Source organism: Haemophilus sp. HMSC061E01 (genome assembly GCF_001810345.1).
Taxonomy (GTDB): domain Bacteria; phylum Pseudomonadota; class Gammaproteobacteria; order Enterobacterales; family Pasteurellaceae; genus Haemophilus_D.
On record NZ_KV801005.1, the window covers coordinates 315061 to 367189 of the forward strand.

Genomic DNA, 52129 nt, shown 5'->3' on the forward strand with positions numbered 1-52129 from the left:
ACTTTTCCTAACCAACCCCCACTTGTTCCACACAGCATTCGTGGCTTACAAGTAACTAAAAATGCGAATCAATGTTTAGGTTGCCACGCGCCAGATGTTGCCCCAACAACGGGTGCGCCACGTGTTCCTGAGAGTCATTTCTTAACACGTGATGGTCAAAAAACAGAAGGTACCTCACCACGTCGTTATTTCTGTTTACAATGCCACGTTCAGCAAACTAACGTAAATCCAATTATTCAAAATAAATTTGAAACTATTCGTCAAATGCAAGGTAAATAAGGAGCTAAACCATGATTAAATCAAGCATTCAGAAAGTTTGCCGTTGGTTACGCTCTCCGAGCAAAATGGCAATTGGTGGGGTTATTTTATTAACTATCATTGGTACTATCGTTGGCACTAACCTGTTTAATGCTGGAATGGCGACAACCAATACAGAGCAATTCTGTTCAGACTGTCATACTAATGACGTTGTACCTGAGTACCAAGCGTCAATCCACTTTAGTAACCGTTCAGGTGTGAAAGCAATTTGTTCAGACTGTCACGTTCCACATGAATTCATTCCAAAAATGGTTCGTAAAATGCAGGCATCGACTGAAGTTTATGCATACTTTACGGGTAAAGTAGATACTAAAGAAAAATTCGAAAAACATCGTTTAGAAATGGCAGAACGCGAATGGGCGCGTATGAAAGCGAATAACTCACAAGAGTGTCGTAACTGCCATAACTTTAATGATATGGATTACTCACAACAAAAAACTGTGGCACAACAAATGCACGCACTTGCACAGGAACAAAACAAAACCTGTATCGACTGTCACAAAGGGATTGCACACCATCTTCCAGATATGTCAAAAGTACAACAAACTTTTATTCCTGCTGATATGTTAAAAACAGATGAAAAACCAACTGATAACAAAGAAGCAAAATAATTTTATAAATTAACAATAACAAATCGGCACCCATTGAGTGCCGATTTTATTTTTATTTCTTAAGGAAATCTTTATCTGATAATACTCTTAACGGTTGCATATCGCTATTTCCCATAATGACCAAACTTGGGTCTGAGCGTAAACAACTACCACCATAATGCCCCCCTACAGTGAAAGTACAAACCTGAACATATTGGTCTTCCACTTTTGGTAAACACCACAGTTGTTGATAAATACTTTCCTGCTTATCAAAACGGCCATCTGTGCTATCGAGTACAGATTTACACTCGCCAATGAGTTTCACATTATCACCTCGACGACCTGCAATTGGTTTTTGTGCGTAACCATTTTTAATCAGTTCAGGTGTCAATTCAAATCCCGCTTCAAGTAGATAACGATGATTTGGGAATAATGACCATAATACAGGTAAGATCGCTTTATTACTTGGAATGGCTGTCCAAAGTGGCTCGTAAACTAAGACTTCTGGACGAAGTAACACATCAATTAACCGCACTTTATCTTCAGGATATCCCGTACGAATTGGTGGAGCCACTTCCATGCCTGTCGCATCTTCACGAAGTTGCTCTAACATGGTTTCCCAAGCCCATGTTTTCCACACCGTTTTTATCTGGTTATCTTCATCATCAATTAAACGACCACGACTATCCCAATGTAGCCCCTCTGTACCATGAATAATTTTGGCTTGAAATCCTGCTTGAACCAGTGCATTACGCATAAACAATGAGTGGTAATCTTCTTCATCATCATGATCTTGCATAATATGAACAAGCGGCGTAGCTTCACTGTGTTTCCAACAATCCGCTAATGCATTACGTAAACCATCAGCAGGATTTTCACCAATATTCAATCCGCCTTGGATTGCCCATCGATTCATAAACTCACCGGCTTCCGCATGACAAGAGGCTGAATCAGCGTTGTATTCATACACTTTCAATCCACGACTATCCATGCAGAAATCTAAACGCCCCGTAATGGTTTGATAACGGCGATTTTGCCAAGATAAACGTAAGCGAGGCCATAATAATTTTGGAATATTGAAATATTCTAATAACTTATCGTCCTTTAACACTTTGTCTGTGGCATGCAAATACATTAAATGTAATTCATTAGTTGCACGAATCAACTCATGCTGTGCTGTTTCAGACATCGTAAAGTAACGATATTGGTCAGAATGGCTAACTTTATGCCCGCCCATGGCTTTCACATAGGCAGCTTCAAATTCATTTTGCTCATTCAGCCATTTGTGTTCAAACTGACCGTTGTTTTCAATATGTTCTGCATGAATTTCAAGTTTCTCTTTTTCAGGTGTTGGCTGTGGCAGACTGTATTCGGTGTCTTCCGTTTGGATCATCCAACCTAAAATTTCGGTATCATCAAAGGTATCATGCAGAAAATACCCCGTTTCTGAAACTGTCATTGGTAATTCACGCGTCCATTGCTGTCCACTAGGTAAGCGAGAGTGAATCACGTTTTGTTCAGCAATGCGGATTTTATCCTCTAAGACTTCGGTAATAATCGCCACATGCCCCGTATGTTTAAATTCGCCCCCCTCTTGCCAAATTAAAAGGGCGCCAGCTTCAGGCTTACGTTTGCAACCATTTGCAAAGGCTTGTAAGGGTAATAAGGCATCATTCACCACTTGACGTAAAAATCGTAGAGAAAAGATCTCGTAAGCCATTCCTACATCAGTAAACACCATGCCATGATTGAGATATAAATAACGGCGTGCAAATTCTACACACTGCCATTTGTATCCCATGTACTCTCTTCCCAAATAACTGCGAAAGGCGGCATCATCCGGATACTCTTTCTCATCTGCTGTATGATAATCTGATGAATAAATCGCAATCCCACCCGGTGCATAACCTAATAAACTTCCGAAAGGATCATGTGTACTAATATTGGCTGAACGTTCAGGCATAAAAACTCCCTGTTAAATAACTACTCGGAATAGTATAGATCTTTTGTCCAACTTCCCCCAAAAACTTTATGAAAGAAAGATGAAAAATTGAGTGAGTCATCATTAAAAAAAGAAAAAGGCTGACATCTGCCAGCCTTAAAAATAAGTATAAAAATGACCGCACTTGAGGTTATTTCACATACCAATGTGCTAATAAAATCCCTGTATTTACCGCAATATTTAATCCTGCTTTTAATGGATTACTTAAAGAAAGACGCACATTTACATCTTGTTTCTCACGAATATCATCCGTACTGCCTTCACTCAAGACTAATGCAACTTTTGCTGCAAATTTGAGTTGTTCCAACGCAATACCTTGTTTATTGGTTGATACATGAATAATCTGATAACATGCCTTACGTAAAGCCTCTAACGCAATTTCCGTACTTTCTGTTTCTAAAATACGAATATGCTCCATTCCACCTTCAGTTACACGCATCGCAGCCGGTGCATAAAGCTGTTCAACTTGATTTGTTACCACATTTTTAATGCCATAGAAGGCGCAAGTACGCACAACACCACCTAGGTTTTGCGCATTATTGACTTGATCAAGCACGACTAAACAGTCTTCTTGACGCGGTACATCTAAATAACCTTGCAAAGAAAAAGTACGTTGTTTTTTCACTAACATACAAATTCCGCCATGATGCTCCGTGCCGCTCACTAAGCTTAGCTCATCACTATCCACCACGTGATACACTTTTTTATTTGCGGCTAAATAACTGAGAATCTCGCCAATTCGATGCGCCATTTGCACCGTTGCCCATACGCGAACGATGCTCTCTGGACGTTCAGCAAACAATTCTAAGCATGCATTTTCACCATACACTTTCATTTCTTCAGCGCGGTTCTTTTTAATTTTCTCCGGTGCTCGTGGTGATAATGCGCCCGTTTTCTTTTCTTTCGCTTTATAACTCACGCCAGTGCTTTTTACTGTTACTTTTACCGAGCCACTTTCACCATTGGCTTTATTTAATGAAAGTTCAGCAATTTTCGGCTCTCTCACTTCTTGCTGTTGGAAACCTCGAGAAGGTTTACGATCATCCCGTTTTTTATCAAAGTGTGGTCGATTTCCCTCACGTTTTTCATTATTACGACGATCATCAAAGCGACTTTCTTTGTCATTAAATGCGCGTTTTGGGCTACGCTCTTGAAAAGATTTGGTGGAATTTGTTTGGAATGATGGTTTGCGTGAATTGCTCATAATTTGCTTCTCGAAGGAAAAGTTGGATAATAATTCGCCAAAAAATGCGAAAATTTGTGAGCATTATAACGAAAAAAAACCTTTTTTCTATCAATCCTCAAAGGAAATATTGTAAACTAGAGCATTAATTTTTAGTGTAGAGATAGATTATGTTAATCAATAAAGCTAAACGAGCAGAACAAAATTTAAAAAATTTACCTTTTCTTCCTTTACAGGCAGAGCAGGTTGAGTTTCTGTTTAGTCCGCTTGAATTCAAAGCACAAATTATAGAATTAATTCGCCAAGCTAAAAAACGTATTTACGTGACCGCACTTTATTGGCAAAAAGATGAAGCGGGACAAGAAATTCTCAATGAGATTTATCGCGTAAAACAAGATCATCCTGAATTGGATGTGAAAATTTTAGTGGATTGGCATCGCGGACAACGCAATTTACTCGGAGCAGAAAAATCTGCCACTAACGCTGATTGGTATTGTGAACAACGCCAAACCTATCAACTTCCCGATGAACCGAATATGTTCTTCGGTGTGCCAATTAATACCCGCGAAGTCTTCGGTGTATTACATATTAAAGGTTTTGTATTTGACGATACCGTCCTTTATAGCGGTGCAAGTATCAATAACGTGTATTTACAACAACAAGATAAATACCGTTACGACCGCTATCAAAAAATTCACAATGCTGCACTTGCGGATTCTATGGTGAATTTCATCAATGATTATTTATTGGATTTCAGTGCAGTACATCCATTAGATGTGGCTAACCGCCCTCGTACAAAAGAAATCCGCAGTGCAATAAAAGCTTATCGTAAAAACTTATCTGCCCATGCTGAATATCAGTTGGAAAGTGCGGTTGGTTTTTCCGATGCTTTAACCATTTCACCACTTTTTGGTTTAGGTGCATCAGGCAACGAATTAAACCAAGTTATCGAAGATTTATTCTTACAAGTACAGGAAAAATTGGTGATTTGTACGCCTTATTTCAACTTCCCTCGCACGCTAAGAAGTAAACTTGCCCACTTATTAGAACTTGGAAAACGTGTTGAAATTATCGTGGGTGATAAAGTCGCGAACGATTTCTATATTCCACCAGAGCAGCCGTTTAAAATGGCGGGTGCATTACCTTATTTATATGAAAGCAATCTTCGTCGTTTCTGCGAGAAATTTGATGCTTACATTAAAAATGGCCATTTAACGGTGCGTTTATGGAAAGATGGCGATAACACTTATCACCTCAAAGGTGTTTGGGTGGACAATCAGTATATTCTTTTAACAGGGAACAATCTGAATCCTCGTGCATGGCGTTTAGATGCAGAAAATGGATTATTAATCCACGATCCAAAACAAGAACTTCTGTCACAAGCGGAAAAAGAATTATCACATATCCTCCAACATACCAAAGTATTGCAAGATTATTCTGAATTAGAAGAATTGACGCAATATCCTGAACCGGTGCAAAAACTGTTGAAGAAGTTTGCTCGGATTCAGGCAGACAAATTGGTCAAAATGATTTTATAAATACAAAAAGAAGCCGGCAAATGTCGGCTTCTTGCTTTCATCTTGCGCAAAAATATTGGCTAACATTGCACAAGTGAAATAAGTTGTTATAATCGCCCAACTTTTTAATCTTATCGGAGAAATCAATGAACCCAATTTCTTATTGGCAACGCCTAAAAGTTGCATTTCAATATGTGATGCCACAAATCTATATGACACAAGCAGCAGGTTGGTTAGCTAAACAAAAATGGGGCGCAATGACACATTTTGTGATTAAAGCGTTTACAAAAAAATACAACATTGATATGAGCATTGCTGAAAAAGAAAAATTCAGTGATTACGCCAGTTTTAATGAATTCTTTATCCGTCCATTAAAAGAAAATGCACGACCAATTAACCAAAATCCAACCGCACTTTGTTGCCCTGCGGATGGCCGTGTAAGTGAATGTGGACACATTGACGATGATCGTCTATTACAAGCAAAAGGTCACTTTTTCAGCTTAAATGATTTATTAGCGGAAGATAAAGATTTAACCGAGACCTTTAAAAATGGGGAATTCATCACCACTTATTTATCACCACGTGATTATCACCGTGTACATATGCCATGTGATGGTACACTTCGCAAAATGATTTACGTGCCGGGTGATTTATTCTCCGTCAATCCATTTTTAGCGAAACATGTGCCGAACCTCTTTGCACGTAATGAGCGTGTGATTTGTGTCTTTGATACTGAATTCGGCACCATGGTACAAATCTTAGTGGGAGCAACAATCACTGCGAGTATCGGCACTGTTTGGGCTGGTGTTATTAATCCGCCACGTCATAACGAAGTGAAAGAGTGGACTTATGAAGGTGAAAGTGCGGTTAAATTAAGCAAGGGTCAAGAAATGGGTTGGTTCCAACTTGGTTCTACCGTGATTAATTTATTCCAAGCCGGTCAAGTGAAAATTGCCGATCATTTAAGTGTTGATGAACCTGTTCGCATGGGTGAAATCTTGGCATTGAAAAAATAGTTTTACAACAAAGGGAAAAACAATGACAGCTCAAATTTTTGAACAAGTAAAATTAGAAAGTATTTCTGAAAAAGGCAGCTACGGTATCGGTTTACAAATCGGCCAACAATTAGCAGATAGCCAAATGGATATTTCTGTTGAAGCGGTAGCAAAAGGCATTTTCGATGCGTTAAACCGCAATCAACCTGCATTAGAAATTAATGATTTAATGCACTCTGTTCAAGCACTTCAACAACAAGCGGCTGAAGCACAACAAGCGCAATTTAAAGCGATTGAAGAAGAAGGTAAAAAAATCTTAGAAGAAAACGCGAAAAAAGCAGGCGTAAACGTGACTGATAGCGGTTTACAATACGAAATTTTAACCGAAGGTAACGGTAACAAACCATCTGCAACGGACAAAGTACGTGTTCACTACACAGGTACATTACCAGATGGTACCATATTCGACAGTTCGGTTGCTCGTGGCACACCAGCTGAATTCCCAGTAAATGGCGTAATTCGTGGTTGGGTTGAAGCATTACAAATGATGCCGGTTGGTTCTAAATGGAAACTCACTCTTCCACACGAACTGGCTTACGGCGAACGTGGTGCGGGTGCATCTATCCCACCATTCTCAACCTTAGTGTTTGAAGTCGAATTACTCGATATCCTTTAAAACGAAAAAGTGCGGTTAATTTTGATCTGCACCCCAAAAGTTGGACTCAACAAACCAACAATTGAGGTGCAGATTTTTTATGGGTAAACACTACACAATCGAATTTAAATTACAGGTTCTTCAACCTATTTTGAATGAGAAAATGAGTATTAGGGAAGCCGCGCGTTTTTACAATATTCCTTCCAACGCCCTAGTCGGGAGATGGTTGAAACGGTTTGAAAAAAGTGGCATAAAAGGACTTATTCCCCGTAAACCATCAGGACGACCGCCAATGAAACCCAAATATGCAAAAATGCCACCACCACCCAAAACTGAAGAAGACCGTTTACGCCTGAGAATTTTACAGCTTGAAGCGGAGGTGGCCTACCTAAAGGAGTTGAGAAGGCTCAGACTTCAGGACGAAGCCGAGCAACGGAGATTATCCAAAGGTTAAGAACACGCTATCCGTTAAAATGGCTTTTAGGCTTTGCACAGTTAGCGCGTAGTACGTTTTTTGCGAAACTTCAAATTAAACCGGATAAGGATGAGTTGTTGAAAAAGGCCATTAAACGCATCAAAGCCAATCATCCTGATTATGGCTACCGACGTGTTCATGCCAGCTTGCTAGGCATGAATCATAAAAAAGTCCAACGTTTAATGCAGACACTTGGGCTTCAAGTGCGGTCAAGAAAAAGCAAGAAATTTACGACCTATCGAGGCACGATAGGGGGGATTGCACCGAATCATCTTGAACGCGATTTTAGTACAACGGCCCCGAAACAAAAATGGGTAACTGATATCACCGAGTTTAAGGCGAAAGATGGGAGTAAAGTCTATTTATCTCCAATTTTAGACTTATTTAACAATGAGGTAGTCTACTATAATCTCAGCTATTCCCTAAACTGGGCGAAAGTAGAGGACATGTTAATGCAAGCCGTCAAAGGATTAAATAAAGCTTGTGGTGTCATTTTGCATTCAGACCAGGGATGGCAATATCAAATGGTAGCTTATCGTCGAATCTTGGCTGAACATGGCATCATTCAAAGTATGTCGAGAAAAGGGAATTGCTTAGATAACGCCACAATGGAAAGTTTCTTTGGGCGATTAAAAACGGAATGTTTTTATGGTCGGGAATTTAAAACAAAAGAAGAGATAGTTGATGCTGTCAGGGATTATTTGGATTACTATAATCATCGACGGATTCAACTAAAATTAAAAGGACTGAGTCCGATACAATATCGAAAACAATCCTTTAAATAACAGTCTAACTTTTTGGGGTCAGATCAATTTTAACCGCACTTTTTTTTATTCTTCTTCATCTTCACTATAACGATCATCATCGTCATAATCATAGGTTAAGAGAGCATCCTCATCATAACCCTCTATATCAATCTGAACGCCATTTGAGCCTGCATCAAAACCATTAAACCATGCGGTTCTTAGCTCTTCAGGTACACGTCGGCCACAATAATTAATTCGTTTATTCAATTGAGATTGGCTTTGCGCTTGGAAATCTTTTCCGACACGATAACCATCTAAATACCAGTCATCTTTATCATGACAAGCCGTCGTATTTAAACGTTTTACGTGTTTGCTCACTGAAATGGGGCTACGATGTTTCACATAATAGCCCTGCGTACAAGCACTTAATAGCCCAACAGCTAAAACGGTCGCTATTAATCTCATGTTGTCTCCTTTTACTACTTAATATCGGGCTATTGCCCTTTTTATGGTTCTATAGACCGACAAAATAAAAGGAAGGTTCAGAAAATATAAGAGATCCGATTTCTATTTTAAGCTATAGCACAATCATGTCATCACGATGTAATGCAACTGCACCGTACTCATAACCAAGAATTTGTTCAATTTCTTGGGATTTTTTCCCTTTGATTAATTCCAACGCATCGCTGTTATAACGAGGCATACCGAGTGCAATCACTTTACCTGAGGTATTCTTAATTTTGACGACTTCACCACGTGAGAAACGCCCTTCCACAGCCGTAATCCCTGCTGGCAGCAACGATTTATTCTGTACTAACATAGCATTTTCAGCGCCTTCATCAATCGTCAGCATTCCTGCTGATGGTGCAGCAAATAACCACTGTTTACGACTTTCTAGACGATCTGAGTGATGAGCAATAAATTTCGTGCCAATTGGTTTATCGTAAGCCAAATCCACAATGACATCTGGGCGACTACCTGGCGCAATAATGGTCTCAATACCTGAACGCGTTGCCACATCTGCTGCAATAATTTTTGTACTCATCCCGCCAGTACCAAGGTTTGTACCGCTACCGCCTGCAATCGAACGAATATGGTCGGTAATTTGCTCAACCACTGGAATCAATTTCGCATCTGGATTTTTACGAGGATCGCTTTCATATAAGCCTTGTTGATCCGTTAATAAATAAAGTTGTTCCGCTTGCACTAAAATCGCGACTAGCGCCGATAAGTTATCGTTATCCCCTACTTTAATCTCAGCCGTTGCCACCGCATCATTCTCATTAATCACTGGAATAATGTGATTGTCCAACAGCGCATGTAATGTATCGCGCGCATTTAAAAAACGTTCACGATCCTCAATATCGGCACGAGTTAATAAAATTTGTCCAATATGAATATCATAAATCGCAAATAATTTTTCCCAGGCTTGGATAAGCTGACTCTGCCCTACTGCGGCTAGAAGCTGTTTTGACGCAATGGTTGGAGGAAGTTGAGGATGATTTAAATAATGTCGTCCAGCGGCAATTGCACCTGATGTCACAATCACTACACGAAAACCTGCTTGATGAAGTTGGGCAATCTGGCGAACAATATCGACCATATGTGGTGCATTCAATTTTGGGGAACCATGCGTTAATGTGCTAGTACCAAATTTTACGACGATTGTTTTGCGATTTGCCGACATAGTTTATCCTCAGTGAAAAAATAGAAAAGTGCGGTTAAATTAGCACTAAAATTAATAAAAATCACGAAAAATCCAACCTCATATACAGATTTTGTGAATAGCTATGATATAATAGTGCAAAAAAAGAAAAATAGGATAGAAAATATGACATTAAGTTTGATCGTTGCGACAACAAAAAATAACGTCATCGGAAAAGATAATCAAATGCCTTGGCACTTACCTGCCGATTTAGCCAGGTTTCGTAAAAACACCACAGGCAAACCGGTCATTATGGGCCGTAAAACCTTTGAAAGCATCGGTCGCCCATTGCCTAAACGTACCAATATCGTCCTTTCACGCACGCCTTACGAACATGAAGGTGTCATCTGGAAAGAGAATTTTGAAAGTGCGGTCGATTTTGTCAAAGAATTTGATGAAATTATGTTGCTTGGCGGCGGCGAGTTATTCAAACAATATTTACCTAAAGCAGATAAATTATACCTCACGCAAATTCAAGCAGACATTGACGGCGATACCTTCTTCCCTGAAATTAATTGGTCTGAATGGAACATCGAGTTTGAAGAATATCGCCAAGCGGATGCGGATAATCCCTATGATTGTCGTTTTTTAATTTTGCAGCGTAAGAGAAATACACTAAAAGCTTAATCTAAACAGATAAAAATCGGGCTAAAACAATGATTGCTTTAGCCCGATTTCTTTTATTTTAAATAACCTTACAAAGATTATTCTAAGCGTTTAGCCATTTCTAACCAATCTGCTTTAAATTCACGACGCATATTGTTGATTGCATCAATAATATCATGGTGAACTAATTTTTCGTTTTGAATACCCACACAGTAGCCACCTTTGCCTTGTAGCAATATATCTACCGCATATACGCCCATACGTGAAGCTAAAATACGGTCAAAGGCACAAGGCGAACCACCACGTTGAATATGGCCTAATACGGTTGCACGGGTTTCATGACCTACACGAGCTTCAATTTCACGAGCGAGAGAATGCACGTCAGTGATTAACTCAGTAATCGCAATGATGGCGTGGCGTTTTCCACGAATAATACTGCGTTCAATTTGGCGAATTAATTCTTCACGATTAAATTCCATTTCAGATGCCACAATGTATTCACAACCACCGGCAATACCTGCAGAAATGGTTAAATCACTACAGTGACGGCCCATGATTTCCACAATAGAAATACGTTGGTGAGAACTTGAGGTATCACGTAAACGGTCAATCGCATCCACTGCTGTTTGCAGTGCAGTTTCATAACCGATTGTGTAATCGGTTCCAGCCACATCGTTATCAATTGTGCCAGGGATGCCTACGCAAGGGAAACCATGTTCTTCTGTGAGTAATTTAGCCCCCATATAAGAACCATCACCACCGATAACAACCAAAGCATCAATACCGTGAGAACGTAAAATTTCTGCACATTTTTCACGTACTGCAGGATCTTTAAATTCTGGGAAACGTGCGGAGCCTAAAAATGTACCACCACGGTTAATAATATCGGATACACTATAACGGTTTAACTGTTGGATTTTATTGTTATATAAGCCTTGATAACCGTCATAAATCCCAAATACTTCAAGCCCTTCTGCAAGAGCTGCACGAACAACGCCACGGATAGCAGCATTCATACCTGGCGCATCACCACCACTGGTTAATACAGCAATTTTTTTAATCATATTTACCTACTTTGAACTCTAAAAATAATTGGCGTCAAGATTACACCATCCATTATTTCTGCTCTAGAAAAATTTTTAAAATTTACGTGGAATTTGATCTAGTATAAGTTTTAGTGATGGAAATAACTTTCACATTTCCAAGAAAGATCTGCTTTTTGTAATGTCTTGCTTTCTTTTGCAACTAAATACTTTTGTAAGTTTTTCACAATTTTTACTTCGTTTAAACGCTGAAATTTCTTACCTTGTTCCACTTTTTGGGAATATTGATATTGCACAAAGCCACAATGCGGAACATTTTTACCCTTAGCTATATCCACTTGCCAAGACGGATTTTGTTCTGTCGGCGCATAAATGACATAACCATTTAACTCTGTGGCAGGCTTTTTCGGATTCGTTGAATTCGCAAGGATTTTGAAATCTTTCACACCTAAATTACGGTATACTTTCTCACGTAATGCTACGCGTTGCTCAATAGAACGGGATAAATCACGATCAAGCAACACTTCAATTTGAGACTGCCAATTTTCCAAGGTATCCGGCTCTGCAAGATAAACATAACGCGCAATCGTATCTAAATCTTGGCTTGCTGTAAGTTTATAGGTTTTGCCGTTGTATTCAATTTTTTCAGGTGTTTGAAGCTGACTCACTTTTGCCGCACAACCTGAGAGTAAAAGTGCGGTCAATATAACCAGGAATTTATTCATTGATATCTCGCTTAAATACAAATTCTTTTTCAGTTGAGGATGCTGAATCAAACCAATAACCACCAAGGTCAAACTCTTTCAGTTGTTCAACACGTTCCAAACGATTTTGAATGATAAAACGACACATTAAACCACGGGCTTTTTCGCATAAAAGCTAACCACTTTGTATTTGCCATTCTTATTATCTAAGAAAACAGGCTTCACAATCTGTGCCTCTAATTGGCTTTCTTTTACTGATTTATAGTATTCATCAGAAGCTAAATTGATCAAAATACGATCGCCTTGCTCATCAAGTGCTTGTTGTACGGATTGAGTGATGATGTTACCCCAAAAAGCATAAAGATCTTTCCCTTTTGGATTCGCTAGCTTTGTGCCCATTTCCAAGCGGTAAGGCTGCATTAAATCGAGGGGTTTAAGTAAGCCATATAAGCCGGAAAGCATACGTAAATGGCGTTGCGCGAATTGTATATCTTCATCAGATAAACTATCTGCATCTAACCCGGTGTAAACATCACCTTTGAATGCCCAAATGGCCGCGCGTGAATTTTTTTCGTTGTGAGATTTTGTCCATTCTGCAAAGCGAGCGGCATTTAATCCTGCAAGCTTGTCGCTGATCGACATTAAGGAAGAAAGATCTTGGGGAGATAATTGACGACAGATTTCAATCAGTTGCTCACTATAATCCGTCAAGTGCGGTTGAGAAACAGGAAGATTTCTGACCGCACTTTCAAAATCTAAGGTTTTTGCCGGGGAAATAATGGCTAACATAGGTTCTCCTTTCTAAAACTGAACCGTATCTTAGCACAGGATTGCCTCATCGCTCCACCCCGTTTATGCTATCCGTTTATAGAGTCCATTCTCATTGACGATTAAATCTTGTAACTCCAAATCTAATAACTGCACTAAAAGCAAATCTACCGGCAAATTCAATGCTGCAGATAAATCATCAAGACTTATCGGTGTATAAGTAATATATTGATAAAGTTCAGGATGACTCGGCTCCACTGTAGGCATTTTGGCAGTAAGTGGTTGAACCACCGACTGATTGATTGGCGTATGTACTGGCGGCTGAAAAACAACACTATGGTTGAGGCTATCTAAAATATCTTTGACATTTTCCACCAACATCGCCCCTTGCTTAATCAATTTATGGCAGCCTTGACTGTATTCACTTTGAATATTCCCCGGCAGCGCAAAAATATCGCGATTTTGTTCCAAGGCATAACGCGCCGTAATCAATGAACCGCTTTTCTCTGTCGCTTCAATGACTAACGTTCCTAATGAAAGCCCGCTGATAATGCGATTACGACGAGGAAAATTTTCAGCAATCGGTGCTTGCGTAGGGATAAATTCAGAAACTAACGCGCCGTTATTCTCGATAATTTGATCCGCTAATCGTCGGTGTTTAGCAGGATAAATATGCTCTAATCCACTGCCCAATACGGCAATGGTCTGTCCTTGAATATCCACCACAGCTTGATGACTAAATCCATCAATACCTAATGCAAGCCCACTCGTCACCGTCAAACCTGCAAGAGAAAGTTCTGTCGCAAAATATTTTGCCCAATATTCCCCATAAGCTGAACAATAGCGGCTCCCAACCATGGCGATTTGTTGAGCAGAAAGTGCGGTCAAATTGCCTTTCACAAATAATAAGGGCGGAAAACCACTAATTTGTTTAAGTAAAAAAGGATACTCATCTGAAAAACAGTGAATTAAATGATGCCCTTCTTTTTCGGCCCAACTCAAAGCAGGCTCAATGAATTTCATTTCAGGCTGAAACCAGCGACGAATCTGCAAAGCATTCCAGCCTATTTGTTGAAATGCAACTTCATCATAATTTAATAAGTCTTCTATACCTACATGGACCAGAATTTGTTGAATTCGCACACTGCCCAATTTGGGCACTTGCGACAACCGCAATAAAATCGACGCAAAATCGCTCATTTATTCTCTCCTTTAAAAAGAGAATTATGATGAGATTGGTGTCAAAAAATGAAAGATTTGTCTTAATTTTGCGATTCAGATCGCAAAAAGAGAAAAAATTTTAGAAAAAATCTGCATACCAAAAATAATGAGTAAAGTAGTATAAAAATGGCTCTATTAAAGATCTTTTTAGCGATAAACTCTGTATACCGTTCTATATTTAGAATAATAAACTTTTACAACAACACGAATATATTGATTCAAAATATAAATCACTAAAAAATGGTTTGACAGCAAAACTTTTATCCGTAATATGAACATCGTTTTACAGAATTTTTTATAGGATTATCTTTTTTATGTACCAAGTTGTTTCTTTATCTCTCAACCTTCTGCTCTCACATTCTTTGTGCGGCTAAGTTGTGGATAAAAAACACCTTTATGTAAAAGATCTATTATCAACCCGCACTTTCAAGATTGCGGGTTTTTTTGTTTCAAAAACAGTGCTAAAAGCGACCGCACTTTGAGTGACAACAGAAGGAAATTATTATGTCAGATCGCGTTATTATTTTTGATACCACCTTGCGTGATGGAGAACAAGCATTAAAAGCAAGCTTAACCGTAAAAGAAAAGTTACAAATTGCTTTGGCGCTTGAACGTTTAGGTGTGGATGTGATGGAAGTGGGTTTCCCGGTTTCTTCTCAAGGCGATTTTGAATCTGTTCAAACTATCGCGCGTCATATCAAAAATAGTCGTGTTGCGGCACTTTCCCGTGCGGTAAATAAAGATATCGATGCGGCTTACGAAGCCTTAAAAGTCGCGGAAGCGTTCCGTATTCACACCTTTATCGCGAGCTCCGCATTACACGTTGAAGCCAAATTAAAACGTACCTTTGATGATGTCGTTGAAATGGCTGTAGCCGCGGTAAAACGTGCACGTAACTACACGGATGATGTGGAATTTTCTTGCGAAGATGCAGGTCGTACGGGCATCGATAATATCTGTCGTATTGTTGAAGCGGCAATCAATGCGGGGGCAACCACCGTAAACATTCCAGATACCGTTGGTTTCTGCTTACCAAATGAATACGGCAATATCATTGCTCAAGTACGTAACCGCGTGCCAAATATTGATAAAGCAATCATTTCTGTGCACTGCCACAATGACTTAGGTATGGCAACGGCTAACTCCTTAACCGCAGTACAAAATGGTGCTCGCCAAATTGAATGTACCGTAAACGGCATCGGTGAACGTGCGGGTAATACATCACTTGAAGAAGTCGTGATGGCAATGAAAGTTCGCCAAGAATTTATGGGCGTGGATACACGTATCAACACGCAAGAAATTCACCGTGTCAGCCAAATGGTGAGCCAACTTTGTAATATGCCAATTCAGCCAAATAAAGCGATTGTGGGTTCAAATGCTTTTGCTCACTCTTCTGGTATTCACCAAGATGGTATGTTGAAAAACAAAAATACCTACGAAATCATGTCGCCGGAAACCATTGGCTTGAAGAAAGAGAAATTAAACTTAACCGCACGTTCTGGTCGCGCTGCCGTGAAAGGCCACATGGCAGATATGGGCTACACCGAACAAGATTACGATTTGGATAAATTGTATGAAGCCTTCTTAAAATTAGCAGATAAAAAAGGCCAAGTGTTCGATTATGACTTGGAAGCGTTAGCGTTTATCGACATGCAACAAGGTGATGAAGATCGTTTAGTATTAGATAAACTTTCGGCACACTCCACTAAAGAATATCCAGCAACCGCTTTTGTTCAAGTGGAATTGGATGGCAATAAATTAAGCACGTCGTCAATTGGGGGGAACGGTCCTGTCGATGCGGTTTACAATGCCATCTTGAACTTAACTGGCTTAGAAATCAAAATGTCTCACTATAATTTAACCGCGAAAGGCGAAGGTGCCGAAGCCTTAGGTCAGGTGGATATTGTGGTAGAACATGAAGGCCGTAAATTCCACGGTGTTGGTTTGGCTACTGACATTGTTGAATCATCAGCCCTTGCCTTAGTTCACGCGATCAACGCGATTTATCGCGCGCATAAGGTGGCAGATATTAAAAATCATAAACATCATTAACCCAATCCCGCTCTTTAGCAAAGAGGGGTTAGGGGAGATTTGGCAGAAGTAACATAAACCTCAGCAGTGAATTTTATATCATTAAAATCTCCCCCCAGCCCCTCTTTACAAAAGAGGGGAGAAAATTAACCGCACTTTAGTGTGAAAGAAATAGGAAAAATAATATGCAATCATACAACATCGCTGTTCTACCAGGAGACGGTATTGGTCCAGAAGTGATGGCTGAAGCCATTAAAGTATTAAACAAAGTCCAAGAAAAATTCTGTTTCAAACTTAACTTTAACGAGTTTTATGTGGGTGGTGCTGCAATTGATCATTGTGGTTGCCCACTACCAGCCGAAACCTTAAAAGGTTGTGATGATGCTGATGCAATTTTGTTTGGTTCTGTAGGTGGCCCTAAATGGACAAATTTACCTCCGGATCAACAACCAGAACGCGGTGCATTATTACCATTGCGTAAACATTTCAAATTATTCTGCAATCTTCGTCCTGCTACCCTTTATAAAGGTTTAGAAAAATTCTGTCCATTACGTGCAGATATTGCAGCGAAAGGATTTGATATGGTGGTTGTGCGTGAATTAACGGGCGGGATTTATTTCGGTCAGCCTAAAGGCCGTGAAGGTGAAGGTGCACAAACCAAAGCATTCGATACTGAAGTTTATTACAAATATGAAATCGAACGCATTGCACGTGCGGCTTTTGATGCGGCAATGAAACGTCATAAACATGTGACTTCTGTGGATAAAGCTAACGTACTACAAGCCTCAATCTTATGGCGTGAAACCGTAACTGAAGTGGCGAAAGACTACCCTGAAGTCACCTTAGATCACATTTATATCGACAACGCGACCATGCAATTAATCAAAGCGCCTGAGTCTTTCGATGTACTCCTCTGCTCTAACATTTTTGGCGATATTATTTCTGATGAAGCGGCGATGATCACGGGTTCTATGGGGATGTTGCCATCTGCTAGCTTAAACGAAGAAGGTTTCGGTTTATATGAACCGGCTGGCGGTTCTGCACCAGATATCGCAGGCAAAGGCATTGCTAACCCAATCGCACAAATTCTTTCTGCCGCGATGATGTTGCGTTACAGCTTCAACTTAAATGATGCCGCAGATGCGATTGAAAATGCGGTACAAAAAGTCCTAGCAAATGGTCACCGTACCGGTGATTTAGCTGATGATTCTACCCCTGTTTCAACTGCGGAAATGGGTACGTTAATCGCTAACGCAATCTAATAAAAACAATGAAAGTGCGGTTTAAAAACACCCTAAAATTTGACCGCACTTACTACTCTAACGAATTGAGAAAAATTATGGCAAAAACTCTTTACGAAAAATTATTCGATGCCCACGTGGTATACGAAGCTGAAGGCGAAACGCCGATTTTGTATATTAACCGTCATTTAATCCATGAAGTGACCAGCCCACAAGCCTTTGATGGTTTACGTGTAGCAGGCCGCCAAGTACGTCAAGTCAGTAAAACTTTCGGTACCATGGATCACAGTATTTCTACTCAAGTACGTGATGTGAACAAACTTGAAGGCCAAGCGAAAATTCAAGTATTGGAGCTCGCAAAAAACACGAAGGCGACCGGTATTCAATTATTCGACATGACCACCAAAGAACAAGGTATTGTGCATGTCATGGGGCCTGAACAAGGCTTAACCTTACCAGGTATGACTATCGTGTGTGGTGACTCCCATACTGCAACGCACGGGGCATTCGGCGCCTTAGCATTTGGTATTGGTACATCTGAAGTTGAACACGTATTAGCCACTCAAACCTTAAAACAAGCTCGTGCGAAAAATATGAAAATTGAAGTGCGTGGCAAAGTGGCGCCAGGCATTACCGCAAAAGACATTATTCTTGCCATTATCGGTAAAACCACCATGGCAGGCGGTACAGGTCATGTGGTGGAATTCTGTGGTGAAGCCATTCGTGACCTTTCTATGGAAGGCCGTATGACCGTTTGTAATATGGCAATAGAAATGGGTGCCAAAGCCGGCTTAATCGCACCAGATGAAACGACTTTCGAATACTTAAAAGGTCGTCCACATGCACCAAAAGGTAAAGATTGGGATGATGCTGTTGCTTATTGGAAAACCTTAAAATCCGATGATGATGCAAAATTTGACACGGTCATCACATTAGAAGCCAAAGACATTGCACCACAGGTAACTTGGGGAACAAACCCAGGCCAAGTAATCGGTATCGATCAGCCAGTGCCAAACCCAGCAGAAATGACCGATCCGGTGACTCGTGCTTCAGCAGAAAAAGCCTTGAATTATATTGGCTTAGACGCTAACACTGATTTAAAAGATATCCCTGTAGATCAAGTCTTTATCGGTTCTTGTACTAATGCTCGTATCGAAGATTTACGTGCGGCAGCGGCTGTCATGAAAGGCCGCAAAAAAGCCGATAATGTAAAACGTATTTTAGTCGTGCCAGGTTCCGGCTTAGTGAAAGAACAAGCAGAAAAAGAAGGCTTGGATAAAATCTTTATCGAAGCTGGCGCTGAATGGCGTAATCCGGGCTGTTCCATGTGTTTAGGGATGAACGATGACCGTTTAGGCGAATGGGAACGTTGTGCTTCTACTTCAAACCGTAACTTTGAAGGTCGCCAAGGTCGTAACGGTCGTACTCACTTGGTGAGTCCTGCCATGGCTGCCGCAGCGGGAATGTTCGGTAAATTCGTTGATATTCGTGACGTAACATTAAACTAAGGAGCAGAAAATGGCAGGATTTAAACAACTTTCAGGCTTAGTAGTGCCATTGGATGCAGCAAACGTGGATACGGATGCGATTATTCCAAAACAATTTTTACAAGCGATTACGCGCGTAGGTTTCGGCAAACACTTATTCCATGAATGGCGTTATTTGGATGTAGAAGGCACCAAGCCAAATCCAGATTTTGTGTTAAATTATCCACAATATCAAGGCGCGACCATTTTATTAGCACGTAAAAACCTTGGTTGCGGTTCTTCTCGTGAACACGCGCCTTGGGCATTAGCCGATTACGGTTTCAAAGTGATGATCGCACCAAGTTTTGCGGATATTTTCTACAACAACAGCTTAAATAACCACATGTTACCGATTCGTTTAAGCGAAGAAGAAGTGGAAGAAATCTTCCAATGGGTGTGGGCAAATGAAGGCAAACAAATCCATGTGGATTTGGAAGCGATGACCGTCACTGTAGGTGACAAAGTCTATCACTTTGAACTGGATGAATTCCGCCGTCATTGTTTGTTAAACGGCTTGGATAACATCGGTTTGACGTTACAACACGAAGATGCCATCAGTGAATACGAAAAAAATATTCCGGCATTTTTACGTTAATCTGTTTTTTTACTCGGACAGCAAATATTGCTAACCATTCGGCGGACAATTTGTCCGCCTTTCTTTTTGAAAACATTCCATTTTTTTACCGCACTTTCCACCCTTTTATTTGACAGTATCAATGCTTATCCCTATTATTCCGACCAATATTGATTGATTTTAAAAAGAGCTGTCTATGTCACATAATCAAACCGAATTACTGAAAAAATCCCTCGCTGAACGCATCCTTATTTTAGATGGTGCGATGGGGACGATGATCCAAAAATACAAACTCACCGAGGCTGATTTCAGAGGCGAGCGTTTTAAAGAAAGTGCGGTTGATTTACGTGGCAATAATGACTTGCTCACCTTGACCCAACCGCTGTTAATTTCTGCCATTCATGAGAAATATTTACAAGCGGGCGCCGATATTATTGAAACCAATACTTTCAGTTCTACCACCATCGCGCAAGCGGATTATGATTTACAGTCTATTGCCTACGAACTGAATTTTGCAGGGGCAAAACTAGCGCGTTTAGCTGCAGATAAATACAGCACACCAGAAAAACCTCGCTTTGTCGCGGGCGTATTAGGTCCAACCAACCGCACCGCCTCTATTTCTCCTGATGTAAACGACCCTGGTTTCCGTAACATTACCTTTATGGAACTGGTGGATGCCTATGCTGAAGCGACTAAAGGCTTAATTAAAGGTGGTGCGGATTTAATCATGATCGAAACCATTTTCGACACGTTAAACGCAAAAGCCGCCATTTTCGCCATTGAAAGCGTATTTGAAGAATTAGGCGTGGAATTGCCGATTATGATTTCCGGCACCATTACCGATGCTTCCGGCCGTACGCTTTCTGGGCAAACCACCGAAGCGTTCTACAACTCGCTTCGTCACGCTAAACCGCTAACTTTTGGTTTGAACTGTGCGCTAGGTCCGAAAGAACTTCGCCAGTATGTTGAACAACTGTCTAAAATCAGCGAAACCTATGTATCTGTTCACCCGAATGCGGGCCTGCCAAATGCTTTTGGTGGCTACGATTTAGGGGCTGAAGAAATGGCTGCACACCTTAAAGAATGGGCTGAAAGTGGCTTTGTGAACATTGTCGGTGGGTGTTGTGGTACGACGCCAGAACATATCAAAGCCTTTGCGGATGCAATGCAAGGTATTGCGCCGCGTAAATTGCCTGAAATTAAAACTGCGATGCGTTTATCGGGTTTAGAGCCACTCAATATTGATGATGAAAGCCTATTCGTGAACGTGGGCGAACGTAATAATGTGACAGGTTCGGCGAAATTCAAACGCTTAATCAAAGAAGACAAATTTGCCGAAGCCATTGAAATTGCTATCGACCAAGTGGAAAACGGTGCGCAAGTGATCGACGTCAATATGGATGAAGCCTTATTAGACGGCAAAAAATGCATGACCCGTTTCCTTAATATTATGGCGACCGAGCCTGATGCAGCCAAAGTGCCAGTGATGATCGACTCGTCTAAATGGGAAGTGATTGAGGCTGGTTTGCAGTCGGTGCAAGGTAAACCGATTGTGAACTCGATCTCATTGAAAGAAGGCGAAGAAATCTTTATCGACCATGCTAAATTAGTACGTAAATATGGTGCAGCTGTGGTAGTCATGGCGTTTGACGAAGTGGGTCAAGCCGATACTGAGGATCGTAAAGTTGAAATTTGTAGCCGAGCTTATGACATTTTGGTCAACCAAGTCGGCTTCCCGCCAGAAGACATTATTTTTGACCCGAATATTTTTGCGATTGGTACGGGGATTGAAGAACACAATAACTACGGTGTGGATTTCATCAATGCGACAGGTCGTATTAAACGAGCGCTACCGCATGCGAAAATCTCAGGCGGGGTATCGAATGTCTCTTTCTCATTCCGTGGTAACAATGTGATGCGTGAAGCCATTCACGCCGTCTTCCTCTATCACGCCATCAAACAAGGTATGGATATGGGGATTGTGAATGCGGGACAACTTGCGATTTATGATGATCTCGATCCTGAATTACGTGAAATTGTGGAAGATGCGGTATTAAACCGAAGTCCAGATGCCACCGAAAAATTACTCGATATTGCGGAAAAATATCGCAATCAAGGCAACGATGAAAGTGCGGTCGATTCTGTGGCTGAATGGCGTACTTGGCCAGTGGAAGAACGTTTAAAACACGCGCTAGTGAAAGGGATTACCACTTACATTGTGGAAGATACGGAAGAAGCCCGCCAAACATTGCCAAGTCCATTAGATGTGATTGAAGGCCCGTTGATGGCAGGCATGGACGTAGTCGGCGATTTATTCGGTGACGGTAAAATGTTCCTGCCACAAGTGGTGAAATCGGCGCGCGTGATGAAACAATCCGTGGCGTATTTAGAGCCGTTTATCAATGCCACCAAACAAAAAGGTTCAAGCAATGGTAAAGTGGTGATTGCAACCGTAAAAGGCGACGTGCACGATATTGGTAAAAACATCGTGAGCGTGGTAATGCAATGTAATAACTTTGAAGTGATTGACTTGGGCGTGATGGTGCCTGCAGACAAAATCATTCAAACCGCTATTGATGAAAAAGCGGACATCATCGCATTAAGTGGCTTGATTACTCCTTCTTTAGATGAGATGGAATACTTCTTGGGCGAGATGACCCGTTTAGGCTTGAATCTGCCTGTGATGATTGGCGGTGCAACCACTTCTAAAGAACATACGGCAATTAAACTTTATCCAAAATATAAAGAACATGGCGTATTTTATACTTCTAATGCCTCCCGTGCGGTGACAGTGTGTGCGACATTGATGAATCCTGAAAGCCGTGCGGCATTGTGGGAACAATTCAAGAAAGATTACGAGAAAATTCAACAATCTTTCTCTAACCGTAAACCACTGCGTAAACAGCTGAGCATTGAAGAGGCTCGCGCAAACCGCTTTGATGGTTTTAGTGGTGAATGGGCAGATTACGTGCCACCAAAACCAAACCAAACCGGTATTGTGGAATTTAAAAACGTACCGATTGCCACATTACGTAAATTTATCGACTGGTCGCCATTCTTCCGCATTTGGGGCTTGATGGGTGGCTATCCTGATGCCTTTGATTATCCAGAAGGCGGCGAAGAAGCACGTAAAGTGTGGAACGATGCGCAAGTGGTCTTAGATGAATTAGAGCAAAACCACAAGCTCAACCCAAGCGGTATTTTAGGCATCTTCCCTGCGGAACGTGTGGGCGATGATGTGGTACTTTTCGCTGATGAAGAACGTACAAAACCTATTGGCACCGCTTACGGCTTACGCCAACAAACGGAACGTGGCAAAAACAGCAAAAGCCCGTTTAACTTTGCCTTAAGCGACTTTATTGCCGATCGCGAAAGTGGCAAAAAAGACTGGATGGGTATGTTCGCCGTCTGTGCCGGTATTGAAGAAATGGAATTAGTAGAAGGCTATAAAGCAGCGGGTGATGACTATAACGCTATCTTGCTACAAGCTGTGGGTGATCGCTTAGCGGAAGCCATGGCGGAATACTTGCACTTTGAGCTACGCACCCGCATTTGGGGCTACACACAAGAAGAATTCGACAATCAAGGTTTAATCAATGAAAACTATGTTGGCATCCGCCCTGCTCCGGGCTATCCAAGCTGCCCAGAACATACTGAAAAAGCCTTGATTTGGGATTTATTAGAAGTGGAACAACGCATCGGCATGAAACTCACCGAAAGCTACGCCATGTGGCCTGCGGCTTCTGTCTGCGGTTGGTACTTCACCCACCCTGCAAGTAACTATTTCACTTTAGGTCGCATCGATGAAGACCAAGCTCAAGATTATGCCAAACGTAAAGGTTGGGATGAGAAAGAGATGTTGAAGTGGTTGGGTGTGGCGATGAAGTAAACTTATTACAATTAATTCTAGGTCTGTCATTCTACAACGTGAGTCAATAATGAATAAACATATTGAAAAATATTTAGATCTTTATTTAGAAAGAGAAGATGTTGAATACGCAACTCTCTTAACAGGGAAATGGGGCTGTGGTAAAACATTTTTTATAAAAAATTATATAGAAAAAAAATCTAATGATGATAGATATAAGTTTATCTATGTAAGTTTGTTTGGATTAAAAGATATCGCATCTGTGAATGACGCTATTTTTGCAGAATTACATCCAATTTTATCTCATAAAAGTATAAAATTTGCAGGCGGAATATTAAAGTCCGCAATAAATTTTGGGGTTACGCTTGACTTATTTGGAGATACCAATCAGGAAACAACTGCAAAAATCGATCTTAGCAAATTTATTAATCCATTAAAAAATAATATTGAGAATAATAACAACCTAATTTTTATATTCGATGATCTTGAAAGAACATTAATACCTATTATAGAGATATTAGGGTTTATAAATTCAATCTGTGAGAATAAAAATGCGAAAACAATTATCATAGCAAATGAGGATGAAATTAATAATAAGGATGAAATTAATAATAAGGATGAAATTAATGATAAGAATAAAACCAATGATAACAATAAAACATATAAAAGATTTAAAGAAAAAGTTATAGGCAAATCATTTACCATTTATAATGATAAAGAAAGCTACTGGAAGTCATTTGAGGAAAAATATACCTCAAAGTTAAAAAAATATGAAATAATTATAAACATCATCCAATCAACATTTGAAAGATTTGGAAATGAAAACTATAGAAATCTAATTCAAACAACTGATGATTACATTGATTTTACTAAAGAAATAGAATCTAATTATCTAGATAACAATGAATTTATTGAAAGACTATCAGAGCAATTCTATACACTATCATTAGAATATAAAAAACAGCATAATATAGATTCCGTCTTAGAGTCATTAAAACAAGATAACTCAGTATTTTATTATAGCCTCATTTTCGGTGCAGACGTTTGGAAAATGATTATTACTAGTTGCTATAATTCTTATGATGAAATAAAAGAATTGATATCATCACTTCCAATATTTAATAGAAAAGAAGATGAATCTTGGCAAAAATTATGGCACTACAGAGAGATGAATAGGGATGAATTTTATACCAACCTTGAGGATGTAAAGAATAAATTTATTTCAATAGAATATGATAATATAGGTATTATTATGCATGCTGTTAGTATGTTAGTATTTTTCATTAAGAAAAATTTATGTAGAAATATATCAATTGATAAAGTAGAACAAACACTCTCAAAATACCTAGATAAATACAAAGAAACTTCTTCAGTTCAAGATCTTAGATTTTTTAGGCTTAATGCTACAGGCTTGGGATATATCAATGAAGAAGATGACGATTTCATAAGAATAAGATCAGAATTTTATGATAATCTAAATGAACAACAATTAATTTTAGAAAATAAAAAGACTATTGATGATTTTTATAAATTATTGCCATTTATAAAAATTGCAGACTGGAGTAATACGTATAGCAGCTATGAAAAATACGAGTGTAAAGTTTTTCTGACTGAAGAAAATGTTAATCAAGTTATGGATGTATTAATTGATGATAGCAATAATTATAATGGATTGTATAATTTTTGTTATTTTCTTGATGAAAGATATAAAACAAATCGTAGTATTAATGGAATTACATTAGCAGAATATTTGAAAGCTGAAGAAAGTTTTATCGATAAGTTTATAGCTTGTTTAACTGATAGATATAATTCAAAAGATCTTGATCCATTTGATAAATTTAAATTAGATGAAATTTTAAATATGCTAAGACTAAAAAAAGAAAGATTCAAAGTTCATTAGTCTCCCCTATGATGGCGCAAGCGTCCTCGCTTGCGCCTCCCATCTAAAAGTGCAGTCAAAAAATCCAAAGAATTTTGAACATTGGTTCCGCCAATGGTTATGGATGAAATTATCAATGTTTTGATTAAGTAGCACCAGCGTGGACGCTGGCGCTATCTTTCCTTATTAGCAAAATCTGTTGTCACACGCTTCCCAGCATGTGCCGAAATTCAATAAAAACACCTCAAAAAAGAACCGCACTTTCATTTCAAAACTGAGCATAACTAATCCCATCCCTTGCACAATCCTCAATTTTCGCTATCATAGCCTCTTTCTCATTCACTCTACTCTCGGAACTTTATCGATGAATAAATTTAAAATAGCATTACTCACGGCTGCATTCGTAGGTTTGTTTGCTTGTTCTACAACACAGCAACCAAAGAAAACCGTTAAAACACGATACCTTAAAAATAACATTAGCCAAGCGGAATTAAACAATCCGAAAGATTACAAACGTTATTACTATTCTTGCCGTAATTCAGAAACAGGTTCAAATTCTTATTTAACCACTTACTTCCCGCTTTCAAGAGAAAGCCGCATGAAAGATAACTTTGGAATTTATTTCCAATTAGATGGTGGAAAAGCGGTGCCGTTTGATCATGTGGAAAATCGCACCTTAAATGCACGTGGAAATCGCTTTGAAGTGATTTATCGCTCTTATGAGCCGATTGATGGCAGTTATGTTGATTTAATCGCTCGTGAAAATAATTCCGTGTATTACAAGAATAATCAAGGCATGAAAAGCACTTGGTTAAACTGTCGAGAAGGCTAATTTTCACTGAAAGTGCGGTCATTTTTAGACGCATTTTTCCAAACAAAAAAGCACGAGGTTAAACTCGTGCTTTTTCTTTTTTATTTCGATTATGCTTTTGCTTGTGCGCGTTTCACGAAAACGACTGAAAGCGTAAATGCCACCACAAATGAAATCAACATACCGATACTGTACATTGCAAGACTATCCGGTTTGATTGATGGAATACCTAAGAAACCTGCTGCCCCTAATGCAATGGCTTTTACATTGAAGAATGCGATAAAGGCACTTGCTAAGCCTGAACCAATCATCGCCGCAAAGAACGCCTGACGATAGCGTAAGTTCACCCCGAACATTGCTGGTTCTGTAATCCCTAATAATGCAGAGATACCAGATGGCACCGCTAAACCACGCACTTTTGGATCTTTTAATGCCACTGCTACACCTAAACAGGCCGCACCTTGTGCGATGTTTGACATTGCTGCGATTGGGAAGATAAAGGTTCCACCTGTATTTGCCATTTCAGCTAATAATTGTGTTTCAACCGCAATGAAGGTTTGGTGCATACCCGTGATAACGATTGGTGCATAGAATGCCCCGAAGATTGCACCACCAACAAAGCCTAAGGTGTCATATAACCAAGTTAAGCCTGATGCAATTAATGAACCCGCTTCACGACCGATTGGACCGATTACAGTAAACGCTAAGAAGCCCGCAATAAAGAGCGAGAATAATGGGGTAATAAGGTTATCTAAGTAAGAAGGCACAAACTTACGGAAGGTTTTTTCTAAGGTTGCTAATACCCAAGCAGAAACTAATGTTGGGATGACTGTACCTTGATAGCCGACTTTTTCAATTTCAAGACCGAATACATTCCAGTATTGGATTTTGCCTTGCGCAAGGGTTAACGCGTAGTTCCAACCATCTGCTAATGCAGGGTGAACTAACAACATCCCAAGCGCCGCCCCTAAGAATGGGTTACCACCGAATTTACGGGTCGCAGAAAAACCAAGTAATACCGGTAAGAACACAAACGGTGCGTTCGCGATGGTGTTAATAAAATCCACCAAATCTGCAAGACCTGGGTGCATATCAATCACACTCAACTCATCAACGAAGAAACCTTTCGCTGTAAGCATGGAGTGAATACCCATTAACAAACCGCCTGCGACGATTGCCGGGATGATTGGCACGAAAATATCCGCCAAACCTTTCACCAAACGTTGCAATAAGTTTTGGTTACCTGATGCTACTTCTGCCACTTCGGCTTTGCTCACATCGCCGATACCAAGCAATTTGGTGAGTTCCGCATGGACTTTATTCACCGTACCTGAACCGAAGATAATTTGATATTGACCGGCGACAGCAAACTGCCCTTTCACGCCTTCAATGTTATCAATACCTTCTTTGTCCACTTTGCTTTCATCGTTTAGCACAATACGTAAACGCGTTGCACAATGTGCTGCTGTGGCGATGTTTTCTTTGCCGCCAAGCTTATCAATCACTTGCTGGGCGATTTGAGGGAAGTTCATAGCGCTCTCCTAATGGGTTTCTAGAAAAAGAAAATCGACAGATTGTAACCAAAACAGGGGATAATAACTAGCTATTCAAGTAAATTTTAGGCGAAAAAAAACCGACTTGATTAAGTCGGTTTATATTTGGTGCTCTGGGCGAGACTTGAACTCGCACGGCCTGCGGCCACTACCCCCTCAAGATAGCGTGTCTACCAATTCCACCACCAGAGCGTTTATTCTGTTTTTATTCCTTATTGCGGAATATCGTTATTTTTGTTTTCAACTGCTGGAGCAGCTTGTTGTTGCTGTTGTTGAACTTGTTCAGCAGTTTGAGATAAATCGTCAAATGAACCTTTTTGTACGTTACCGCGGTGAGAGTTAATGTTACCTAATACCAAAGCAATCACAAAAAAGCCAGTTGCTAAGATTGCGCTGGTACGGGTTAAGAAGTTACCTGCACCTGCAGAACCAAACATGGTACCTGATGCACCGCCGCCAAATGACGCACCTGCGTTCGCGCCTTTACCTTGTTGAACAAGGATAAAGCCGATTAAGGCGATACAAACTAATACATAAATAAATAATAAAATATTGTACATTATTCTTTCTTCTCTAAATTGCGATTCCGCAAGAAAACTGGGAGCAAATGTTATATAAAATTCATGCTTTTCGCAAGCGCTTTCCCATTTTTTTTACTTAATTGTATTAAGTTTAATCAATTTTCAGCGTTTAAATCTTCCGATTTTTTGACCGCTCTTTTTCGTTTCGTTGCTGGCGTATTTAAACCTTTTGAAATCTGACTTAGACGACGTAATGCGGTGAAATCAACAAAACGTACTAAATCCGGCAACATTTGATTAAGCGTAAACATAAATTGCTGATAACTCGCCTGTTTTTGACTGATATCCGTTAATTGCGCTTCCCAATGTGCAGTCATATCAGGTTGTGTGGCAATATCCGGTAGCGCTGAAATGAGGATCCGCCCCGTTTCTGTGCTGTGAATATTGCGCCCTTTTTTCGTTAAAAAACCGCGTTTAAACAGCAATTCAATAATACCTGCTCGGGTGGCTTCCGTTCCGAGTCCATCCGTTTCGCGCAGAATTTTTTTCAATTCTTTATCTTGCACAAAGCGCGCAATCCCCGTCATCGCTGAAAGCAACGTCGCATCAGTAAACGGTTTCGGTGGTTGTGTTTTTTTGCTTACCACTTCGCCTCGTTCGCAATACAGGATCTGCCCTTTCTTGACGATCGGCAATAACGGCTCTTGATTTTCATCTTCGTCTTCTTTGCCAAGTAATTCTTTCCAACCCGCAGTTTGCAAGTTACGCGCTTGTGCCACAAAAGTACCGCCCGCAATACTTAAGGTAATTTTGCTTTTACGATATTCCGCATCGGGGCAAAATTGCAATAAATACTGGCGTGCAATCAATTCATAAATACGCTGTTCATCAATACTTAAATTTATCGAGCGGGTATTAGCCGTCGGAATAATTGCATGGTGTGCTTCTACCTTTTTGTCATTCCAACAACGATTACGTTGCTCGCTATCCACTACTGATGGCAAGGTTTGATAAATCTGACAATGCTGTGAAATCGCATTCATCACTTTATGTCGTTCAGCAAAATGCTCTTCCGGCAAATAGCGACAATCAGAACGTGGATAGGTAATCAAACGATGGGTTTCATATAACCGCTGACAGGTATCCAACACGCTTTGCGCTGACATACCAAACCGTTTTGCCGCATCAATCTGTAATGCTGACAACGAATAAGGCAAAGGGGCGGTTTCTTTCTCGCGCTTATCTACATATTCAGTCACTTCGGCAGGTTGATCGGTAATGCGTTTCACCACATTTTCGGCCAACCCTAAAGACAGCACGCGCCCATCTTCATCTTGGTAGTCTTCGCAAGCTTTACTTGGTTGCCAAAGTGCAGAAAAAAGTGCGGTCGGATTTTCAGTCGTTTTTTCGTCTTTTATCCATGCCAACACTTCATAGAAATCTTTTGGTTGGAAATTTTCAATTTCCAAATCACGTCGAACAATCAAGCCTAACACGGGGGTTTGCACTCGTCCAACAGAAAGCACGCCATCATAACCCGCTTGGCGACCACGAATGGTATAAGCGCGAGTCATATTGATACCATAAAGCCAATCGGCTCGAGCGCGTGCCAGTGCGGAGGTAGCCAATGGAATAAAATGACGGTTAGGTTGGAGCTTTTGTACCGCTTTTTCCACCGCACTTGGGTTAAGATCGCTAATCAAACAACGCAAAATGCCATCACGTTTTTCGGCGGATAAATTGGCATAGCTGAATACTTCATCCACCAACAACTGCCCTTCTCTATCCGGGTCACCCGCGTTAACTAAAACATCGGCTTGATGAATGAGTTTTTCTACCACAGAAAGTTGTTTTTTGACTTCCTTTCGCGGTAATAGAATCCATTTTTCAGGAATGATCGGTAAATGTTCTAAACGCCATTGTTTAAATTTAGGATCGTAGGCATCCGGTTCTGCTTGTTCGAGCAAATGCCCCACGCACCAAGTCACAACATCATCATTGCCACATTTAATAAAACCATCACCTCGTTGATGAGGTTTTGGTAATACATCGGCAATCGCTCGCCCAAGACTGGGTTTCTCGGCAATAAACAGGCGCATAAGATTAGTCGATCTGACGGCGACCTAAGAAAGAATGGGTTAAGGTGGTGCCGTCCACGGTTTCTAATTCCCCACCGACAGGGATCCCGTGAGCAATACGGCTTACTTTAATATTATGTTGATGGCAAATTTCAGCAATATAATTGGCTGTCGCATCGCCTTCCACCGTTGGATTGGTCGCTAAAATCACTTCATGGAAAGATTCTTCAACCAAACGTTTTTGCAATAAATCTAAACCAATTTCTTTTGGACCAATACCATCTAAAGGCGATAAATGCCCCATTAAGACAAAATAACGTCCAGAAAATTGGCCGGTTTGCTCAATAGCCTGAATGTCTGCCGGCATTTCCACCACACAAAGTAAACCTGAATTTTGACGGCGAGGATTGTTACAAATATTGCACGTTTCCTCTTCGGTAAAATCACGACACTGTGAACAATGCCCAATTTTAGACATTGCTTCCGTTAATGCACGTGCTAAATTCATCCCACCGCTACGATTGCGCTGTAAAAGATGATAAGCCATTCGTTGTGCAGATTTAGGGCCTACACCCGGCAAGCAACGAAGATTTTCAATAAGATGTTCTAAAAGTGGACTGCTTTGCATAGTATTTATGATGGGAAAAGATGAATGGTGTGTGAACGTGTAAATTCACACACCCGATGAATTAAAATGGAAGTTTCATTCCTGGAGGTAATGGCATGCCTGCGGTCACAGAAGCCATTTTTTCTTTTTGCAATTCTTCTGCACGACGGATTGCATCGTTGAATGCGGCAGCGATTAAATCTTCCAACATTTCTTTGTCGTCTTCCATTAAAGAAGGATCGATCTCAATACGACGGCAGTTGTGCGCACCATTAATCGTGATTTTTACTAAACCCGCACCGCTTTCGCCAGTTACTTCTAATTGGGCAATTTCTTCCTGCATTTTTTGCATTTTTTCTTGCATTTGTTGGGCTTGTTTCATTAAGCCGCCTAAACCGCCTTTTCCGAACATTGGATTTTCCTTCTTGAATTAACTAAAACGAGCCGCATTTTAGCGAAAAAATTTGCCTTTGGGAACAGAGAAATTTATTATTCCACACTTCAAAACTGGGTCAAAAACGACCGCACTTTTATTTAGGAATTGCAGATGGAAACTCGTTATTACTTTATATTTACGGCAGCCATTATTTTGTTACAACTGCTGATTTATATTTTTAATAAAACGCTGATTTGGTGGCTTAACAAACCGCTCTCTCAAAAGACAAGACGAGCAATTACTTTTGTCAGCTTTTTGCTTCCTAATGTCTTGGTTATTTGCCATTTTTTAAAGCTTTTTACGGTATTTCGACTTATTGCTTTAATGCTCGCGCTACTCCTTTTTTCAGCCTTTGCGAGTATTGCCGTGGGAGGTATTCATTTTCTTTTCCGAAAATCCAAATCCATCACCAAAATCGACTGCACTTTACGCATTGCTTACCCGATTTTATTTATTGGTATCACTGCCTTAAGTGTGTATAACGCCTATGTCACACGTGTTATTCATTATGAAATTACGCTAGATAAACCGATTAAACCATTGCGAATTGGCATGGCAAGCGATCTCCATTTAGGCAAATTATTTGGCGGGAAAGAATTGGATAAACTGGCTGATATTATGCAGCAAGAAAAGGTCGATATCATTTTACTGCCTGGCGATATTATGGATGATAACGTCAATGCCTATTTAGCCGAAAAAATGCAACCTCATTTAGCGAAACTCAAGGCTCCAATGGGTATTTATGCCACACTTGGCAATCACGATTTATTTGGAGACCAAGATCGAATTGATCAAGAAATTCGCAAAGCAGGTATCACCGTGTTAAGAGATGAAACATTAACGTTAAACAATGAACTGGTGCTTATTGGACGAAACGACAATCTTGCTCACGATAGACCAAGTACCGAGACGTTATTAAAACAAGTGAATACTGACTTACCGATTATTCTATTGGATCACCGTCCAACAGATATCGAAAAACATGCTTCACTTCCGCTTGATATTCAAGTTTCAGGGCATGCACATAAAGGGCAAGTATTCCCGGCTAATTTAATCACGAAAATGATGTATCGTTTGGATTATGGTCATGAAAGAATTGGCAATCCACATGTTTTTGTCACTTCTGGTTATGGTTTCTGGGGTATTCCAATGCGCTTAGGATCTCAATCAGAAGTAGTAATTATTGATGTGAAAGGAAAATAAAAAAGAGCGGTCAAAAATAACCGCTCTTTTATTATCAATGACATCTTAAGAACAGACTACTTTCACCGCTAATCCACCTTTCGATGTTTCACGATATTTGGCATTCATGTCTTTACCTGTTTCATACATGGTTTCGATCACTTTATCCAAGGTTACGCGAGGATTCGTGGTTCGGCGTAATGCCATACGGCTAGCGTTAATCGCTTTCACCGAAGCAATGGCATTACGTTCAATACAAGGTACTTGCACTTGGCCACCAACAGGATCGCAAGTTAAGCCCAAGTTATGTTCCATCGCAATTTCAGCTGCGATACACACTTGTACTGGTGTACCACCTAAGATCTCAGTTAAACCTGCGGCAGCCATTGAACATGCCACACCCACTTCACCTTGGCAACCGACCTCTGCTCCCGAAATAGATGCATTCATCTTATAAAGGGAACCAATCATACCGGCAGCCAATAAGTAACGTTCAATGACTTCAGGGGTTAAAGGTGCAACAAATTTCTCATAATAAGAAAGTACCGCCGGCACAATACCACATGCACCATTAGTTGGCGCGGTTACGACGCGACCACCTGCCGCATTCTCTTCATTTACTGCAAGGGCAAACATATTCACCCAGTCGATCACATACATTGGGTCATGGGCTAAACGGCCGCTATTCGCCTCCAAGAGACGATAAAGTGATGGCGCACGACGAGCAACTTTTAAAGGCCCTGGTAACACACCCTCTGTTTTAATACCATGTTCAATACAATCTTTCATGGTTTTCCAAACATTCTGTAAATGTGCTTCAACCTCTTTTTTATCACGCAATGCTAATTCATTTTTCATCATCACTGTTGAGAGCATTAAGCCACTCTCCTGACAATGTTTCAAAATATCTTCAGCATGTTGATAAGGATAAGGTACCGTCACCGGATTTTCTTCCTCTTGACCAAAATGTGCTTCATCTACAATAAAGCCACCACCGATAGAATAATAAGTTTGGCGGTAAAGCACGTTACGATCAGCATCTAATGCAGTAATGGTCATACCATTTTCATGCAATGATAAAAAGGAATTATGGAATACCATATTGGCATCCCAATCGAAATTAACCGTTTTTTTGCCCTGTGCAATCGAGAGTTTTTTGGTTTGTTTAACCTGTTCGATAAAGGTTGGGATTAAATCAATATCCACATCATGCGGTAGATAACCGGCCAATCCCATAATGATCGCAATATCTGTATTATGACCATGCCCCGTCATTGAGAGAGAGCCATACACATCAACATGCAAGGTTGCAACAGCATCAAATTTACCTTGCTCGATTAAATCATCAATAAACTGCTTGCCTGCTTTCATCGGGCCAACAGTATGGGAGCTGGATGGCCCAACTCCCACTTTAAACATATCAAATACACTAATCATATTATTTTAAATCCTAAGCTAAACTAAAAAGCCGCTTATAATAATCCATATACGACCGCGGAGATAGCAATTAATCCCATAACTGTAACAAATACATTGCTAAAACGACCTTGATAGCGTTTCATTGCTGGAACATTGCGAATCGCATACATAGGCATAATGAAAAGGATCATCGCAATAATTGGGCCGCCAAGGGATTCGATCAAACCTAAAATACTCGGATTAATGATCGCCACCCCCCATAAAGTCAATAAGAAGAAAACTGCAGTACCGTAATTTAATTTTTTACGATTCACGCTTTCACCTTTCATTTTGAGGTATAAACCTTCTAAACCTTCACGTGCCCCTAAATAATGACCAAAGAATGAGCTCGTAATCGCGAAGAAAGCCACTAATGGTGCGAAATAAGAAATATATGGGTTATCAAATTTGTTAGCAAGATAAGACAAGATACTAATATTTTGTGCTTTTGCTTCTAATAACTCTGCTGGTGTTAAGGTTAATACACAGCTAAATACAAAGAACATCACGAAGAACAGTAATACGGTTGAAGTTCCTTTTTCTGTACGGCCGATGTGATATTCCGTTGTATTAAAATCTTTATATTCACGTTGTTGAGAAAGCGTGAAAGAGGAAATTGCCGGAGAATGGTTAAAAGAGAAAACCAATACTGGGATGGTTAACCACAATGTCGTGATGAAGCCACCAGCCGTCGGAAGCTCATAAAGCATTGAAGCATTCCATTGCGGAATAAGATAAATTGATAACGCAAAGAGAATCAACACCAATGGATAAACGAGTAATTCGGTGATTTTCAACATCACTTTTTCACTGAACAACATGACTGAAATCAATATCGCAATTAATACAAAAGAAAGAATCACACGGTTTGGTGAAGCCATGCCTAATTGGTTGACGATAAAAGAATCAACCGTATTAGTGATCCCGTTTCCATAAATCAATAAAATTGGGAAGATCGCAAAGAAATATAATAAGGTAATTAATTTCCCTGCGGTCGGGCCGAAATGTTCTTCAACTACTTCGGTAATATCACTGCCTGGCTTAGAAGAAGACAACACGAAATAAGCCAAGCCACGATGTGCAAAATATGTCATCGGTCCGACTAAAATCGCCATCACAACCAAAGGCCAGAAACCGCCCATCCCTGCATTGATTGGTAAAAATAATACCCCTGCGCCCACCGCAGTTCCAAATAAGTTTAATACCCAAGCTGTATCAAATTTATTCCATTTTTTATTAGTTGTAGTGTCCATACATCACCCTCTAAAGTTGAAATTATAAAATCGTTTATTTAATGAGTATTCATTCATTAAATTAGTGGCTGCATTATGATGAGATTAGGGATTGATTGCAAAGTGCAAGATAATAAAGTGTGATCTTGCTAACAATTTTATGTAACTTTTTTACATAAATATTTATCTAGATCAAAAAAATGCGGTGAGAAATTTGAGCAAATTTTAAAGAGAGGAAAACAACAGAATAATCATTGAATTCTACAAAGCAAAAAGCCGCTAAATTGCTTTAGCGGCTTCTCAGAATTTGGCTCCTCCTGCGGGACTCGAACCTGCGACATATGGATTAACAGTCCACCGTTCTACCGACTGAACTAAGGAGGAAATGGTGCCTCGAGGCGGAATCGAACCACCGACACGGGGATTTTCAATCCCCTGCTCTACCGACTGAGCTATCGAGGCGTTATCGTTATTGGCTACTGCCTGACAACGGAGCGTATTAAACTATTTTTTCGGGTATCGGTCAACAACTAAATTCAAAAAAAGTGAAAAAGTTGGTGTGTTTGAGTGGTTAATAACCAAAACGACTATAAAAAGAACGTATTTTCTAAAACTCAATCAAAAATAACCGCACTTTCTCAAAAAATAATGCCCGAAAATTCTTTCGGGCATTGTATTTCATCGTAGAAATTATCGTCTTACGCGGAATTTCTTCTGCGCCGCATCCACTTTCAACAAGTAGTTTCTTGCTTGTGAGGATGGGTGTGCAGTCGTTAAGATACGATACACTTGTTCTGGATACATCTGATTGATCTTATAGATCGCCTCATCTTTATCCTCATCGAATACACGTAATACTGCACCTGCACCACTGTTGTAGGCAGAAATCATTGCAAAACGTTTAGAGGTAGGATTCGTGATACCATCTAAATATTGATTTTGCAGAATCCATAAGTAAGAGACACCCGCATCAATGTTATTTGCTGGATCATAAAGGTAACGTGCAGATGGTTGTCCACCTTTACCTTTCATCGCAAACACATCGCGACCTGCAGTGCTTGGTACCACTTGCATTAAGCCGATTGCATTCGCATAACTAATCGCATACGGGTTGAAGCTAGATTCTGTTTGCATAATACCTAAAATCAAGCTTTCATCAATGCCATAGCGTTCTGCGGCTTTACGGACTAATGGAATATATTTTTGTGCACGCACTTCAACGTGGTTTGCAATCATTGAGATCACCACAAATTGTACAGTGTTACCATTTTGTAAGCGGCGAGTTTGTAATTTATTTTGGATTAAATAAGTCGCAAAGTTACTTGCAATCACTTGGTTAGCAATTTGCTGACCATTGTTATCCACAACCTGACCTAATAAGAAAGGACGCGTACTAATCGGTACATCGCCAGAAGCGAATAAGTCGATCCCTTTTGCATCGGAGCCCATCAATAAAGTATGAACAATCGCATTGTGTAAGCGATTAAGATCTTGTTGAGTTTCAACAATAATTGTACCTTCGTCAAAGCTTACGTGGCTACGCGTATAGAAAGAGTCCGTGTATTTCACGTAGTCTTTACGACTCGCCACTAAAAGCTCATTTACCCCCCAAATACGATCGATATTATGGGAGAATTGACCAGTTAAAATATCTAAACCTTGCGTGTCTTTTGAAAACACTTCGTCATAATTAATGCCACGTCGATGGGTTGGCGAGTCACTACAAGCATATAAAAGTGGAAGTAGCGCCAATAATAAATACTTTTTCATAATCTTTTGTTATTTAGATGGGGGAACGTAACCTTCAATATGCACATCTTTGCCTTCAAATAAGAAATTCACCATTTCTTCTTCTAATAATTTACGATGCTCGGCATTCATCATATTGAGTTTTTTCTCGTTCACTAACATGGTTTGCTTTTTGATCCATTCGCCCCATGCTTGTTTACTAATTGAATTAAAAATACGTTTACCTAATTCACCGGGATACAGTTGAAAATCCAGTCCTTCCGCATCTTGTTTCAAATATTCGCAAAAAACGGTTCTAGCCATAATAATTCCTTACAAATTGCGTTAATAAATTTTTCACAGGCTGAGCTAACCCGATCTGTTCAGGTGAGGTTGGATCATACCAATATTTGACCGCACTTAATAGACCAGATTGAGATTCTTTTCCTTTTTCTGACAATTTTTTCCAATCTGAACGATCGCCATCTTCAGATTTTCGATCGACTTCAACATAAATAGGATGAATATCTAAATGAAAATGACTAAACGTATGACGGAAAGTTACCCATTCTTGATACTCGGCAATCCCTAGTTCTTTCAGATAACTCAGCAATGTTTGTTTATCATCAAACTGAGGAAAACAATACAACCCGCCCCATAAGCCTTTGCTTTCACGCTGTTCCAACCAGACTTTTCCTTGATGAGATAAAATCAAAAAATAACTCTGCTTTTCTGGCAACGATTTTTTTGGTTTCTTTCCAGGAAATTCTGTCCACTTTTCGAGTTTATTGGCTAAGCAATCCTTACTTAGAGGACAAAGATCGCATTTAGGTTTTGTTCGAGTACAAATCGCCGAACCGATATCCATCATTGCTTGATTAAATTCTGCGACTCTCGTTGTTGGTGTAACCTGTTCGCTCAACTGCCATAATTGATTTTCGACTTTCTTCTCGCCAGGCCAACCTTCAACAGCAAAATAACGAGAAAGCACACGTTTCACATTACCGTCTAAAATCGGATAAGGTTGATTTTGCACAGAAGATAAAATTGCCCCCGCCGTAGATCGTCCCACGCCTGTTAACGCCCAAACTTGCTCAAATTGCGTTGGAAATTCGCCTTGATATTCATCTCTAATGGTTTGAGCGGCTTGATGTAAATTTCTCGCACGTGCGTAATAACCTAGTCCCGTCCACAGATGTAATACTTCATCTTGCGACGCATTAGCAAGTGCGGTCACATTGGGAAAGGTTTTAATAAAACGTTCAAAATAAGGAATGACTGTGGAAACTTGGGTTTGTTGTAACATCACTTCGGAAAGCCAAACACCATAAAGGGTTTTATTTTGCTGCCAAGGCAAATTTTTACGCCCAAACTTTTCATACCATTGTAAAACAGAATGGACAAAAGGGGCATTAACAGAGGATTGGGCTAACATAACTTTCCTAAAGTGCGGTCAAAAATAAGCAAAAATTTTGCGATGATTCTATCACTAAAGCACACCTCTTGATCAATTTGATTTTTTCAGTATAATTCGCAGTCTATTTGGTGCCGGATTGTCGGCGATTATTAACTCACGCGGTGTAAGTGGAAAGCATTTATAGCGGCGTGGCTTCAATTTGAGGTTTTCTATGAAACAAGGTATTCATCCAGAATATAAAGAGATCACTGCAACTTGTTCTTGCGGTAACGTGATCAAAACTCGTTCTACTTTAGGCAAAGATATCAACCTTGATGTGTGCGGTAGCTGCCACCCATTCTACACTGGTAAACAACGTGTTGTTGATACTGGTGGTCGTGTTGAACGCTTTAACAGCCGTTTCAAAATCCCAGGTACAAAATAATTTGAATCTGTGTGAAGAACCCTGCCTATGCAGGGTTTTTTATTATCTGAAATTCACCATTTTCAAAATTCAATCAATAAAAAAGTGCGGTCAAAATCGACCGCACTTTTTCTATCAGTTCTAAACGCTCAATTAAAATGAATATTTAACTGTTGCGTAATAAGCACGACCAGGTTCGTTATAAGTATGAGCATTGTAATTTGTACTGCTTGATGAACGATAAATGCGTTTATCAAATAAGTTACTTACGCCAACACGAATGCTGATTGTATCTTTCCAATTATAACCCGCACTTAATCCCCAAACTGCATAGCCACCAATATCTTCTGAGCCAGCAAGTTGATTAACGTGTGTATTGTTACCATTTTCCATACGGTTTTCCGGATTTTTACGGGATTTTTGTTTACCGTATTGCGTATAAGTTAACATTGCATCCAAACTATCGGTAATTTTATAACTTAAGCTTGAATTCAAGGTATATTTCGGCACGATAGAAAGCGGGTTACCTGTATCTTTATTTTTGGTTTTATGCATATAAGTGAAGTTATTCACCCAGTTTAATTTATCTTGGATTAGTGGTAATGTCAGATTACCTTCAAAACCTTCAATCACTGCGCGGTTTGCATTACCCCATTTATACACATAGTTACCTAAGTTAGTTAAACCGATAAATTCACCATCAGATACGATTTTATTACGATAATCATTACGGAAGTAAGCTACAGAAGCAAGAAGTCCATTTTTATCATATTCAATTCCGATTTCTTTATTCCAGCTGGTTTCCGGTTTAATGTCGCTATTACCTTGGAAATAACAAGTTTTATTATTTGGTACATTCGTTGGACAACCTTGACCTAAGGTAAATAGCAAGTAATTTGGGTTAGTTTGATAAAGGTTCGGTGCTTTATAAGCTCTTGCAATCCCACCTTTAATTCTCCAATCATCGTTGAGGCTTTGTAAGAAGTTTAATCCACCACTTACGTTAGAACCAGAATAACTGTTGTAATCATAACGTAAAGATGGCGTTAGGATAGTAGATTGGGTTGCTGAAATATTATCTTCAATAAATACAGCCCATTCAGTTTGACTACTATGACCTCCTCGTACATTTGAGATACCGCTTGGTAGGCGTTCTTTCAAATCATAAAGCACCTTCCCTGTTTTTTTATCTCGTCGTCCACCAAGTAACTGTGTCATAGAAGCGTCATCATCTAAACTGCTGTGTGCCCCCTCAAAACCAACTGTCAGCATATGATCTACACCCAAGGTAAATGGAATATAGAATTCTGAACTAAAGCGTGTATTTTTAAGAATGGAATCACTAAAGGCTGATGTGCTCGAATAGCTGCCCTCTGGACCACCCGCTAAATATTCCGGTAAACGGCTGTTTTTCGTTTTATCAAAAGTAATATAGGTTTTATTGTCGAAATGATCGAATTTACCCTCGTAGGTTAAAGCATAGTTTTGACGATATAAACGAGCGGTTTCAGCTTTGCTTCCTGCCAAGGTTTTGGTTTCAGGATAGTTTTTATTATTGTAAAGCCCTGCTGAGCTATTTTGCGTATCACCGTTATAAATATTGCCTTGACGACTGAAACCAGAATCCAAGGTTAATTTATTTTTCTCATTGATATTCCACACTAAACGGCCATTAATATCTTTATTACGTACGCCTTCACGACCGGCAATCGCAGGATCGCCATTAATACCAACTTCATCCGCTTGCGTTTTGTTCCAGTTACCATATAAACGGAATTGCAATACGTCTTTAATTAACGCTCCGCTTAGATTAAAACCGACACGGTTCGTTGCACCTTCATCGCTGTCTTCTGGTTGATTGGTGTAATAGCTTAAGCTACCGTGCAAATCATTGGTAACAGGTTTAGTGATGATATTCACCACCCCACCCATTGCACCTGAACCATAACGTGCAGCTGAAGGGCCACGTAATACTTCAATTTTTTCAATGGCTTCAACCGGCACCCAGTTGCTGTCGCCACGGGAATTACGTTCACCACGCACCCCATAACGTTCTGCATTACGAGAGGTGACAGGTTTCCCGTCCACTAAAATCAATGTATTTTCTGGCCCCATGCCACGAATATCAATTTGACGTTTGTTTCCGCGTTGTCCTGTAGATGAGTTACCCGTTAAGTTCACACCGGGCATAGTACGTAATACTTCAGAAATATCATTTGTCGCAGGACGTTTCTCTAAATCTTTTGCCGTCACAAGAGAAGAGCCAAGTGATTGTTTTACCTGGTTTTCCGCTGTAACTTTAATTTCCTCAAGTTTCTCTTCACCATAAGAATAGCTTGAAAAAAGCGCGATGGTTAACGTGCTTAATGCGAAGAATGATGTTGTTTTTAAATGATTGGTTTTATACATTGAATGCTCCCCAGGCATATGTGAAATAAAAATGCCTGAGAATTCTAGTACAATATTATTTTGGTGTAAATGAAAATTCTTATCACTGCTATTAAAATCAAACTAAAACAAATAAAATGCCTAAATTTTTGACCGCACTTTCTTGCAATCCCAATAAATTCTAGTATTATTCACGGCTCGCCAATTTGGCGGATTTATTTCTCATGTCGGGTTCCCTACCCCCGATTAACCAACTAAAAAGGTCTTAAAATGAAAATTAATACTCCGATCTTCAATGATCAACAAAAACGTTTTGCTTTAATTTTATTAAGCTTGTTTCACATCTTCATTATCACAGCCAGTAATTATTTCGTTCAAATTCCATTTGAAATCAATTTAAAATTGACCGCACTTGGTTTTGCTGATGATTTCTCATTCCATAGCACATGGGGCACACTCACTTTTCCATTCATTTTCTTAGCCACTGATTTAACGGTACGTGTATTTGGGGCGAAAGAAGCGCGTTGGATCATTTTTATCGTGATGATTCCAGCACTTATCGTCAGCTACATTGTGTCGGTTGTTTTCTCTAATGGGCAATATCAAGGCTTAAGTGCATTAAGTGAATTCAATATGTTTGTTTTCCGTATTGCATTTGCGAGTTTCTGTGCTTATGTTTTCGGACAATTATTAGATGTGTTAGTATTCAACCGTTTACGTCAACTAAAAACGTGGTGGATTGCCCCGAGCAGCTCCATGACATTTGGCTCTCTTGCCGACACTTTCATGTTCTTTGGCGTAGCATTCTATCAAAGTAGCGATCCATTTATGGCTGAACATTGGTTTAGTCTTGGATTCGTCGATTACTTATTTAAATTATTTGTCGGCATCGTCTTGTTTGTTCCCGCTTATGGCGTGGTACTCAGCATGATTTTGCGTAAACTTCAATCTCTCGCAAGCTCTCGCCAGTTTGCTTAACTTAAGGAAATAAAATGACTGAAACCCTTTCTCTTAGAGTCAAAATAGAACAAAGCCCAATGGGGGCTTATCAATGGATGATTGTGGTGATGGCTGCCATCATGAATTTACTTGATGGCTTTGATGTATTAGCCCTGGCCTTTACTGCAACAGCCATTCGTGGCGAATTTGGCCTCACGGGGATTGAGTTGGGTTATTTATTAAGTGCCGGCTTGTTTGGTATGACTGCCGGCTCACTTTTCCTTGCACCACTTGCGGATAAAATTGGTCGCCGTCCATTGTTATTAATGGCGGTATCACTCTCCGCTATTGGGATGTTAGGCTCGGCGTTTATCTCACAATATCAATGGCTCGGTTTCTGGCGCGTTATCACCGGGCTTGGTGTCGGCGGTATTTTAGTGGGCACGAACGTGATCACCAGTGAATATTCTTCTCGTAAATGGCGCAGTTTTGCGATCAGTGTCTATGCTGCTGGTTTTGGTATTGGGGCGGTATTAGGCGGTATGTTCGCCGTGATGTTGCAAGGTGAATATGGTTGGCGTTCTGTGTTCCTAGCAGGGGCTATCTTAACCGGTTTACTTTTAGTGGTGTTATTTATTTGGTTACCGGAATCCATTGACTTCCTCACTTCCAAGCAACCCAAAAATGCAGAAGTGCGGTTAAATTTAATCGCAAAAAAAATTGGTTTAGCCGGTGATTGGAAACTTCCAGAAAAAGCGGAAAAAGTTAAGACTAAATTACCTATTAGCCAATTATTCAGCGAAAAATACTTACATTCTACCCTGTTAATTTGGACGGCTTTCTTTGCAATCATGTTCAGCTTCTATTTTATCAGCTCATGGACTCCAGCCTTATTAAAAGAAGCGGGTATGACGACAGAGCAAAGTGTGAGCGTCGGAATGATGATCTCATTAGGGGGCACTTGTGGCGCCTTAATCTATGGCTTACTGGCTAGCCGTTGGACAGCACGAGGCGTGTTAATTTTATTCACCGTCTTATCTTCTGCAGCAATCATTACCTTTATCTTATCCTCATCCGTTTTATGGATTGCGATGGTATTCGGTATTTTAGTTGGTGCACTCATGAATGGCTGTATCAGCGGTCTTTATACCTTAAACCCACTTACTTATGATGCCGATATTCGTAGCACCGGTGTGGGCTGGTCGATTGGTATCGGTCGTATTGGTGCAATTCTTGCTCCAACGATTGCCGGCCAATTATTAGATATGGGTTGGGACAAACAGAGTTTATATGTTGGCGTTGGCTTTGTGATGTTGATCTCAACAGTCGCACTCTTTTTCTTAAAAAGCCGCTCCGAAATTAAAGCATAATCTTAAAAAATATAGCAAAAGGCGTGATAACCACGCCTTTTTTATTAACTTAATAAAGTGCTCATCCCTAGCCTTCAGATCAGAAAGATTTTCAGGTTATTTTATGTAACATTTTCTTCTAAAAATCCTTTGTTATCCATCTTGAATTTCAACGCATTATGGTGTTAAATCAACACACATTATAAGGTTATAAAAATATAAAAATAAGTTGTAGGAATTTATGTGCCAATTACTCGGAATGAACTGTAATACACCGACAGATATTGTCTTTTCTTTTGAAGGTTTCCGTCGTCGTGCTGGTCTTACTGACTGCCATTCAGATGGCTTCGGTATCGCTTTTTTTGAAGGTCGTGGTGTGCGTATTTTTCGCGATAACCATGCTGCATCACAATCCCCTATTGCGGATTGTGTAAAACAATACAAAATTAAATCGCTCAATGTAATTGCTCACATTCGTAAAGCAACGCAAGGCGGTGTCACCATTGAAAACACCCACCCCTTTATTCGTGAAATTTGGGGACAAAACTGGGTATTTGCTCATAACGGTAATTTAAAAGACTTGCCGGATATGTCTGAAAGTTTCTGCCAGCCTATTGGCTCAACTGATTCAGAAACGGCATTTTGTTATATGGCGGAATATTTGAAAAATCGCTTCCGTCGTAAACCGTCTGAAATGGAAATTTTTGAAGCCATTCAGGACATTACCAAAGAGCTCTCACAAAAAGGCACCTTTAACTTCATTCTTTCAAACGGAGAATGGATGATTGCTCACTGCTCAACCAATTTGCATTACTTAACACGTAAAGCTCCTTTTGGTAAAGCACACCGCATTGATGATGATGGTGTCATCGATTTTAATGATTACGCAAAAGATGGCGACAAAGTCACCATTATTACGACTTTCCCGCTCACCAAAGATGAACCGTGGGTCAAAATGGAACATGGTGGTTTCGTTTTCTTCAAAGAAGGAGACAAAATTGCTGAGGTTGTCGGTGTGGCTAAAGAAATGGAAGATGATGGTACATTAGGCAATCGCGCAGCAGCCTAATAACAAATCACAATAAAAAGTGCGGTCAAAAACATCAGAGATTTTGACCGCACTTTTTTTATCTGCAATTAACGCATTGTCACAAATTCTTCAGAACCTGTTGGGTGAATTGCCACCGTATTATCAAAGTCTGCTTTAGTTGCCCCCATTTTGATTGCCACAGCAAAACCTTGAATCATTTCATCTACACCGAAACCAATGCCGTGTAAGCCCACGATTTTCTCTTCTTTGCCGACACACACTAATTTCATCCGGCAAGGTTGACGATGTTCAGTGACAGCGGTGTACATTGCTGTGAAAGAGGATTTATATACTTTCACATTTTCTTCGCCATATTGCTCAATCGCTTGCGGCTCAGTTAAACCGACTGTGCCAATTGGCGGATGGCTGAATACAACTGTTGGTACAAGGTTGTAATCTAAATGCTCATTTGGTTTGTTATTGAATAAACGCTCAGACAAACGACGACCTGCCGCCACGGCAACTGGTGTTAATTCAATACCGCCTTCGATAATATCACCCACTGCATAAATGCCAGGTACGTTCGTATTTTGGTATTTATCAACAATAATTTGTCCGCGTGAGTTGGTTTTCACACCGGTTACTTCAAGATTAATCACATCCGTTGCAGGTTCACGGCCAATCGCCCAAATTAACGTATCCACTGTGGTTTCACGACCATCTTGTAATTTCAAGGTAAGCGAACCATCGGCATTTTTCACCACTTCTTCAGGCAACGCTTTAGTATGTAATTGGATACCATCTTGTGCTAACACTTCAACTAAGGTTTCGACAATTAATGGATCTTGATTACGCAATGGGGCATGTTTGCGCACAAATAAATGTGTTTCGCTGCCTAAGCTATTTAAAACACCTGCTAATTCAACGGCAATATAACCTGCACCTACGACTGCAACACGTTTTGGTAATTCATTTAAAGCAAATACACCATTTGAATCAATCCCGTATTCTGCGCCTTTTACTGCAGGAATACTTGGACGACCACCCGTCGCAATTAAGATATGATCAGCCGTCACTAATTCTGTTGAACCATCTTCATAGCTCACTTCAATCGTTTTCGCATCTTTAAAACGCGCAAAACCATTTAGAACATCCACATTATTTTTCGCTAATACATTATTGTAAGACGTATGAATACGACCGATGTAAGCTTGACGACTCTCAACTAATTTCGCGTAATCAAACTTTTTCACTTCTACATCAAAACCATAAGCGGGTGCATAGCTATTAATGGCTTCTGCAATTTGTGCGCCATAGAACATCACTTTTTTCGGTACACAACCTACGTTTACACAAGTACCACCGAGATGTTTTGCTTCGATAATCGCACATTTTTTGCCATAACTTGCCGCACGGTTAATTGAGGCAATCCCGCCGGAACCGCCACCGATCGCAATATAATCATAATGTTTAGTCATTTTCATTATCCTTTTTTACTCATTGGAATTTTGTTCTATTGTGCCTAAAACTGAACGAGAAAGCTATAAATTGATGTGATTGGAATTGTCTATATGCGAGGAAAAAGTGCGGTCATTTTTCACATAATTTTCAACAAGCAAAATGTATTTTCGTTATAATGCCCTTCAACTCTAAAGAGAAATAAATTTGAATGAATAATAAACATAAGAGATAGAAAAATGCCTCAAAGAACTGATAAAAAAACAATCTGTTTGAATATGATTGTCAAAAATGAATCTGCTATCATCCGAGATACATTAGAGAACATTATTTCTCATGTTCCATTAGATTATTATGTCATTAGTGATACAGGATCCAATGACAATACCGCAGACATTATCAAACAATTCTTTGATGAAAAAGGCATTCAAGGTGAAATTCACCACGATGAATGGGTTAACTTTGCCCATAACCGTAACTGTGCGTTACAACATGCACAAGGAAAAACCGATTATGTATTAATCTTTGATGCCGATGACCGTTTTGAAGGGGAATTTGTTCTGCCTGAAGAACTTACTTGCGATCGTTATTATCTGCGCATGGCAAATAGCATTACAGGTTCAAATGTTTACTTCCGAGTTCTCATGTTTCGTAATGATGGTTCATTCTATTGGCGTGGCGTATTACATGAATTTATTGAACAACGTAAAACGACTATCACTGAGCAAAAAATATTCGGCGATTACTATGTCATTAGTGGTCGTTTTGGGGCACGTAGCAACAACCCACAAAAATATTTCCAAGATGCTCAAGTGTTAGAAAAAGCCTTCAATTCATCTGAAGATGAAGATCTTAAAGATCGCTATGCGTTTTATACCGCACAATCTTATCGTGATGCAGATATGTATGAAAAAGCCATTGAATGGTATGCAATTCGAGCGAATCTCGGTGGATGGTCTGAAGAAGTCTATTATTCATTACTTCAAATCGCTTTATTAAAAATCGAATTAAATGCTTCACTCAATGAGATACAAAATTTATTGCTGTCCACTTATGAATATCGCCCACAACGTGCGGAAAGTCTTTATCATTTAGCGCGCCTACTACGCCACAACAATAAAGCCAGACTGGCTTACATTTATGCAAATGTAGCGGCAAACATTCCTCTAAGTAAAGATATTCTTTTTGTGGATCACTCTGTTTATGAATGGAAAGCTAAAGAAGAACTGGCGATGAGTGCGAATTCGGTGGGCAATTATCAGCTTTGCCATGATCTTTGCATCGAATTATTATTTAATCCAGCCGTACCAGAACCAAACAGAAAACTATTACTAGACAATTTGAAGTTAGCAAAAGAGCACCTTTAAAAATATTAGGCGTTCAATATAAGGTAAATAAGAGATGAGTAAAAAACGAGTTGGCTTAAGCATGGTGCGTAATGAAAGTGATGTTATTGAAACTTTTATTCGACACAATTTAACCTTATTGGATGAACTTCATATTGTTGACCACGATAGCAGTGATAATACGCGTGAAATTCTCACTCTTCTTAAACAAGAGGGACTACCAATTCATATCTATCATTACAATGAACTCGAATTTGCTCCTGAACGCGTATTAAATCATATGATGCAGCATATTCTCAATAATGATGCTAACATTGATTATATTTTTCCACTTGATGCTGATGAATTTATTTATTGTCCTTCCCGTGAGAAATTGAATTCTTTTCTTACTCTTATTCCTCAAGACCGTGTAGGCATGTACACCTGGCGAGGCTATCTACCGCATTCCACCGAATATGACCCTGATTTTATTTTTCATTTTACCGATCAACGGAAAGAAGAAATTCTCACTCCAAAAGTCATTATTCCCCGAGCGATTGCAGAAACCTGCACATTGACTATAGGTAGCCATTCTGTACGAGATAAAGAGGGGAAAGAAGTTCAAAGTATCGTATTTATTGGTTCAAATAGTCAATCATTCTATTATTGGTTCATTAATCGATTCAATGCAGAATTCATTGAAACGGATGAATTATGGCTAGGTCACTACCCTATTCGCTCAACAATTCAGCAAATTAAAAAAGTATTGGAAAAATCTATCACGATGGTGATGGAGAAAAAGGGATATCGTGATTCAGCTTGGGAAAATCAATTACGTGATTTACTCACTCATAATCTTGACATATCACTTGATGAACTCCGACTAATTGCCTATAACTATCGTGCATCTGATGAGAAACAAATACAAATTGCTTGCCAACAACCTCTGCGCTCCACGAAATTGGCATTGAAATATCAACATCTAATAAATAACGATCCACTTCCTGTACTCGCAAAACTCATCCTCGACCTTGCTGAGAAATTGAGATAGTTCTCTAGAATTAAGATCAAACTATAAAATTTTATTCGGTTGCATAATAAGATAAGACCAATCTAGATGGCGGAAAAACCAATATTTTTCACGTTCAAATAATGTCGGGTTATGATTATCCCAAGGTTTATGCTTTGCAGCATAGTGAATGATTGTTGGAGTTGCATCAAGGCTAATTGACTTAATATTATGCCGATTTTTAATTGCTTCAATATATTGCACCTGCGCATTTTCAGTGAAACTATAATATTTCGCCTTTTCTCGTAAAACAATATTCAAAATACACTGATCACCGTATAACACTTGATTGCCATATTCTTCAACTGTTTGCAATAAGGTATCGACTAAACCTTCATTTCGCCACTTCACACAATCAATCAGTAGAACACCGCTGTTGAAATATTTTTTGGAAACGGATGCATCTAAATAAGGAAACGGAAAGTGTTCTCCCATCCCATAATCTTTCACAACGCCTACAGGGGCACCATTCAGATCGCTATAATAAAAATCAGATAATGATCCATTCACAATAATATCTGCATCTAAATACAAGACGCGTGCTTGATTAATCAGTTTTGGGATCATGAGTCGGTAATAACTGCTTGACGAAGAAATATGTTCCAATGTTTTATAATCTTTAAAAATATCGTCAGAAATATGAATAGAAAATAGGTTATAGCCCATTTTCTCTAATTTGCATTGAATCCCTTCAAACCATTCTTGTGGAATATCATTATGTAAGACATAAAAGTTTACATTCTTATTATAGTAGCAAATGGATTTTAGCAACGCTTCTAAATGGGGCGTATATTTTGCATCAATCGCAAACGCAATATTAATTTTTTCTGAAGTGGTCATTTAGGTTAGATATCCTTAAGTTTGTCTAATTAATCACAAAACTATTTTTTAGAAATGTTATTGTGTGCTCATTCTATCCCATTTCATCCTTAATTTGGTACAAATAAAAAACCCAGCCGAAGCTGGGTTTTTATCTATCTTAATGGAAAGTTAAATTACCATTGGTAACCTACACCCACAGAGCCACCTACGTCGCCTTGGGTATTTGCGTTACCTTGAAGTTTAAAGATAACTTTACCATTGTCGCTTGAACGTGAGTAACCTACTGCTACAGCACTTTCACCTTTGAAAGTACCTGCAGAAGCAGCAACCATTGATTTACCCGGGATGTAAACTTGTGGTAAACCTGCTGCTGCGTTAGCACCTGCGATACCGCCGCGAGCTTCTTTACCCACTTTATTGATACGTTTATGTACGTCACCAATTGATTGTTTCAATTGAGATACGTTAACCGCATCAGTATCTTTAGTACCCGCTTTCACGTTGTGAATTTGGTTACCACCCATATCAATGTTACCACCTTTGTTGACTGTTAAGTCATTTGTGGTTACGCTGTTGTGGTCTACATCATTTGTTGTTGAAACAAGGATGTCGCCACCATTTTGCTCAATCGCAATGTTTTTACCTGCAGTGTAAGTAATTGTTTTACCTGAGGTAATTTTCGTTGTTGAGCTACCACCTTTCTTAGCAACTTTGTTGCCACCATCTTTAGTTGCAACATTAAAGTTAGTTGCACCGCTAGCGACTAATTGTCCTTTATTATTCACAGTGATGGTATCGTTATCAACGTTAACATCTAAGTTTACAACAGATGTTTTACCATCTGAGTTCGCTGTAACTGTCACAGTACCTTTATCACTTGCAAAGTTCACGTTGTTGCCGTGTGTTACTGCATCAACCGGTTTACCATTTGCTTGTAAGTTCCAACCTGAGTTCAATACATCACCAACTGTTGCGGCTTCTTTTTTCTTCTCATCAGTGATATTTAACACGCTGTCATCCACAACTGTTGTTGGGTTGTCAATGTGATGGTCTAAATTGGTTACTGAACCATTTTTAACTGTTGTACCACCAATATTAAGGCTACCATTGTTATCTAACTTAATGTTATTCGCAAGATTCACATCTAAGCCTTCACCATCCGCAGCTTTGGTCACACGAATGTTTTTCGCTGTTGTTGAATCTGTCGCACCACCCTTAATATTAAGGTTAGAACCTAAAGTACGATTAACTGTTTGACCATCATCACCTGTGAATTTCAAGCCATCATCAAGCGTTGCAATTTCACGTTTGATATCATTGCCATCTTTATCTTTATCAGTATAGATAACACGGTTAATCTTTTCACCACCATCGCGTTCAGCTACTGTGGTTGTACCTTTATCTGTTGAAATGGTTACTGATGCACCATCTTTACCATCTGCACCTTTCGGTCCGGTTAAGCCGATTTGACCAACGCCGTCTTTACCAGAGATAGAAACTGCATCTTTTCCGTCTTTACCGCTGATTCCAACTTTGCCATCTAAACCGTCGTTACCATCTTTACCACCAGGAGCAGTAATGGTTACACCATCTTTACCATCTACACCATCTTTACCATTAACAACAACTTTATCTAAATTGGTTACATTGCTATCTAAAGCAAATTTAACTGTAGCACTGTCATTGTTGCTAGATTGCTCAACAGTTAAGTTTTTGCCAGCTTCCATGTTAACAGTGTTGGTATGTTTAATGGTTTTCGCATTGGTTTCTGAAGCAGGTGTTTTGTTACCTGTAGATTTAATATCCCAAGTCATCACGCCATCTTTACCATTTTTACCATCTTTAACGATAGTTGTTGTGGTATTACCGTTACCATCTTTAATGGTTACAGTATGAGTACCGTCGCCGTTGTCTTTCACATCAGCTTCAGCGTTCTTACCATCAGCACCTGTCGCACCAGTTGCCCCATCTTTACCATTTTTACCATCTTTAACGATAGTAGTGGTCACTGAACCATCACCTAAATTAGTGATAGTGATAGTATGAGTACCGTCGCCGTTATCTACAACTTCACCAGTGATGCTATCACCAGTATCACCTTTCGCACCAGTTGCACCATCTTTAACGATAGTCGTTGTGGTATTACCGTTACCATCTTTGATAGTTACTGTGTGAGTACCGTCGCCGTTGTCTTTCACATCAGCTTCAGCGTTCTTACCATCTGCACCTGTTGCACCAGTATCACCTTTCTCACCTTTCGCACCAGTTGCACCATCTTTAATGATAGTTGTTGTGGTATTACCGTTACCATCTTTAATGGTTACAGTATGAGTACCGTCGCCGTTGTCTTTAACGTCTGCTTCAGCATTCTTACCGTCTGCACCAGTATCACCTTTCGCACCAGTTGCACCATCTTTAATGATAGTTGTTGTGGTATTACCGTTACCATCTTTAATGGTTACAGTATGAGTACCGTCGCCGTTGTCTTTCACATCTGCTTCAGCGTTCTTACCATCTGCACCTGTTGCACCAGTATCACCTTTAGCACCGGTTGCACCATCTTTGATGATAGCTGTTGTGGTATTACCGTTACCATCTTTAATGGTTACAGTGTGAGTACCGTCGCCGTTGTCTTTAACATCTGCTTCTGCATTTTTACCATCTTTAACAACTGTT

Annotated in this window: 43 protein-coding genes, 3 tRNA genes and 1 pseudogene (1 of these 47 cut by a window edge); 22 read left to right on the forward strand and 25 right to left on the reverse strand. The window is 39.7% G+C overall.

The genetic code is table 11. The features are described from left to right. A protein-coding gene (locus HMPREF2732_RS05005) for a nitrate reductase cytochrome c-type subunit (protein WP_049365639.1) crosses the window boundary here: on the forward strand, positions 1 to 279 show its 3' portion. It extends 150 nt beyond the left edge of the window; the window shows 279 of its 429 coding nt (coding positions 151-429); its start codon lies off the left edge, out of view; it ends in the stop codon at positions 277 to 279. A gap of 11 nt (positions 280 to 290) precedes the next feature. Then, positions 291 to 929, forward strand: coding sequence for a NapC/NirT family cytochrome c (locus HMPREF2732_RS05010; RefSeq protein WP_070591674.1), 639 nt, complete (start codon positions 291 to 293; stop codon positions 927 to 929). 52 nt (positions 930 to 981) lie between these two features. On the opposite strand, the gene gss is transcribed toward HMPREF2732_RS05010, so the two are convergent. Continuing rightward, positions 982 to 2871, reverse strand: coding sequence for a bifunctional glutathionylspermidine amidase/synthase (gene gss / locus HMPREF2732_RS05015; protein ID WP_070591677.1), 1890 nt, complete (start codon positions 2869 to 2871; stop codon positions 982 to 984). A gap of 169 nt (positions 2872 to 3040) precedes the next feature. After that, entirely contained in the window at positions 3041 to 4114 is a 1074-nt protein-coding gene (locus HMPREF2732_RS05020; RefSeq protein ID WP_070591679.1) for a TrmH family RNA methyltransferase, read from the reverse strand. Positions 4115 to 4263: 149 nt separating this feature from the next. Between HMPREF2732_RS05020 and pssA the strand changes: the two genes are divergently transcribed. The 5 genes from pssA (at position 4264) to HMPREF2732_RS05045 (ending at position 8520) form a co-directional block, all read left to right on the forward strand. Beyond that, on the forward strand, positions 4264 to 5631 hold the full coding sequence (gene pssA / locus HMPREF2732_RS05025) for a CDP-diacylglycerol--serine O-phosphatidyltransferase (RefSeq protein ID WP_070591682.1): 1368 nt from the start codon (positions 4264 to 4266) through the stop codon (positions 5629 to 5631). 125 nt (positions 5632 to 5756) lie between these two features. Beyond that, positions 5757 to 6626 (forward strand): archaetidylserine decarboxylase, encoded by an 870-nt coding sequence (gene asd, locus HMPREF2732_RS05030; protein ID WP_070591684.1) that lies wholly within the window; start codon positions 5757 to 5759, stop codon positions 6624 to 6626. Between the two features lie 22 nt (positions 6627 to 6648). Further along, positions 6649 to 7281 carry a BamJ family beta-barrel-assembly machinery protein gene (locus HMPREF2732_RS05035; protein ID WP_070591687.1) on the forward strand — a complete coding sequence of 211 codons (633 nt, stop codon included), beginning with the start codon at positions 6649 to 6651 and terminating at the stop codon, positions 7279 to 7281. 79 nt (positions 7282 to 7360) lie between these two features. Next, positions 7361 to 7714: a helix-turn-helix domain-containing protein gene (locus tag HMPREF2732_RS05040; protein ID WP_070590897.1), complete on the forward strand. Its 354-nt coding sequence runs from the start codon at positions 7361 to 7363 to the stop codon at positions 7712 to 7714. Beyond that, complete coding sequence (locus HMPREF2732_RS05045; RefSeq protein WP_261673760.1) at positions 7702 to 8520, forward strand: IS3 family transposase; 819 nt, start codon at positions 7702 to 7704, stop codon at positions 8518 to 8520. Before HMPREF2732_RS05040 ends, HMPREF2732_RS05045 begins: the two co-directional genes overlap by 13 nt. Before the next feature lie 45 nt (positions 8521 to 8565). Here the strand turns inward: HMPREF2732_RS05045 and HMPREF2732_RS05050 are convergent, their stop codons facing one another. Both HMPREF2732_RS05050 and proB read right to left on the reverse strand, forming a co-directional pair. Further along, entirely contained in the window at positions 8566 to 8946 is a 381-nt protein-coding gene (locus HMPREF2732_RS05050) for a hypothetical protein (protein WP_070591690.1), read from the reverse strand. A gap of 112 nt (positions 8947 to 9058) precedes the next feature. Further along, positions 9059 to 10168: a glutamate 5-kinase gene (gene proB / locus HMPREF2732_RS05055; protein WP_049368896.1), complete on the reverse strand. Its 1110-nt coding sequence runs from the start codon at positions 10166 to 10168 to the stop codon at positions 9059 to 9061. Between the two features lie 144 nt (positions 10169 to 10312). Here proB and folA point away from each other — a divergent pair, with 144 nt between their 5' ends. Further along, entirely contained in the window at positions 10313 to 10813 is a 501-nt protein-coding gene (gene folA, locus HMPREF2732_RS05060; RefSeq protein WP_070591692.1) for a type 3 dihydrofolate reductase, read from the forward strand. A 77-nt stretch (positions 10814 to 10890) separates the two neighbouring features. Here the strand turns inward: folA and pfkA are convergent, their stop codons facing one another. The 4 genes and pseudogenes from pfkA to dprA form a co-directional block, all read right to left on the reverse strand. Next, entirely contained in the window at positions 10891 to 11856 is a 966-nt protein-coding gene (pfkA, locus tag HMPREF2732_RS05065) for a 6-phosphofructokinase (protein WP_070591696.1), read from the reverse strand. Between the two features lie 110 nt (positions 11857 to 11966). Beyond that, positions 11967 to 12560 carry a hypothetical protein gene (locus HMPREF2732_RS05070; protein ID WP_070591698.1) on the reverse strand — a complete coding sequence of 198 codons (594 nt, stop codon included), beginning with the start codon at positions 12558 to 12560 and terminating at the stop codon, positions 11967 to 11969. After that, positions 12553 to 13328 (reverse strand): annotated as a pseudogene (gene yaaA, locus HMPREF2732_RS05075) (peroxide stress protein YaaA). Before yaaA ends, HMPREF2732_RS05070 begins: the two are co-directional and overlap by 8 nt. Before the next feature lie 63 nt (positions 13329 to 13391). Next, the gene (gene dprA / locus HMPREF2732_RS05080; RefSeq protein WP_070591700.1) at positions 13392 to 14507 is read right to left on the reverse strand and encodes a DNA-processing protein DprA; all 1116 of its coding nucleotides are present in this window, start codon (positions 14505 to 14507) and stop codon (positions 13392 to 13394) included. 525 nt (positions 14508 to 15032) lie between these two features. Here dprA and leuA point away from each other — a divergent pair. From leuA to HMPREF2732_RS05115, 7 genes are all read left to right on the forward strand, one after another. Further along, positions 15033 to 16580, forward strand: a complete 1548-nt coding sequence (leuA, locus tag HMPREF2732_RS05085) for a 2-isopropylmalate synthase (RefSeq protein ID WP_070591703.1) — start codon at positions 15033 to 15035, stop codon at positions 16578 to 16580. Positions 16581 to 16744: 164 nt separating this feature from the next. Beyond that, a complete protein-coding gene (leuB, locus tag HMPREF2732_RS05090; protein ID WP_070591706.1) occupies positions 16745 to 17821 on the forward strand; it encodes a 3-isopropylmalate dehydrogenase in 1077 nt (358 codons plus the stop codon). A gap of 77 nt (positions 17822 to 17898) precedes the next feature. Further along, on the forward strand, positions 17899 to 19308 hold the full coding sequence (gene leuC, locus HMPREF2732_RS05095; RefSeq protein ID WP_046953337.1) for a 3-isopropylmalate dehydratase large subunit: 1410 nt from the start codon (positions 17899 to 17901) through the stop codon (positions 19306 to 19308). A gap of 10 nt (positions 19309 to 19318) precedes the next feature. Further along, on the forward strand, positions 19319 to 19921 hold the full coding sequence (gene leuD, locus HMPREF2732_RS05100; protein WP_005696826.1) for a 3-isopropylmalate dehydratase small subunit: 603 nt from the start codon (positions 19319 to 19321) through the stop codon (positions 19919 to 19921). 175 nt (positions 19922 to 20096) lie between these two features. After that, positions 20097 to 23789 carry a methionine synthase gene (gene metH, locus HMPREF2732_RS05105; protein ID WP_070591708.1) on the forward strand — a complete coding sequence of 1231 codons (3693 nt, stop codon included), beginning with the start codon at positions 20097 to 20099 and terminating at the stop codon, positions 23787 to 23789. A 49-nt stretch (positions 23790 to 23838) separates the two neighbouring features. Further along, a complete protein-coding gene (locus HMPREF2732_RS05110) occupies positions 23839 to 25668 on the forward strand; it encodes a P-loop NTPase fold protein (RefSeq protein ID WP_070591711.1) in 1830 nt (609 codons plus the stop codon). Between the two features lie 343 nt (positions 25669 to 26011). Then, the gene (locus HMPREF2732_RS05115) at positions 26012 to 26479 is read left to right on the forward strand and encodes a hypothetical protein (protein WP_070591715.1); all 468 of its coding nucleotides are present in this window, start codon (positions 26012 to 26014) and stop codon (positions 26477 to 26479) included. Positions 26480 to 26568: 89 nt separating this feature from the next. Here the strand turns inward: HMPREF2732_RS05115 and HMPREF2732_RS05120 are convergent, their stop codons facing one another. The 6 genes from HMPREF2732_RS05120 to HMPREF2732_RS05145 form a co-directional block, all read right to left on the reverse strand. After that, a complete protein-coding gene (locus HMPREF2732_RS05120; RefSeq protein ID WP_070591717.1) occupies positions 26569 to 27990 on the reverse strand; it encodes a sucrose-specific PTS transporter subunit IIBC in 1422 nt (473 codons plus the stop codon). Positions 27991 to 28117: 127 nt separating this feature from the next. Then, positions 28118 to 28203, reverse strand: a tRNA-Leu gene (locus HMPREF2732_RS05125). Between the two features lie 20 nt (positions 28204 to 28223). Next, positions 28224 to 28571: a preprotein translocase subunit SecG gene (secG, locus tag HMPREF2732_RS05130; protein ID WP_005696834.1), complete on the reverse strand. Its 348-nt coding sequence runs from the start codon at positions 28569 to 28571 to the stop codon at positions 28224 to 28226. A gap of 116 nt (positions 28572 to 28687) precedes the next feature. Continuing rightward, entirely contained in the window at positions 28688 to 30631 is a 1944-nt protein-coding gene (locus tag HMPREF2732_RS05135; protein WP_070591722.1) for a DNA topoisomerase III, read from the reverse strand. 4 nt (positions 30632 to 30635) lie between these two features. Further along, positions 30636 to 31238, reverse strand: a complete 603-nt coding sequence (recR, locus tag HMPREF2732_RS05140) for a recombination mediator RecR (RefSeq protein ID WP_005696838.1) — start codon at positions 31236 to 31238, stop codon at positions 30636 to 30638. A gap of 61 nt (positions 31239 to 31299) precedes the next feature. Beyond that, on the reverse strand, positions 31300 to 31629 hold the full coding sequence (locus tag HMPREF2732_RS05145) for a YbaB/EbfC family nucleoid-associated protein (RefSeq protein ID WP_070591727.1): 330 nt from the start codon (positions 31627 to 31629) through the stop codon (positions 31300 to 31302). A 135-nt stretch (positions 31630 to 31764) separates the two neighbouring features. Here HMPREF2732_RS05145 and HMPREF2732_RS05150 point away from each other — a divergent pair, with 135 nt between their 5' ends. After that, a complete protein-coding gene (locus HMPREF2732_RS05150) occupies positions 31765 to 32856 on the forward strand; it encodes a metallophosphoesterase (RefSeq protein WP_070591730.1) in 1092 nt (363 codons plus the stop codon). Between the two features lie 45 nt (positions 32857 to 32901). Here HMPREF2732_RS05150 and HMPREF2732_RS05155 read toward each other — a convergent pair whose 3' ends face one another. From HMPREF2732_RS05155 to mutY, 7 genes are all read right to left on the reverse strand, one after another. After that, positions 32902 to 34272 (reverse strand): L-serine ammonia-lyase, encoded by a 1371-nt coding sequence (locus tag HMPREF2732_RS05155; protein WP_049373211.1) that lies wholly within the window; start codon positions 34270 to 34272, stop codon positions 32902 to 32904. Positions 34273 to 34307: 35 nt separating this feature from the next. Then, positions 34308 to 35546 carry an HAAAP family serine/threonine permease gene (locus HMPREF2732_RS05160; RefSeq protein ID WP_070582983.1) on the reverse strand — a complete coding sequence of 413 codons (1239 nt, stop codon included), beginning with the start codon at positions 35544 to 35546 and terminating at the stop codon, positions 34308 to 34310. Between the two features lie 287 nt (positions 35547 to 35833). Continuing rightward, positions 35834 to 35909: transfer RNA gene (locus HMPREF2732_RS05165), tRNA-Asn, on the reverse strand. A gap of 2 nt (positions 35910 to 35911) precedes the next feature. Continuing rightward, a tRNA-Phe gene (locus HMPREF2732_RS05170) sits at positions 35912 to 35987 on the reverse strand. 228 nt (positions 35988 to 36215) lie between these two features. Then, positions 36216 to 37295, reverse strand: a complete 1080-nt coding sequence (gene mltC, locus HMPREF2732_RS05175; protein ID WP_005696844.1) for a membrane-bound lytic murein transglycosylase MltC — start codon at positions 37293 to 37295, stop codon at positions 36216 to 36218. A gap of 9 nt (positions 37296 to 37304) precedes the next feature. After that, positions 37305 to 37577, reverse strand: a complete 273-nt coding sequence (locus HMPREF2732_RS05180; protein WP_049365232.1) for an oxidative damage protection protein — start codon at positions 37575 to 37577, stop codon at positions 37305 to 37307. Continuing rightward, positions 37570 to 38688 carry an A/G-specific adenine glycosylase gene (mutY, locus tag HMPREF2732_RS05185; RefSeq protein WP_070591732.1) on the reverse strand — a complete coding sequence of 373 codons (1119 nt, stop codon included), beginning with the start codon at positions 38686 to 38688 and terminating at the stop codon, positions 37570 to 37572. The genes HMPREF2732_RS05180 and mutY overlap by 8 nt, the downstream gene beginning before the upstream one ends. Positions 38689 to 38881: 193 nt before the next feature. On the opposite strand from mutY, the gene rpmE reads away from it, so the two are divergent. Continuing rightward, entirely contained in the window at positions 38882 to 39094 is a 213-nt protein-coding gene (rpmE, locus tag HMPREF2732_RS05190) for a 50S ribosomal protein L31 (RefSeq protein WP_005696847.1), read from the forward strand. Between the two features lie 132 nt (positions 39095 to 39226). On the opposite strand, the gene HMPREF2732_RS05195 is transcribed toward rpmE, so the two are convergent. After that, a complete protein-coding gene (locus HMPREF2732_RS05195; RefSeq protein WP_070591734.1) occupies positions 39227 to 41482 on the reverse strand; it encodes a FepA family TonB-dependent siderophore receptor in 2256 nt (751 codons plus the stop codon). Between the two features lie 249 nt (positions 41483 to 41731). Here HMPREF2732_RS05195 and HMPREF2732_RS05200 point away from each other — a divergent pair, with 249 nt between their 5' ends. The 3 genes from HMPREF2732_RS05200 to HMPREF2732_RS05210 all read left to right on the forward strand — a co-directional run bounded on the left by HMPREF2732_RS05200 (position 41732) and on the right by HMPREF2732_RS05210 (position 44818). Then, complete coding sequence (locus HMPREF2732_RS05200; protein WP_049365229.1) at positions 41732 to 42439, forward strand: 7-cyano-7-deazaguanine/7-aminomethyl-7-deazaguanine transporter; 708 nt, start codon at positions 41732 to 41734, stop codon at positions 42437 to 42439. 14 nt (positions 42440 to 42453) lie between these two features. Further along, positions 42454 to 43770 carry an MFS transporter gene (locus tag HMPREF2732_RS05205; RefSeq protein ID WP_070591739.1) on the forward strand — a complete coding sequence of 439 codons (1317 nt, stop codon included), beginning with the start codon at positions 42454 to 42456 and terminating at the stop codon, positions 43768 to 43770. Positions 43771 to 43990: 220 nt separating this feature from the next. Then, positions 43991 to 44818 carry a class II glutamine amidotransferase gene (locus HMPREF2732_RS05210; RefSeq protein ID WP_070591740.1) on the forward strand — a complete coding sequence of 276 codons (828 nt, stop codon included), beginning with the start codon at positions 43991 to 43993 and terminating at the stop codon, positions 44816 to 44818. A gap of 68 nt (positions 44819 to 44886) precedes the next feature. On the opposite strand, the gene gorA is transcribed toward HMPREF2732_RS05210, so the two are convergent. Further along, positions 44887 to 46257, reverse strand: a complete 1371-nt coding sequence (gorA, locus tag HMPREF2732_RS05215) for a glutathione-disulfide reductase (protein ID WP_070591742.1) — start codon at positions 46255 to 46257, stop codon at positions 44887 to 44889. 219 nt (positions 46258 to 46476) lie between these two features. On the opposite strand from gorA, the gene HMPREF2732_RS05220 reads away from it, so the two are divergent. Both HMPREF2732_RS05220 and HMPREF2732_RS05225 read left to right on the forward strand, forming a co-directional pair. Beyond that, positions 46477 to 47604, forward strand: a complete 1128-nt coding sequence (locus HMPREF2732_RS05220) for a glycosyltransferase (RefSeq protein ID WP_070591744.1) — start codon at positions 46477 to 46479, stop codon at positions 47602 to 47604. 34 nt (positions 47605 to 47638) lie between these two features. Further along, positions 47639 to 48613: a glycosyltransferase family 2 protein gene (locus tag HMPREF2732_RS05225; RefSeq protein WP_070591746.1), complete on the forward strand. Its 975-nt coding sequence runs from the start codon at positions 47639 to 47641 to the stop codon at positions 48611 to 48613. A gap of 21 nt (positions 48614 to 48634) precedes the next feature. On the opposite strand, the gene HMPREF2732_RS05230 is transcribed toward HMPREF2732_RS05225, so the two are convergent. Then, on the reverse strand, positions 48635 to 49471 hold the full coding sequence (locus HMPREF2732_RS05230; RefSeq protein WP_070591750.1) for a glycosyltransferase family 8 protein: 837 nt from the start codon (positions 49469 to 49471) through the stop codon (positions 48635 to 48637). Positions 49472 to 49626: 155 nt separating this feature from the next. Beyond that, on the reverse strand, positions 49627 to 52129 hold a 2503-nt coding region (locus HMPREF2732_RS05235), incomplete at its 5' end, for a collagen-flanked surface repeat-containing protein (RefSeq protein WP_186821528.1).

Bases quoted from the DNA above. Each gene is read 5' to 3' on its own strand.
- HMPREF2732_RS05010 (WP_070591674.1), top strand. From the start codon at position 291: ATGATTAAATCAAGCATTCAGAAAGTTTGCCGTTGGTTACGCTCTCCG.
- gss (WP_070591677.1), bottom strand. From the start codon at position 2,871: ATGCCTGAACGTTCAGCCAATATTAGTACACATGATCCTTTCGGAAGT.
- HMPREF2732_RS05020 (WP_070591679.1), bottom strand. From the start codon at position 4,114: ATGAGCAATTCACGCAAACCATCATTCCAAACAAATTCCACCAAATCT.
- pssA (WP_070591682.1), top strand. From the start codon at position 4,264: ATGTTAATCAATAAAGCTAAACGAGCAGAACAAAATTTAAAAAATTTA.
- asd (WP_070591684.1), top strand. From the start codon at position 5,757: ATGAACCCAATTTCTTATTGGCAACGCCTAAAAGTTGCATTTCAATAT.
- HMPREF2732_RS05035 (WP_070591687.1), top strand. From the start codon at position 6,649: ATGACAGCTCAAATTTTTGAACAAGTAAAATTAGAAAGTATTTCTGAA.
- HMPREF2732_RS05040 (WP_070590897.1), top strand. From the start codon at position 7,361: ATGGGTAAACACTACACAATCGAATTTAAATTACAGGTTCTTCAACCT.
- HMPREF2732_RS05050 (WP_070591690.1), bottom strand. From the start codon at position 8,946: ATGAGATTAATAGCGACCGTTTTAGCTGTTGGGCTATTAAGTGCTTGT.
- proB (WP_049368896.1), bottom strand. From the start codon at position 10,168: ATGTCGGCAAATCGCAAAACAATCGTCGTAAAATTTGGTACTAGCACA.
- folA (WP_070591692.1), top strand. From the start codon at position 10,313: ATGACATTAAGTTTGATCGTTGCGACAACAAAAAATAACGTCATCGGA.
- pfkA (WP_070591696.1), bottom strand. From the start codon at position 11,856: ATGATTAAAAAAATTGCTGTATTAACCAGTGGTGGTGATGCGCCAGGT.
- HMPREF2732_RS05070 (WP_070591698.1), bottom strand. From the start codon at position 12,560: ATGAATAAATTCCTGGTTATATTGACCGCACTTTTACTCTCAGGTTGT.
- dprA (WP_070591700.1), bottom strand. From the start codon at position 14,507: ATGAGCGATTTTGCGTCGATTTTATTGCGGTTGTCGCAAGTGCCCAAA.
- leuA (WP_070591703.1), top strand. From the start codon at position 15,033: ATGTCAGATCGCGTTATTATTTTTGATACCACCTTGCGTGATGGAGAA.
- leuB (WP_070591706.1), top strand. From the start codon at position 16,745: ATGCAATCATACAACATCGCTGTTCTACCAGGAGACGGTATTGGTCCA.
- leuC (WP_046953337.1), top strand. From the start codon at position 17,899: ATGGCAAAAACTCTTTACGAAAAATTATTCGATGCCCACGTGGTATAC.
- leuD (WP_005696826.1), top strand. From the start codon at position 19,319: ATGGCAGGATTTAAACAACTTTCAGGCTTAGTAGTGCCATTGGATGCA.
- metH (WP_070591708.1), top strand. From the start codon at position 20,097: ATGTCACATAATCAAACCGAATTACTGAAAAAATCCCTCGCTGAACGC.
- HMPREF2732_RS05110 (WP_070591711.1), top strand. From the start codon at position 23,839: ATGAATAAACATATTGAAAAATATTTAGATCTTTATTTAGAAAGAGAA.
- HMPREF2732_RS05115 (WP_070591715.1), top strand. From the start codon at position 26,012: ATGAATAAATTTAAAATAGCATTACTCACGGCTGCATTCGTAGGTTTG.
- HMPREF2732_RS05120 (WP_070591717.1), bottom strand. From the start codon at position 27,990: ATGAACTTCCCTCAAATCGCCCAGCAAGTGATTGATAAGCTTGGCGGC.
- secG (WP_005696834.1), bottom strand. From the start codon at position 28,571: ATGTACAATATTTTATTATTTATTTATGTATTAGTTTGTATCGCCTTA.
- HMPREF2732_RS05135 (WP_070591722.1), bottom strand. From the start codon at position 30,631: ATGCGCCTGTTTATTGCCGAGAAACCCAGTCTTGGGCGAGCGATTGCC.
- recR (WP_005696838.1), bottom strand. From the start codon at position 31,238: ATGCAAAGCAGTCCACTTTTAGAACATCTTATTGAAAATCTTCGTTGC.
- HMPREF2732_RS05145 (WP_070591727.1), bottom strand. From the start codon at position 31,629: ATGTTCGGAAAAGGCGGTTTAGGCGGCTTAATGAAACAAGCCCAACAA.
- HMPREF2732_RS05150 (WP_070591730.1), top strand. From the start codon at position 31,765: ATGGAAACTCGTTATTACTTTATATTTACGGCAGCCATTATTTTGTTA.
- HMPREF2732_RS05155 (WP_049373211.1), bottom strand. From the start codon at position 34,272: ATGATTAGTGTATTTGATATGTTTAAAGTGGGAGTTGGGCCATCCAGC.
- HMPREF2732_RS05160 (WP_070582983.1), bottom strand. From the start codon at position 35,546: ATGGACACTACAACTAATAAAAAATGGAATAAATTTGATACAGCTTGG.
- mltC (WP_005696844.1), bottom strand. From the start codon at position 37,295: ATGAAAAAGTATTTATTATTGGCGCTACTTCCACTTTTATATGCTTGT.
- HMPREF2732_RS05180 (WP_049365232.1), bottom strand. From the start codon at position 37,577: ATGGCTAGAACCGTTTTTTGCGAATATTTGAAACAAGATGCGGAAGGA.
- mutY (WP_070591732.1), bottom strand. From the start codon at position 38,688: ATGTTAGCCCAATCCTCTGTTAATGCCCCTTTTGTCCATTCTGTTTTA.
- rpmE (WP_005696847.1), top strand. From the start codon at position 38,882: ATGAAACAAGGTATTCATCCAGAATATAAAGAGATCACTGCAACTTGT.
- HMPREF2732_RS05195 (WP_070591734.1), bottom strand. From the start codon at position 41,482: ATGTATAAAACCAATCATTTAAAAACAACATCATTCTTCGCATTAAGC.
- HMPREF2732_RS05200 (WP_049365229.1), top strand. From the start codon at position 41,732: ATGAAAATTAATACTCCGATCTTCAATGATCAACAAAAACGTTTTGCT.
- HMPREF2732_RS05205 (WP_070591739.1), top strand. From the start codon at position 42,454: ATGACTGAAACCCTTTCTCTTAGAGTCAAAATAGAACAAAGCCCAATG.
- HMPREF2732_RS05210 (WP_070591740.1), top strand. From the start codon at position 43,991: ATGTGCCAATTACTCGGAATGAACTGTAATACACCGACAGATATTGTC.
- gorA (WP_070591742.1), bottom strand. From the start codon at position 46,257: ATGACTAAACATTATGATTATATTGCGATCGGTGGCGGTTCCGGCGGG.
- HMPREF2732_RS05220 (WP_070591744.1), top strand. From the start codon at position 46,477: ATGCCTCAAAGAACTGATAAAAAAACAATCTGTTTGAATATGATTGTC.
- HMPREF2732_RS05225 (WP_070591746.1), top strand. From the start codon at position 47,639: ATGAGTAAAAAACGAGTTGGCTTAAGCATGGTGCGTAATGAAAGTGAT.
- HMPREF2732_RS05230 (WP_070591750.1), bottom strand. From the start codon at position 49,471: ATGACCACTTCAGAAAAAATTAATATTGCGTTTGCGATTGATGCAAAA.